General features: G+C 62.1%; 35 protein-coding genes (1 of these 35 running past the window's edge). 10 read left to right on the top strand and 25 right to left on the bottom strand.

Features of this window, described 5'->3' with window-relative positions:
• Window positions 1-305: 305 nt before the first annotated feature.
• Together D0550_RS16005 and D0550_RS16000 are read right to left on the bottom strand one after the other, a co-directional pair.
• Complete coding sequence (locus tag D0550_RS16005; RefSeq protein WP_116810188.1) at window positions 306-1,148, bottom strand: Rossmann-fold NAD(P)-binding domain-containing protein; 843 nt, start codon at window positions 1,146-1,148, stop codon at window positions 306-308.
• On the bottom strand, window positions 1,085-1,921 hold the full coding sequence (locus D0550_RS16000; RefSeq protein ID WP_116810187.1) for an FAD-dependent oxidoreductase: 837 nt from the start codon (window positions 1,919-1,921) through the stop codon (window positions 1,085-1,087). The genes D0550_RS16005 and D0550_RS16000 overlap by 64 nt, the downstream gene beginning before the upstream one ends.
• A gap of 329 nt (window positions 1,922-2,250) precedes the next feature.
• Between D0550_RS16000 and D0550_RS15995 the strand changes: the two genes are divergently transcribed.
• Together D0550_RS15995 and D0550_RS15990 are read left to right on the top strand one after the other, a co-directional pair.
• The gene (locus D0550_RS15995) at window positions 2,251-4,803 is read left to right on the top strand and encodes a TonB-dependent receptor plug domain-containing protein (protein ID WP_116810186.1); all 2,553 of its coding nucleotides are present in this window, start codon (window positions 2,251-2,253) and stop codon (window positions 4,801-4,803) included.
• Window positions 4,804-4,898: 95 nt separating this feature from the next.
• A complete protein-coding gene (locus D0550_RS15990; RefSeq protein WP_116810185.1) occupies window positions 4,899-6,107 on the top strand; it encodes a LysR family transcriptional regulator in 1,209 nt (402 codons plus the stop codon).
• On the opposite strand, the gene D0550_RS15985 is transcribed toward D0550_RS15990, so the two are convergent.
• Window positions 6,104-6,514, bottom strand: a complete 411-nt coding sequence (locus D0550_RS15985) for a hypothetical protein (RefSeq protein WP_153067200.1) — start codon at window positions 6,512-6,514, stop codon at window positions 6,104-6,106. The two genes, D0550_RS15990 and D0550_RS15985, sit on opposite strands and share 4 nt — an antisense overlap.
• 458 nt (window positions 6,515-6,972) lie before the next feature.
• Here D0550_RS15985 and D0550_RS15980 point away from each other — a divergent pair, with 458 nt between their 5' ends.
• From D0550_RS15980 to D0550_RS15970, 3 genes are read left to right on the top strand one after another with little or no spacing between them, the layout of a single operon-like run.
• The gene (locus D0550_RS15980; protein ID WP_116810202.1) at window positions 6,973-8,484 is read left to right on the top strand and encodes an efflux transporter outer membrane subunit; all 1,512 of its coding nucleotides are present in this window, start codon (window positions 6,973-6,975) and stop codon (window positions 8,482-8,484) included.
• Window positions 8,485-8,492: 8 nt separating this feature from the next.
• Complete coding sequence (locus tag D0550_RS15975) at window positions 8,493-9,599, top strand: efflux RND transporter periplasmic adaptor subunit (protein ID WP_206606323.1); 1,107 nt, start codon at window positions 8,493-8,495, stop codon at window positions 9,597-9,599.
• Window positions 9,600-9,608: 9 nt separating this feature from the next.
• Window positions 9,609-12,656, top strand: a complete 3,048-nt coding sequence (locus D0550_RS15970) for an efflux RND transporter permease subunit (RefSeq protein ID WP_116810182.1) — start codon at window positions 9,609-9,611, stop codon at window positions 12,654-12,656.
• Window positions 12,657-12,669: 13 nt separating this feature from the next.
• On the opposite strand, the gene D0550_RS15965 is transcribed toward D0550_RS15970, so the two are convergent.
• From D0550_RS15965 to D0550_RS15940, 6 genes are all read right to left on the bottom strand, one after another.
• On the bottom strand, window positions 12,670-13,827 hold the full coding sequence (locus tag D0550_RS15965; protein WP_116810181.1) for a dipeptidase: 1,158 nt from the start codon (window positions 13,825-13,827) through the stop codon (window positions 12,670-12,672).
• A 21-nt stretch (window positions 13,828-13,848) separates the two neighbouring features.
• A complete protein-coding gene (locus tag D0550_RS15960) occupies window positions 13,849-15,783 on the bottom strand; it encodes a serine hydrolase domain-containing protein (protein ID WP_161965856.1) in 1,935 nt (644 codons plus the stop codon).
• A 6-nt stretch (window positions 15,784-15,789) separates the two neighbouring features.
• Entirely contained in the window at window positions 15,790-17,340 is a 1,551-nt protein-coding gene (locus D0550_RS15955) for an alpha/beta hydrolase family protein (protein ID WP_116810179.1), read from the bottom strand.
• Window positions 17,341-17,365: 25 nt separating this feature from the next.
• The gene (locus D0550_RS15950) at window positions 17,366-19,984 is read right to left on the bottom strand and encodes a TonB-dependent receptor (protein ID WP_116810178.1); all 2,619 of its coding nucleotides are present in this window, start codon (window positions 19,982-19,984) and stop codon (window positions 17,366-17,368) included.
• A 100-nt stretch (window positions 19,985-20,084) separates the two neighbouring features.
• On the bottom strand, window positions 20,085-21,167 hold the full coding sequence (locus D0550_RS15945) for a FecR family protein (protein WP_116810177.1): 1,083 nt from the start codon (window positions 21,165-21,167) through the stop codon (window positions 20,085-20,087).
• A gap of 8 nt (window positions 21,168-21,175) precedes the next feature.
• Window positions 21,176-21,679, bottom strand: a complete 504-nt coding sequence (locus D0550_RS15940; RefSeq protein WP_116810176.1) for an RNA polymerase sigma factor — start codon at window positions 21,677-21,679, stop codon at window positions 21,176-21,178.
• Window positions 21,680-21,955: 276 nt separating this feature from the next.
• Between D0550_RS15940 and D0550_RS15935 the strand changes: the two genes are divergently transcribed.
• The 3 genes from D0550_RS15935 (at window position 21,956) to D0550_RS15925 (ending at window position 26,031) form a co-directional block, all read left to right on the top strand.
• Window positions 21,956-22,924 (top strand): helix-turn-helix domain-containing protein, encoded by a 969-nt coding sequence (locus D0550_RS15935; protein WP_116810175.1) that lies wholly within the window; start codon window positions 21,956-21,958, stop codon window positions 22,922-22,924.
• On the top strand, window positions 22,924-24,030 hold the full coding sequence (locus D0550_RS15930; RefSeq protein ID WP_206606322.1) for a serine hydrolase domain-containing protein: 1,107 nt from the start codon (window positions 22,924-22,926) through the stop codon (window positions 24,028-24,030). Before D0550_RS15935 ends, D0550_RS15930 begins: the two co-directional genes overlap by 1 nt.
• 84 nt (window positions 24,031-24,114) lie before the next feature.
• Window positions 24,115-26,031 carry a TonB-dependent receptor domain-containing protein gene (locus D0550_RS15925; RefSeq protein WP_153067199.1) on the top strand — a complete coding sequence of 639 codons (1,917 nt, stop codon included), beginning with the start codon at window positions 24,115-24,117 and terminating at the stop codon, window positions 26,029-26,031.
• Window positions 26,032-26,038: 7 nt separating this feature from the next.
• On the opposite strand, the gene D0550_RS15920 is transcribed toward D0550_RS15925, so the two are convergent.
• The 6 genes from D0550_RS15920 to D0550_RS15895 form a co-directional block, all read right to left on the bottom strand.
• Window positions 26,039-27,727, bottom strand: a complete 1,689-nt coding sequence (locus D0550_RS15920; RefSeq protein WP_116810173.1) for an AMP-binding protein — start codon at window positions 27,725-27,727, stop codon at window positions 26,039-26,041.
• A gap of 4 nt (window positions 27,728-27,731) precedes the next feature.
• Window positions 27,732-29,954 (bottom strand): TonB-dependent receptor, encoded by a 2,223-nt coding sequence (locus tag D0550_RS15915; protein WP_116810172.1) that lies wholly within the window; start codon window positions 29,952-29,954, stop codon window positions 27,732-27,734.
• Between the two features lie 104 nt (window positions 29,955-30,058).
• Entirely contained in the window at window positions 30,059-31,153 is a 1,095-nt protein-coding gene (locus D0550_RS15910; RefSeq protein WP_116810171.1) for a helix-turn-helix transcriptional regulator, read from the bottom strand.
• A gap of 76 nt (window positions 31,154-31,229) precedes the next feature.
• Window positions 31,230-31,766, bottom strand: a complete 537-nt coding sequence (locus tag D0550_RS15905) for a VOC family protein (RefSeq protein ID WP_116810170.1) — start codon at window positions 31,764-31,766, stop codon at window positions 31,230-31,232.
• A gap of 9 nt (window positions 31,767-31,775) precedes the next feature.
• Window positions 31,776-32,561 carry a glucose 1-dehydrogenase gene (locus tag D0550_RS15900; protein WP_116810169.1) on the bottom strand — a complete coding sequence of 262 codons (786 nt, stop codon included), beginning with the start codon at window positions 32,559-32,561 and terminating at the stop codon, window positions 31,776-31,778.
• 17 nt (window positions 32,562-32,578) lie between these two features.
• Window positions 32,579-33,364: an SDR family NAD(P)-dependent oxidoreductase gene (locus D0550_RS15895; RefSeq protein WP_116810168.1), complete on the bottom strand. Its 786-nt coding sequence runs from the start codon at window positions 33,362-33,364 to the stop codon at window positions 32,579-32,581.
• A 166-nt stretch (window positions 33,365-33,530) separates the two neighbouring features.
• Here D0550_RS15895 and D0550_RS15890 point away from each other — a divergent pair, with 166 nt between their 5' ends.
• Window positions 33,531-34,016 carry a 2,4'-dihydroxyacetophenone dioxygenase family protein gene (locus D0550_RS15890; protein WP_116810167.1) on the top strand — a complete coding sequence of 162 codons (486 nt, stop codon included), beginning with the start codon at window positions 33,531-33,533 and terminating at the stop codon, window positions 34,014-34,016.
• Between the two features lie 21 nt (window positions 34,017-34,037).
• Window positions 34,038-35,312, top strand: a complete 1,275-nt coding sequence (gene paaK / locus D0550_RS15885; RefSeq protein ID WP_116810166.1) for a phenylacetate--CoA ligase PaaK — start codon at window positions 34,038-34,040, stop codon at window positions 35,310-35,312.
• Between the two features lie 9 nt (window positions 35,313-35,321).
• Here the strand turns inward: paaK and D0550_RS15880 are convergent, their stop codons facing one another.
• The 10 genes from D0550_RS15880 to D0550_RS36405 all read right to left on the bottom strand — a co-directional run.
• The gene (locus D0550_RS15880) at window positions 35,322-35,990 is read right to left on the bottom strand and encodes a hypothetical protein (RefSeq protein ID WP_153067198.1); all 669 of its coding nucleotides are present in this window, start codon (window positions 35,988-35,990) and stop codon (window positions 35,322-35,324) included.
• 45 nt (window positions 35,991-36,035) lie between these two features.
• On the bottom strand, window positions 36,036-36,593 hold the full coding sequence (locus D0550_RS15875; RefSeq protein WP_153067197.1) for a hypothetical protein: 558 nt from the start codon (window positions 36,591-36,593) through the stop codon (window positions 36,036-36,038).
• Between the two features lie 2 nt (window positions 36,594-36,595).
• On the bottom strand, window positions 36,596-39,118 hold the full coding sequence (locus tag D0550_RS15870; protein ID WP_116810163.1) for a hypothetical protein: 2,523 nt from the start codon (window positions 39,116-39,118) through the stop codon (window positions 36,596-36,598).
• 293 nt (window positions 39,119-39,411) lie between these two features.
• Window positions 39,412-39,714 (bottom strand): CcdB family protein, encoded by a 303-nt coding sequence (locus D0550_RS15865; protein ID WP_116810162.1) that lies wholly within the window; start codon window positions 39,712-39,714, stop codon window positions 39,412-39,414.
• 15 nt (window positions 39,715-39,729) lie between these two features.
• Window positions 39,730-39,972, bottom strand: a complete 243-nt coding sequence (locus D0550_RS15860) for a type II toxin-antitoxin system CcdA family antitoxin (protein WP_116810161.1) — start codon at window positions 39,970-39,972, stop codon at window positions 39,730-39,732.
• A gap of 99 nt (window positions 39,973-40,071) precedes the next feature.
• Entirely contained in the window at window positions 40,072-40,542 is a 471-nt protein-coding gene (locus D0550_RS15855; RefSeq protein ID WP_116810160.1) for a hypothetical protein, read from the bottom strand.
• A 112-nt stretch (window positions 40,543-40,654) separates the two neighbouring features.
• Window positions 40,655-41,530, bottom strand: coding sequence for an amidohydrolase family protein (locus tag D0550_RS15850; RefSeq protein ID WP_116810159.1), 876 nt, complete (start codon window positions 41,528-41,530; stop codon window positions 40,655-40,657).
• A 7-nt stretch (window positions 41,531-41,537) separates the two neighbouring features.
• Window positions 41,538-42,938: a vanillate/3-O-methylgallate O-demethylase gene (gene ligM / locus D0550_RS15845; protein ID WP_116810158.1), complete on the bottom strand. Its 1,401-nt coding sequence runs from the start codon at window positions 42,936-42,938 to the stop codon at window positions 41,538-41,540.
• The gene (locus tag D0550_RS15840; RefSeq protein ID WP_116810157.1) at window positions 42,935-44,239 is read right to left on the bottom strand and encodes a LysR family transcriptional regulator; all 1,305 of its coding nucleotides are present in this window, start codon (window positions 44,237-44,239) and stop codon (window positions 42,935-42,937) included. Before D0550_RS15840 ends, ligM begins: the two co-directional genes overlap by 4 nt.
• A protein-coding gene (locus D0550_RS36405; RefSeq protein WP_116810156.1) for a 3-hydroxyacyl-CoA dehydrogenase NAD-binding domain-containing protein crosses the window boundary here: on the bottom strand, window positions 44,236-45,910 show its 3' portion. 446 nt of this gene lie beyond the right edge of the window; the window shows 1,675 of its 2,121 coding nt (coding positions 447-2,121); its start codon lies off the right edge, out of view — the gene reads right to left on this strand; it ends in the stop codon at window positions 44,236-44,238. The genes D0550_RS15840 and D0550_RS36405 overlap by 4 nt, the downstream gene beginning before the upstream one ends.

Below are 45,910 nucleotides of genomic sequence, written 5' to 3'. Positions count from 1 at the left end.
GCGCCGTTGAGCGAAACGCTGTCGAGACGGACGTCGCCGGCATTCCCATTCACCTGTCCGGCGCGCGGATGGTTCGCCGGATAGACATAGGCCGAGCGATCGAGTTTAGGATTGCGCGACGCGCTCGCCTGAAACACGAACGGCTCGACCTTCGCCTCTGCGCGTACAGCCGGCGACTGAGCAAAAAAATGCCGTTGGGAAACGAAAACTCGCGGTCGCGAGCAGAAACCAAAGCCAAGACGTTTCATCATCGATCTCTTCGAGGTTGGAAAGTTGGAACGTGCAATCGCCGAATGGAGCTAGCCCTACCGTATCGCCCTCTGGTACGGCGCCGGATCGGGCGCGGACTGTGGCGTATCGACGTACTTTTTGTGCGCCGCCGGATCCACCTGCGCCAGGAATAAATCGCGGGCGATCGCAGAGATCAGCCGTGACTGATACACCGCGCTCGGGATATCGCCGACCGCGATGCCAAAGCTCACCAGTGCCCCTAAGTTGTAACAATGAATGTTTCTCAGGAACTCCGCGCCCGAAGCCTCACGCGGCAGGAACTCGAAACCGCGGCCCAGATACGGATACTTGCCGCCGCCGGCGTCCTGCTCGCCCGGCTGTGGCCGATAGCGATCGGACCACAGGGCAATGGATCGATGGATGCGCGCGAACTCCGGCTGCAGCGACAGATCCGCCGCATATCCCGTGCCTGCGATCACATGATCGAAACGGTGCGGCTTGCCCGCGACCTTCGCCACCACTGTGCCGTCACCGGCCACGCTCACTTCGGACCATGAACTGTTCAAATGCAGATGAAAGTTCTCGAAAGCCACCGAGCGCCCGAGCGTATCGAACGGCACGGAAGCGACGCGCCGTCCGCGTAGCAAGTAGTTCCGCCAGCGAACGTCGTCGGGCAAGTCGTAAGCGAGTTCCGTGACGTTCGCATGTCCGCGGTCGAGTGGCGGCTCAGCGGGGCCTCTGGCAGGACCGTTGGTGTAATCGATGAAGGCCCGGCGACTGTACAAATGCACTTCGGCGGCACCGCTCTCGAGAGCCGCGTTCGCGGCGTCGAATGCTGAAGAACCGGCGCCAATCACACCGATGCGTTTGCCTGCCAGCGCATCGAAGTCGATCGGAGTGCCCGAGTGTGACCACACCCGCCGAGGTAAAAACGCACGAAATGAANGAATCCCGGCACGCCGGGTCCACCCACGCTTGTGTAACCGCCAGCGAGCACCAGCTTGCGCGTCGTCTGCGTGCGGCGGACGCCATCGGCATCCAGATGCAACCGTATTAGATCGCCGACCGGTTCGATGTCGATCAGACGCGTGCGATAGCGCACGTTGATGCCAGCGACCTGCTGCAACCAGTCGAGATAGTCGGCCCAATCGAGCCGCTGCACTCGATCGAGCTGATCGAACGCCGCTTGACCGTGCAACGCTTCGTACCAGGCTTGCACGCTCAACGCAGGGTTGTTCTGCGCCGGCCCGAGCCAGGTTTTGGGCGTACGCAACTGGCGCATGCGTGCAACGTTGCGCCAGATGCCCGCCTGACCGGGATCGGACTGATCGATGATATCGACCTGCCCGATGCCCTTGCGACGCAAGCCATACGCGATCGCGATGCCCGACTGCCCGGCGCCGACGATGACCACATTGTGATCGGCACCCGCGCGCGGCCGCACCCAATTCGCCGGATCCTGTCCTGCCCAACGCAGCACGCGCTGCGTTTGCGCGGCAAGTCCCGCCGTCGCGACTTCGCTCTCGGGGTTCGAGTCCAACGCATGCGTCGGTTGCAAGTGAGCGAACGAAGCAACGCCACCGACCGACAAGCCGGCAGCGCCTCGAAAGAAGCTGCGCCGATCGATTCGCTGGTTGGGTTGCCGCTGCTCTCGCTCGCCGCGAGGTGTTCTTTTGAATCTTTCTTTCATCGAGGGGTCGCGCCGAAATCGTCGAGGATTGTAGCGAGCGTCGCGCAGCGCACATATGACTTATCGCCATGACGATGTGACGAACGCTCCGCGAGCGCGCCGTGGCTCAGTATCTAGCAAACATTCGGCAAACCGCTCATTTCGTCATGACCAATCGTCATTCGACCGCAGTCCCGCTTTATATGCATGCTGCGCCAGACAGTTACAAACATCGACTCCGCGCTGGTTACAACACAGTCAGCGAAGCACGAAATTCGATCGCGGCGCGGTCCGCATCGGTAACAAAACCACACCCCGACACCTTCGATAGAGATCTTTAGAGAGCAGCAATGAAAACTTTCGCATCCGTCACGCGTCGCGCGCGACGATCGGGCCTGCTTGCCCTGGCCATCAGCAACGTGATCGCGGGAACGGCTTTCGCGCAGAGCGCCCCGAACGAGACGGTCGCTTTGGAGAGCGGCAATCTCGACACCGTGGTCGTCACCGGCGCCCGCGCCGCCGGCCGCACCGTGCGTAACAGCGCCGCGCCAATCGACGTCGTATCCACCGACGACTTGCTAGCGACCGGCAAGGGTAATTTGCTGGAGGCGTTGCAGACGCTGTTGCCGTCCTTGAACTCGGCGGCGCGGCAGTCCGACGTCGAAGGCAATATTCCCGGCGTACAGCTGCGCAACTTATCGCCCGGCTACACCCTGGTGCTCGTGAACGGCAAGCGCCGCAACAACAGCGCCTACACCAGCATCGGCACCTTTCCCGGCCAGTCCTACACGGACTTGTCGCTCATCCCGGTCTCGGCCATCGAACGCGTGGAAGTCCTGCGCGATGGCGCGTCGGCGATCTACGGCTCCGATGCCATCGCCGGTGTGTTCAACGTCATTCTCAAGTCCAGCGCCACCAGTGGCGGTGTGAGCGTCGAGTACGGCCAGACTTACGCCGGTGACGGCGGGCGCACGCGCGCCAGCGCCAACCAGGGCTTCGCGCTGGGCGATCGCGGCTTCGTCAATCTGTCGGCCGAGCTCATCGACCAGGACGACGCGGTGCGCAGTCTCACTTATAAGGACAGTTACTTGATCTATCCCGCGGTTCGCAACGGCCAGCTGGTGCGATTGGGCACGAACAACAGCCTGCCGGCCGGCGCCACCCCCAACCCATCGGAGGCGACCCGCAACGCCAAGTCGCAGTCCAACCAAGGCACCAACGGCTACGAAACCCGATCCGCAGCGTTGAACGCAAGCTATGACCTGAGCGACTCGTTGAATCTCTATGGCTTCGCCACGTACGCATCGAGCGACAAGTCGGCGCGCCAGAACTTCCGCTTGCCGGTCGCCATCTGGCAAAGAAACCCCGCGCTGCTGAATGTCTATCCCGACGGCTTCACGCCGACCATCGACACCGAAGAGACCGATTATTCAGTGGCGGCCGGATTGAAAGGTCAACTGAGCACTTGGGAATGGGATGGCAGCGTGGTCTACAACCGCGACTATTTCGACATCTACACTCGCAACACCGCCAACTACTCGCTGACCTACCCCGGTGCGAAGACCGACTTCTACGACGGCCGGCTCGACTATTCACAATGGGTCGGCAATCTGGACGTCCGCCGGGGCTTCGACGTAGCCGCGTTCGCCGAGCCGCTGCAAGTGAGCTTCGGGGCCGAATACCAACGCGAGAACTACGAACGTCTCGCCGGCGACCCGGACGGTTACTTTGGTTCGGGCGCGGAAGCGTATCCAAGCAACCGGCCCGAGGACCAAGCCGATGCTTCGCGCAATCGCAAGGCGTTGTATGTTGGCGCCTCGACCAACGTCACACGCCCCTGGTTCGTGGATCTGGCCGGGCGCTACGAAGACCATTCGGATTTCGGCGATGTTTCCACGGGGCGGCTGTCGACCCGCTTCGATTTCACCGAGACCTTCGGCGTGCGCGCGACGGTGAGCAATGGCTTCCACGCGCCTGGCCTGGGCACGCAGAACCTGCAGATCACCAAAGTCACGCCTACGTCGGAAGCACTGACGGCCGCGGTGAACTCACCGGTAGCAAGAGCGCTCGGCGCCACTGCATTGAAACCTGAGAAGGCGACCAACTACAGCGTCGGCTTTACCTTCAGCCCGACCCGCACCTTCCACGCGGCCGTCGATTTTTATCAGATCGAGATCAGCGACCAGCTGGGCCGTTCCAGCAGCATCGGCTATGACTTCAGCGATCCAGCAAACATCAGGGATCCCAATGGCACCCCACTGACGGCCGCGCAACGCCAGACTATCGACGATCTGCTGGGCACCGCGGGCATCACGATCTCGCAGGGCCAGAACTACTCGGTCAACTACTACACCAATATCGGCGACACGCGCACGCGCGGTGTGGAGCTCACGCTGGAATCTACACACAACGTGGGCGCCGGCAAGCTGCGCTGGACCTACGCGTTCAGCAAAGCCGAGACCGATGTGTTGAGCCTCGCGCCCATTCCACAGGTACTGCAAACCCTTCCCAACATCACCCTGCTCACCGCCGCCGCGGCTTGGGATCTGCGTTATCGCCTGCCGAAGTACAACCAGGTCGTCGGCCTGTTCTGGAACAGCGGCCCGTGGAACGCCTCGCTCAACGTGGTGAACAACGGCCCGACCAAGCGCCAGGCCAGCGCCGACATCACTCAGTACGAAGTCGACCCGACGTATATCACCAACATTTCCGCCGGCTATAGCTTCAGCAAGGGCGGTACCGTCGAGATCGGCGCCACCAACCTGTTCGACGAGTATCCGGACAACATCCCGGATGCCGCGCTGTCGGCAAGCTCGCGGGCGATCTACACATCCCAGTACGCAAGTACTTCGCTGAATCGGCAAGGTGGTTTGTACTTCGCGCGGTTGAACTACAAGTTCTGAGACATCCGGTACGCGCGCCGGAGGCCGGCGCGCGCGGCTTGGCGGGCATTAGCGATTGCTATAGCAAATCGTGCCGGCGCGTGCCACGATGCCTCATGAGCGCGCCAAACCTACGCCATTTGCAGGCTTTCCATGAAGTCATGACGACGGGCAGCATTAGCGCGGCGGCGCTCCGGATGCATTTGACGCAATCCGCGGTCACACAAGCGATCGCTGCCATCGAGCGTCACTTCAACGCGCCTTTGTTCACCCGCAGCCCCCATGGGATGCGCCCCACGTTGGCAGGAACAGTCTGTGCCGAACGCATCGAGCGGGCACTGACCCAGCTGCGAGATGGCATTCAGGAACTGGCCGGCTCGGAGGTGAGTGCTGCCAGGCGTGAGCAATTGTTTCGACGGATCAGCAGCGCGCAGCTCAGCTCGCTGATCCAGCTGGTGGAGTTTCGCAATTTCACGCACGCCGCCAGAGCGACCGGCGTCTCACAACCCACCATACATCGCGCCGCCCGCACGCTGGAACGGACGCTGGATGCGACGCTGTTCGAAAAGACCAGCTATGGGGTCGTACCCACTCGCGAGGCCGAGAAGCTCGCCCGCCGCGCTCATCTAGCCTTCGTGGAGATCTCCCAGGCCCGCGCCGACATCGACGCGTTGGATGGCCGAGAATCCGGCCGCACCGTCATCGGCTCCATGCCGCTGGCTCGCAGCTTTCTGGTGCCCACTGCGCTCATTCGTTTCACGCGCGAACATACCGAGCATGCCGTCTCCATCATGGAGGGCACGTATGAACATCTGCTCGGCGCGTTGCAGTCGGGTCAGGCCGACTTTCTGGTCGGCGCATTGCGTGACGGCCGCATCGGCGGTGGCATCGTGCAGGAATATTTGTTCGACGATCCGCTGTCCATCGTCGTTGGCGCCGGGCATCCACTGGCGAAGAAACGCAAGCTGACCGCGCACGACCTGGCCAGCCATCCCTGGATCGCGCCGCGCGCGACGTCGCCACTGAAGACCCACTTCGAAGCATTGTTCAAGCACATGGGCATCGAGCCGCCGCTGCGCTTCATCGAATGCAACTCACTCGGTGCCGCACGCGCATTTCTAATGGGCGGCGATCACATGATGTTGTCGTCGACCAATCAGGTTCACTATGAGCTGCAAACGGGCACGCTGGTGTGCCTGCCCCACCCGGCCGGCAAAGTCATCCGAAAGATCGGGCTCACCGTGCGGGAGGATTGGCGCCCGACGCAGGGGCAGGCGCGACTGTTGGCGATCCTTCGTGAAACCGCGCAGCAGCTGGCGCACTAGGCATCGCGTTCATTCTGTGCCTCGATGGCCGACTGGTACTGCCGCTGGGCCTCCATCGATTCGCGGATGAACTTCAATTGCAGCGGCGTCTTGTTGGCCAGTTGCTCGGTTTCTATCCGCTCCACCAGGTCGGCATGCAGATCCGTGCCGTTGATCGAATCGTTGCGCCGCATATGGCTGTCTATCTCCTTGAACTCGGCGTTGGTCAGAGGAAATACAGCGGTGCAGCCGCCACAGTGCAGGCGGTGCTTGCAGATGAAGCGAAAGACACGAATGGCCGAGAAAGTGACCCACTCGGATTCTCTCGACACGAGCCATTCCGATTCCCGCCGGCAGTCGTAGCAGTACGCGGTGGCAACTTCCCCAAGCACTTTTTGTTCTTTGTCCCAGCCGAACACGATCCACATCGACATCTCCCTATATTGCGACGCGCCAGCCAGTCTACGTGCAGCGACGAAGAGTGGCACATGGCTGTCCAGAAGATTGCATCCGCACCACATGGCTGTCCATGCCCGCAACCTCATGGCTGTCCATGACCGCAGCAACAGTCCATGACCGCAGCAACGTCCGCATCCACCACATGGCTGTCCATGACCGCACAGTCCCCACATGGCTGTCCATGCCCGCAGTCCATGGCTGTCCATGACCGCACATGCCCGCGGCGACAACCAACTTATGGAAAACTGAACTTCCCCCATAGCGCGCCAGGCGTTGCAGTGCGGCCTGCTGCAATACGCACGCATCGTCGTTGCAAGCCGTTAGGCCGAAGCTTCGCCCCGGCGCGGGAACTCAAGCGCATCACGCGCGCGTTTTTCCCAAAGGTTCGATGATCCGCATCGATCACTTCCTTGCGCAGGAAGCCCTCATGAATATTTCTGCTGCGCCCCGGGGCGGTCGACGTGCGATTGTGGTCGCAAGCGCCGGGCTTGCACTCACCGCCTGCGCCGTCGGCCCCGACTTCAAGCCACCCGAGGCGCCTCAGGTCACCGACGCAGACCGCGCGTACACACCAGCACCGATGCCTTCACAAACCGCGAGCGCGCCGAGCCCAGGCGGCGCACCGCAGCGATTTCTCACCGGTGAGGACATCTCTGCACTGTGGTGGGAAGCGTTTCGTTCGGAACCCTTGGATCAGTTGATTCGCTCCGCGCTGAAGCGCAGCCCAACACTGGCAGCAGCGCAAGCTGCATTGCGTGAAGCGCGAGCGTCATACGAAGCCACGGCGGGAAGCACGCTGTTTCCGAGCGTAAGCGGCCAGCTCAGCGCAACCCGCCAACGAGCCTCGCTGACCTCGTTTGGCCTGCTGGGAACCGCGGAGTTCGATCTCTACAACGCGACGGTCAATGTCTCCTATACGATCGATGCATTCGGCGCGACGCGCCGCGAGCTAGAGGGCCTGCGCGCAGCGATCGACTATCAGCGTTATCAGGTCGAAGCGGCCTACCTGAGCCTCACCGCGAATCTGGTGACCACGGCGATCCAGGAAGCGTCGATTCGCGCTCAACTGCAAGCCACGCAAGACGTGCTTGACGCCCAGTCGCAGACGCTCTCGATTGTCGAAAAGCAGCAGTCACTCGGCGCCGTGGCATACACAGCCGTGATCACGCAGCGTACGCAGGTTGCCCAGACTCGCGCGCTACTGCCCGCGCTGGAAAAGTCGCTGGCGCAGACACGGCATCTCCTGGCGGTCTACGCCGGCCGACTGCCCAGCGAGGCGGGCCTTCCGGAGTTCTCGCTCGAATCGTTACAACTGCCGCATGATCTTCCGGTCAGCCTGCCATCCTCGCTGGTGCGACAACGGCCAGACATTCGTGCGAGCGAAGCGCAGCTTCAGCAAGCAAACGCGCAGGTCGGCGTCGCCACGGCGAACCTGTACCCGCAGATCACGCTCAGCGGAAGTGTCGGCCAGCAAAGCGTGCAGACCAACGATCTGTTCTCCAATAGAAACTTCACATGGAGCCTCGGCGCCGCCCTACTCCAACCTATCTTCCAGGGCGGTGCGCTACGCGCGAGGAAACGAGCCGCCATCGCCGCCTTCGAAGCGGCGCAGGCTCAATATCAGCAGACGGTGCTGAACGCGTTTCTCGACGTCGCCGACACACTGCGCGCGCTGGATATCGATGCGGATGCGCTGCGAGTACAGGCCCAGTCGGAGTCCCTGGCGCGAGAATCGCTCGACCTCGTGACACGGCAATACGCACTCGGAGCTGCGAGCTACCTGCAGTTGCTGGATTCGCAGCGCACGTATCAGCAGGCAAAGATCGGCTTGGTGCAGGCCCAGGCCGCACGCTACGCAGACACTGCAGCCTTGTTCCAGGCACTTGGCGGCGGCTGGTGGAACAGGCCACCCCTTCCCGAGACGACTGGACACCCATGAGGAAGCGAATGTTCCTCATGCTGGGCGGCGTCCTGTTGCTCGTGGCAATCCTCGCGCTCGGCTTTTATTTACACGTACGGGCGCTGATCGCCGCGGCACCCAAGCCCACCCCGCAGACCGTGTCGGCAATCGCAGTTGCCGAGCTCGAATGGCAGCCGCGCCTGGCGGCGGTGGGATCGACGTCCGCGGTGCGCGGCGTCGATGTAACAACCGAGCTCGCCGGCATGGTCCGGAGCATCCATTTCGAGTCCGGCCAGGAAGTCACGGCCGGCTCCGTGCTCGTACAACTGAACATCGATGCCGATGTGGCACAACTGCATTCACTCGAGGCGGCGGCGGACCTGGCGGCCATTGTGCTGGCACGCGACCGGGCGCAGTTTGCCGCCAACGCCGTGAGCCAGAGCCTGATCGACAGCGACATCGCCGATCTGAAAGGCAAGCGAGCTCTGGTCGCGCAACAAGCGGCACTCATCGAGAAGAAAACCGTGCGGGCGCCCTTCTCCGGCAAACTCGGCGTCACCCCGGTGAACCCGGGTCAGTATCTGAACGCGGGCGACACCATCGTCACGCTGCAGACCCTCGATCCGATCTATGTCGATTTCAACGTGCCGCAGCAACAGATCGGCGCGGTGTCGGTGGGCCAGGAGGTGACTCTCACCGTCGAGGGTTTTCCGGGTCATGACTTTCCGGGTCGGATCAGCGCAATCAGCCCCAAGGTGGACCCGGCAACGCGCAATCTTCAGCTGCAAGCCACGCTACCGAACGCCGCGCATCAACTGCTGCCCGGCATGTTCGCCAATGTGAATGTCAACATCGGCGAGAAGGTCAAGCGTCTGACGCTGCCGCAGACGGCGATCATCTACAACGCTTACGGCTCGGCGGTATATATCCTGACGCCCGCCAAAGCAGGAGGCCCGCCCGGACTCGTGGCGCAGCAGGTGTTCGTCACGACAGGTGACAAGCGCGGCGATCAGGTGGCCATCGTCTCGGGCCTGCAAGCAGGCCAGCAGGTGGTGACCAGCGGACAGCTCAAACTCAAGAACGGCGCGCCGGTCGTCATCGACAACACCGTGCAGCCCGCCAACAACCCCAACCCCACGCCGCAGGAACATTGACCTTCGGCCATGAAATTCACCGATATTTTCATCCGTCGCCCGGTACTCGCCATGGTGGTGAGCCTGCTCATCGTGGTACTCGGGCTGCGCTCGCTGTTCGGCCTGCCGGTCACCCAGTATCCGCAGACGCAGAGCTCCGTCATCACCGTCTCGACGGTGTTCTACGGTGCCGATGCCCAGACGGTCGCGGGATTCATCACTCAACCGCTCGAACAGGCGATCGCCCAGGCGTCGGGCATCGATTATCTGTCGTCCTCGAGCAGCAACGGTGTTTCTACCATCACCGCAACGCTGCGCCTGAACTACGACGCCAATCGCGCGATGACCGAGATCAACACGCAAGTGAGCTCGGTCAGAAATCAGTTGCCTGTGCAGTCGCAGATTCCGGTGCTGACGATCGAGCCGAGTCAGACCACCGATGCGATGTACCTCGGCTTCTATAGCGACGTGCTGCCGACCAACAACGTTACCGACTTTCTGTCACGGGTGGTCAAGCCCAAGCTCGACTCCATCGAGGGCGTGCAGGTCGCCGAACTGCTCGGGGCTCGCCCGTTCGCCCTGCGAGCGTGGCTGAATGCCAACCAGCTCGCCGCGCGCGGTGTGACGGCCAGCGACGTGAGCAACGCGCTCCTCAGTAACAACTATCTGGCTGCACTCGGTGTCACCAAGGGACAGATGGTCACCGTGCCGCTGACGGGCGGCACGGACCTGCACACGGTCGAAGAGTTCAAGCAGCTGGTGGTCAAGCAGAACGGCACCTCGATCGTACGGCTCCAAGATGTGGCGAACGTGACGCTCGGCGCGGAGAGCTACGACTTCAATGTCGCATTCGGCGGAGTGCGCTCGGTATTCATCGGTATCAAGGTCGCCCCGGGAGCGAACATTCTCGATGTGGCAGAGCGCGTGCGCACCGCCTTTCCGGAGCTGCGCGATCAGCTGCCCACAGGCGTGACCGGCAAGATCGTCTACGACGCCACCGAATTCATCCACTCCTCGATTTTCGAAGTGGTGAAGACGTTGATCGAGGCGCTGCTCATCGTCACCGTGGTGATTTTCCTGTTCCTCGGCAACCTGCGTGCCGTCGTGGTGCCGGTCATCGCGATGCCGCTGTCGTTGATCGGCACCTTTTTCATGATGCTGGCCCTCGGTTACTCGATCAACTTGCTCACCTTGCTGGCCCTGGTGCTCGCGATCGGGCTGGTGGTCGACGATGCCATCATCGTGGTCGAGAACGTCGATCGGCACATCAAGGAAGAAGGCAAGTCGCCGCTGCAGGCCGCTCTGGTCGCGGCGCGCGAGCTCGGCAACCCGATCCTCGCGATGACAGTCGTGCTGATCGCGGTCTATGTGCCGATCGGATTCCAGGGCGGGCTGACCGGCGCGTTATTCACCCAGTTCGCCTTCACGCTGGCCGGCGCAGTCACGGTCTCTGGCGTCGTTGCACTCACCCTGTCGCCGATGATGTGCTCACGCTTTTTCAGCGCCGAGCGCAAGAAAAGCCGCCTGCAGAACCTCATCGAAAGGCTGTTCGACAAGGTGCAGCACGGCTATTTGCGCTTGTTGCATGCCCTGCTCGACACCTGGCCGGTGCTCATCGTCATGGGCGCGCTGCTGAGCGTCGTGTTGATCGCGATGTTCCTCATGTCCAAATCCGAGCTTGCGCCCGAGGAGGACCAGGGGATCGTCCTGTCGCAAGTCGCGGGTCCCCCCACCGCCACGGCCGAGCAGATGCAGACCTATGCCGAACAGATCTTCCGCATCGGCCGAGCCCTCCCCGAGTACGAGCAGATGTTTCAGCTCACGGGCCAGCCCACCATAAACGCGGGCATTGGGGGCGTGCTTTTGAAACCCTGGGATCAACGCACACGCAGCGCGCACGAGATTCAACAGCAGCTGCAAGAGCAGTGGAACAAGGTCGCAGGCGCACGCGTCGCGGCCTTTCAATTCCCGCCGCTGCCGGGCGCCTCGGGGCTGCCAGTGCAGTTCGTCATTACCACCACGGAGCCCTTCCAGAACCTTGACGGCGTGACGCAGCAGGTGCTCGAGGAAGCGCGCGCTTCAGGCAAATTTTATTTCCTCGACGTGGACTTCAAGCTCGACCAGCCCCGCGCCACCCTGGTCGTCGACCGGGACAAGATCGCGACACTCGGCATGACTTCGCAGGACGTCGCCGCTTCACTCGGAGCAGCGCTGGGCGGTGGCTACGTCAACTATTTCACGATCGACGGCCGCTCGTACAAAGTGATCCCGCAGGTTCAGCAGGTCGACCGGCTCAACCCGGCGAACGTGCTCGAGTTCTACATCAAGACCCCGAGCGCCGGGCTCATCCCGGCCAGCACCGTCGCCCGCATCAAGTACGACGTCGTGCCGGAGTCGATCACCCGCTTCCAGCAGCTGAACTCGGCGACGATCTCCGCGGTCCCAGGCGTCTCGCAAGGCGAGGCACTGAAATTTCTGAGCGACACCGTGAAAAACAACACGGCTGGCGGCTACAACGTCGACTACGCAGGACAATCGCGTCAGTTCACACAGGAGTCCGGCGGCTTCCTGGTGACGATGCTATTCGCCGTAATCATCGTGTTTCTCGCACTGGCGGGCCTGTTCGAGAGCTTTCGCGATCCAGTCGTGATCCTGGTTTCCGTGCCGCTCGCCCTGTTCGGCGCACTGATCTTCATCTTCCTGGGTTTCACCTCGATGAACATCTACACCGAGGTGGGCCTGGTGACGCTGATGGGCCTCATCAGCAAACACGGCATCTTGATCGTCGAGGTCGCGAATCTGCAGCAACAGGCTGGCAAATCCAAGCGGGAGGCGATCGAAGCGGCCGCGGGCATCCGGCTGCGCCCCATTCTGATGACGACTGCGGCGATGGTCTTCGGTGTCGTGCCGCTGGTCATCGCGTCGGGCGCTGGCGCCGCAGGCAGGCACGCGATGGGTCTGGTGATCTTCACAGGCTTGTCGATTGGCACGCTGTTCACGCTGTTTGTGATTCCAGCCATGTACATGTTCATCGGAGCAGAGCATCACCGCGAACCGGCGGCGGCGCCGGGCGAGTGATGCGTGCACGCACTCAGCCGCGCCAGATCTCCCCGAGCACGCGACGGAAATTACCGCCGAGCACGGCGCGAATCTGTGCGTCGCTGTAGCCTCGCCGGATCAGTCCCTCGACCAGATCGAACATCTTCTTCGGATGGTCGAGACCGGGGATGTCCACCCGGTCCCGGAAGCCATAGCTGGACTTGTTGCGTCCCTTCAGCCACTCCAGCAGTGGCGCAGGCAGAGCATCGTAACCGTGCAGATCCATATCGCTGCCGATACCGACGTGCTCGATCCCTGCGACGCTCACGACATGGTCGATGTGATCGATGTAGTCGTCCAACGTCACCGGCTCCCGCGCCGACACAAAGTTGCGCAAAGCTGCGATTCCCATGACGCCGCCACGCCGCGCCATGGCCTTGATGGCCTCGTCAGTCTTGCAACGTGGATGGCCGGGCACCAGCGCCCGGCAATTGGAATGCGTAATCAGCACTGGCTGGGTCGAGAGCTCGAATGCGTCCAGCGTCGTACGGTCGCCGCAATGTGAGACGTCCACAGCCATGCCAACCTCGTTCATGGCCGCGACGATGCCCGCACCGAAGTCACTGATCCCGCCATCCACGCGCTCGGTGCCGCCAGAACCGATGAGATTCTGGGCGTTGTAGGTGAGCTGTGAAACGCGCTGACCCAGTTGATGAAAGCGCTCGACATCCTCGGTATTGCGAAAGTGCTCGGAGTTCTGCACTCCGGGAATGAGGCCGAGCCGACCTTCGCTACGCACTCGTTCCAGGTCCGCCGCCGAATCGACGCGTATCAGCAGATCGGGAAACTCGGCAACGAGCCCGTTGCAGGCAGCCATATACGCAAGCACACCGGCGTGCGCCGTCGCCCCAGAGATGCCAGTGGCAGGATGAAAGACGTCGATGCCCGACTCCTTGAGGGCGAGCAACTCCGCACGATCGAATAGCAACGCATTGCCGCCAGTGGTCGCCGCCGTAAACACCTTCTCCAGACTCAACAGCGAGAGCATGTCGATGAGCAGCGAATCGTTGACGAGATCGATCGCCCTGGTGGAATAGGTGATCGAGCTGCCGGCGAACGCCTGGCAGCGGCCACGATTGATGAAAGGTGCACCCAGGCTCAGGCCACCGACAGCCAACAATGATTTCAGAATCCGGCGTCGCGAAGACATCGTGCATCACTCCCGCTGGAATCAACCGAAGTAGCGCGGACCCAGCAGGTTCCAGTACCAATAGAACCAGCACATGCACAGGCAACTCAGCATCACCGCGCTGTAGCGAATCCGTTCCCACCAGCCCGACAGCGTCCCATGCCGCCACGCAAGCGTCGTTTGCCACAACATGAGCAGCGCGGTGATAACGACAAGAAACGGAGCCCACATGAAAATGCGAAACGCAGTGGAGAACTCGGCGTATTCATTCAGCAGCACTTTGGGCAGCACCGTCGCGCCAAATCCCAGCACAGCGAGATTGACGGCGGCACAGGCCAGCGCGATGCGACGTGCGCGCCTGTCTGCCACCACGGCCGGCCGTTGATAAATACGGCGCCCAAGCGCGCCGAGCAGGACTGCGACGAAGATGGCAGTCGACACAGACACGAGGTTCTTGCTGAAGCGCCCTGTCTGATGAAGTGCCGCCTTGTAGCTCGACGTGTAGGGCCGACCGTCGAGTGCCAGCCCGGTAATGTTGCCGCCGGCATCTTCCTGGAACGCCATCAGGCGCGGCCGGGACGCGGCCACGCCGTAGACGATGTCCGGACTCTGTTCCTTGAACAAATTGTGCTCGACTTCGACATAGCGCTTGGCGCCGGTGTCGGCCACCAGCAGCAGCGTGCGATCGGGCATCGGCACCACGCGCAAACCGTTGGACACCAGCTCACGGACCTTCTCGAACTTTGAAAAGCTGGCCCGCCACGGCAGATAGGTGCCCGCGAATCGCTCGGCGCGGCTGCCAAAATCCTCCGGCGCGATCGGGGTCGGTTCCAGCGCGGCCGGATAGTACTGATCGTAGAAGGCCTGCGAGAACGCCGCGTTCACCACCGCTCCGCCGAAGGCGGCAAACGAGGTGAAGAACGCCAGATCGTGCTGCCGATCGATGACCAGATCGGAGTGAAAGAACGGCATGGCACCGGCATGCCCCCAGACCCGCGTGCCGTTGATGTCTTTCTCGTAGAACCCGAGCCCCATGCCCATGAGACGCTCGTCCTGAGCGAACACACGAGTGAGCATCTGTTCGACGGTGTCTCGTTGCAAAATCCGCTGACCCTCGAGCTCGCCGCCGTTGAGGATGGCCTGCGCGAATCTGGCCATATCCGTGGCTGTCGTGGAGAGCGCACCGGCAGGACCGAAGGCCGAGATCAGCTCGAAGTAACCCCGTTGATAGCGTCCTTGCGCCGCCATGTAGGGTTGCGTCATGTCCGCCACCAGAGATTCGGGCAATGGCTCATCGAACGTCGAATGTTCCATGCGCAGGACGTCGAAAATGTGGCGCGCGACGTATTCGTTGTAGCTCATTCCAGAAACGTTCGCGACGATGAGCCCCGCGAGCGCGGTCGCATAGTTGGAATAGGACGTCTGCACTCCGGGTGGATTGACTCGCATGGGCTGGTATCGCCGCATGGCTTCCGCCAACGGCACCAGCCGCTGCACTTTATCGACGACCAGATAGCCGACGCGGCCATCTTCGAAACCCGCGGTATGCGTCATGATATGGCGCAGCGTGATCGGCTGGCCGAACGCCGCGTCGATCTCGAAATCCCGCAGGTAGCTGTTGATGTCCCGATCCAGATCCAGCTTGCCCTGCTCCACCAGCTGCATGACCGACACCCAGGTGAACACCTTGGAGACCGAGCCAGCACGAAACAGACTGCGCGCCGGATCGACAGGAATGCGCCGCTCGACATCCTGAAATCCATAGCCCTTGGCGAGCACCAGCCGCCCGTTCTTCACGATGGCGAGGGTGCCTGCCGGACTGTTGTGATTCTTCATCAGCGGCCGAATCGCACCGTCGACGAACGCTTCCAGCGCGCTCGCATCGGCTGGCGCCTCCGGCGCGGACGAGGCCAAGACACTGGTTGAACCAGTGACGTTCAGGAGCGCGGCGAGAATCAAAGCGGCAGTTTGTCGCACGACCATTTACTCGACTGAATGTGCGCGGCCATCGCGCTGACCGAATTCCAAAACGCCGGCACGCTGGCCCAGCATCCCGTCCAACGCCGGCTCGCGAGCGCCGCGCAACGTCCGATTGAAAAATGCCAGCACGGCATCGTCGAGCAGCTCGCGCATCGTGTCCGGCTCGATGTCACCCAGCACGCCAGCCTTGCGCAGGTAACTGGAAACCACGGCGAAGTCGCTGAAATTCAAATGACTCGCGCCCGCGATCGTCATGAAGTACGCCAGATCGCCGGCGCGGCGATAGGCAAAATCGTTCATTCGGAATGGCACCGCGGCGTGCGCGTCTACGCGTTGATCCGCGTAGATGAACATGAACGGACGCTGGATATGGATGCTGGTGCCGGCCGCGCCGTAGTGCAGCCCGTCCATGTTGAGCCCAGCCTTGCAACGCGCATCCTGCTCGCAGAACTGTCCGGCCACCGCCCCACCCAACGACATGCCGAAGACACCGACCCGATCCAGGTCCACTCGGGGGATGAAACGATCGATGGTGCGACCGCCGTTGACTTGGCCTCGCGCCAGCTCGTTGAGCAGGAAAGTTGTGTCATCGACCCACAGCTGCACGCCTCTGTTCGCACCGCCTGATGTCGAGATCAGCTGGTCGATCAGCAGCAGATATTCTTTATAGTCGGGCGCACGCAGCGCCTGATAGAACAGGCGCTGCTGCCTGCCGATCTGCTCCGCATCGAGCGGCCCCTGCCAGTCCTCCCGATACTTTGCGACGCGTCCATCCGGAAATCTCACCGCCGACGCCTGATAGGGATGATCGATGGCGAAGACTACGTAACCGTGGCTCGCCAGATGCTCCATCAACAACCCGTTCTGGCCGGCATACAGAGAATTGCCGTGAGAAAAGATCAGTACAGGGAAACGCTGTTGCGCATCGGCCAGCGGAGCGTCGAGATAGCTGTGACTGCGAACGCGCTGCAAATGACCGAGCATGTAGGGCTTGAGAAACGGCGCACCTCGCGACAGGATGCTGTAGAGGGGCTCGACCTCGCGAAGGAACGGCTCCGGCACAGCATCATCTGGAACTCGCGCGGGATACCACACTCTCACCATCAGCTCGCGGCGATCGTCGGGATCTGACGTCATGGTTTCGGCACGAGACGCGTCGATCAGATGCAGATCGGCGATGCCCACGCCGTGCGGTCCCGACGGCTTCGGCGGCTGAAAACTTGGAAACATCAGCACAGGCACGAGCGCAGCCGTCAACAGGACGAGGACTGACAGCGCGCTGATCGACGCGATGAATGTGTGTCGCCAGCTACGCCTGGCCGGCGGAGCGTTGCTCCGCCAGCGCAGGTATGTCACCGCCAGCGTGAGCGATGCAAGCACGCAGACAGGAACGATCTGCCACCGCAGATTGCCTAGAGCAACATCGATGATCGCGATGATGGCACCCGCCACCGCGCATCTGAACGCCCAGATGCGCAGCGGTCGGCGCGGCAACCAGCTCAGGATCACCGCGCTGACCAGAGCGGCGAACAGCACCATTTCCAGCAAGGCCATCACCTTGGCTCCGATCGGTCGGACGCTATTCGAAGCTCACACGCAAGGTGACGCCCACGGTGCGTGGCACGACCGGCACGGCCAGTGACGAGGCGGTGGCGTTCGGAGTGAACGTGCTGTACGCATACTCGTTGAGCACATTCTTGACGTACAGCGACGCCTGGTAGCGGTCGGTCAGGATGCCAGCCTGCAGATCGAGAACGCTGAAGTCATCCGCGAGATAACGCGGATTGGAGGTGCCGTGATACACGCCGTTGCGGTCAGTGAAACCGGAGAAGCCATACGGAATCTTGCCGGTGTAGTTCCAGGTGCCGCCGAAATAAGCCGGCAGCGCGCCGAGCATGAAATCGTAGTTGAGTCCCAGCGCGCCGGCCCACTCAGGGCTGTTGGGCAGCTGTGTCCCCTTGGCACCGCCGAGATCGGGCTCGTCCACCTCCAGCTTGGCATCGATGTGTGAGATCGTGGCCGTGAGCTTCAGCGCATCGCTCGCCCTGAAGCTCAACGCGGCTTCGGCCCCCCGGCTCGAGCTCTTCTCGGCATTGGCGGCGACGCCCAGGCCGCCGCGATTGACGCCGATCTGATAATCCTTCCAATCGATGAAGAACGCCGCCAGATCGTAGTTGAAGCGGCCGCCGAACAAGCTGCCTTTGACGCCAGCCTCGTAACTCCACAGCTCATCGGGTCGATAGGCACGCTCCGACAGCAACTCCCCGGTCACCGGATTGGTCACGAGGAAATTGGCACCGCCGGGGCGATAGCCACTGGCCGCGCGCGCATACAATGAGACGTGCTCGGTGGGACGGTAGCGAACATTGAGCAGATAGGTGGTGATCTGGTCCTCGATGGCATTGAGCGGGATCGCCTGGATCAGCAACGACCCGTTGTTGTCGAGCGCCAGCGAGCTCTCGGTTTCGCTGTGACGAATGCCGACGCTCATGTCCACAGCGGGCGTGAAGTAATAAGTCACCGTGCCGAATGCAGCGGTTTCCCGGTAGTCCGAGGGAAAGTTCGCATAGTAGAAGGTCGGCTCGGCGGGCACGAACACCAGATCCTGAATGTTGAAGCCCTGCTCTTTTGCATAGTAGCCACCCACGATCCACTCGAACTTGCCGTTCGAGGCCGACGTGAGCCGCAACTCCTGAACCACCTTGTCCCAGCCGAGCGCGCCATCGAGCGTCGATGACAGATGCGGCGCCCGCTGCGGAAACAGCTGATCGGCCAGGCCGACGAACTGCACTGTGAAGTCCAGCAGCTGCACCCGCTCCTGCTCCTGGTAGCTGCTCACGGACGTGAGCGTCGCCGGACCGAAATCGTACTCGGCCGTGAGACCGAACAATGTCGATTCGAAGATGCTGGGGTTGAGCGTGCGTTCGCCGGTGGCGAGGCGACCGTGGATGGGCACACCTTGTCTCACGCCCGGCGCCGGGAAATTGTCCCTGCCGTTCACCTCGATGGTCGCCAGCCCCTCCTGTTCGGAGTTCTGATACATCACCAGCGCTTTGAGGGTGAGATTCTCGATCGGCGCAGCGAACAGACTCAACGAGCCGCCGTAGTATTCGGAATCGTCCCAGCGGTGGCCGCGCGTCACGTTGTCAATGAAGCCGGTCTTCTCCTTCCAGAACCCGGACACGCCGATGGCGAGCTTGTCCTCGACGATCGGGCCATTGGCGGCAATGCGATACAGCTGGTTGAGTCCGCCGCCGCGCGTGGTGGAAAGATCCGTCGATGTGCTCGCCGACCAACGCTGCAGGGACGGATTGCGAGTCTTGAACTGCAACACGCCGCCCATCGCACTGGCGCCATACAGTGTGCCTTGCGGCCCTTTCAGCACGTTGACGTATTCCAGATCGAGCAGCGTTCCGTCCACTGGCGCTCCACCGCCCGCGTAGCGCGTCGATGAGTTGTATGGGATATCGTCGACGTACGTCCCGACACCCGCGACCACGGTGGCATTGATACCGCGGATATAAACATCGTTGAAGAAGTTCGCGCCGGTCTGCGCCACCGTGACGCCCGGCACGAAAGTCATCAATTCGGGCAGCGACGTCTTGCCGCCGCGCGCCAGCTCTTCCTGATCGATGACAGTGACGGCCACCGCCACGTCCTGGAGATTTTCCTCGCGACGCGAAGCCGTGACACGCACTTCCTCGATCACCCGCTCATCGAGCGCAACCTGCTGCGTGCCGCTCGACGCCGCATTCGTGCTGTCCGCCTGAGCCAGGCGAATCGCCCCCCGGAAGGATTGCTTGTGCCGCGAACGGCCCAGCTCCGAACCGGAGATATTGGAGTTGAAGCCTGCGCCGGTCGTCTTGGAAGTGGTTTCTGTTTCGCCGCGAATAGCGACCATCCGTTCGTTCACGAAGGTGTACGTGAGCCCGGTATCGCGCAGCAGAGCCTGCAGCGTCTGCTCCGCAGAGAGCCCCGCGTCGGCGCCTTTGGACAAACGACCATCCGCGAGATCGGCGCGATAGATCACCTGCAGATTGGAGATCTGCGCGAATGTATCGAGCGCGTCGGCGAGCGGCTGCGGCGGCAGCGCGCGAGGCAATCCTTCGGCCACTGCGAAAGCGCTGGAGAGTACGGCGATGGAACTCAGAGCGATAGAACTGCGCACGACGTTACGAATGATGCGGCGACTCGACACAGGCCCTCCCAATCGCGACAGACGTCGCTGTTGTTTTGTTGGAGGCTATGAGTGAGCCGCGTCGATCTTCGGGTACCTCCGCAAATGCAATGTCAGCCAATCACAGCGGCGCATGAGCGGATGGCAACGACAGCCGGATGCTGTCGCCATCGCGTTCGACATTCACCTTCTCGAACCGCGCGAAGTATTCGAGCAGCGAATTCAGATCGCTGGAATCGAATGTGCCGCTGATGAGCAGGCCGGCCAGTTGCGGCGTCTCGATACGAATCGGTGTGCGATGGTAACGATTGAACTCCGCAACCACGACGGCGAGCGGCTCCTCTCGGAACACCAGTCGCCGATTGGTCCATTGCGCCACACGCTCGATCGGCGGGCCGGCAGCGGGCACGATCTCGCCCGTCAGATTGACCGCGGCCTGCTGTCCTGCCTTGAGTTCGATATGTGCAATGTCACCCGGGGAGGCTCGCGGCGCTTCAAACTCGCGCACCAGCACGTGGCCTTCGAGCACCGCGACTGCCGTCCGCTCCGACTCCGCACGCACGTTGAAGATCGTACCCAATGCACGGATGGTGGCCTGCGGCGTCGCTACGATGAACGGCCGTTGCGGATCCTTCGCGACCTTGAAACGCGCTTCGCCTCGCACCAGCCGCAGCCTGCGTTCCTGTCCCTCGAGATCCACCCGCAGCTCGGAGTCGGTGTTGATGTCCACGATCGAACCGTCGGACAGCGTAATACTGCGTTGTTCTCCGATCGCGGTTCGAATGACGTTGGGATTCATCCAACCATCGACGCGCAGCCACGTAATCGTGGTCAGGGCCACCAGCACGACCGCAGCCACCGCGCCGAAACGAGACTTACGAGATGCGTAAGCGCGACGCCCTTCACCTTCGTCGACCTTCGGCATCTGGCGCACGGCATCCAGCGCGATCACATTGTCCGCACCAGAACGAAGCAATACGGAGGCGACCAGCTGCTCCGCATCGAACCGACTGGCGCTGGCGTGCTGAGTTTCGCCCCAGATGTGGCTGATCGCCAGAAATTCCTCGACGTGATCGGGCGAACGCAGCAGCCATTCGACGAACTCGGCGCGCAGCGCCGCCGACAACTCAGCCTCCTGCAAGCGGACGATCCAGTCCGACGCTTCGGCGGCGATCTGCTCTTTCAATTGTGTGTCCTTGTCCATGGCCTTCCCTATATGAGATCGCGCAGCTGACTGCGACAGTGGCGCAAGCCCGTGGCCAGATATTTCTTGACCATGCTGGATGAAATGTGAAGACGCTGGGCGATCTCGTCGTAGGTCATGCCGTCGCGACGGTGCAGGATCACCACGGCGCGGCAGTTCGGCGTCAATTCCGCCAGCGCGTCGTCGATGCGGGCACGCAGCGTCATCGCCTCGGCCGTCGACTCCACCGGCAGCTCATCCCCGTCCCGCTCCTGAGTCCAGCGCGTCAGCCGGGCGTCATCCGCGCGGCGTTTGAGTTCGAATTCGTGTACGAGGTTGGCGGCCAAACGATAGATGTATGGCTGCGGATCGCGGATCAACTCCTTGCGATCCAGGCGGAGCAGCCGGACGTAGGCCTCCTGCGCGACATCGCGCGCGTCGGCCCGATTCCGCACGCGCCTTCCCAGAAAGCGCAGGAAATCGGCGCCAAACGTGGTGGCAAACCGCTGGACCAGCGGGTCTGGCTTCGGCATGCGTCAGAGGGCTCCAGTCATGGCTAGCTTCGGGTCGGCGCCGGGAAATCGACCCGGACATGCCTAAGAGGGAGCCGAGGCGTTTTTCGGGTACCTGGGCGGATTCTACGTGCTGGTTGCAGGCCGCGATGAATTCGCGGCTCTGCTCTCGCCACAGCGGCGCTCTCTGCCATTGAAGTGGCAGATCCTGCCAATTCGCAGAGCCCCGACCGCCGGCCGGCCCGAATCGCAACGGCCTTTCTTGATAGCCCGGGCGGGCTGAGCTATTAAAGTGCGATGTCACTATCCCTGGTTCGTGATGACGCGCATCGCGTAGCGGTGCTTGCGTACGAGAAACTGTGTCTGTTCGAGTTCGCCACCGTGCTGGACCTCCTGCGTGATCGCGGGTCGCAGTCGCCGCCCGGCTGGTACCAGCTCTCGACTGTCAGCTTGGAAGGCGCCTTCATCAGCTCGGACTGCCAGGTGCCGGTGCAGGTTGCGACCGATCCGGAACTATTACTCGCCGCCGATACCATCGTCGTTCCGGGCTGGCGCATGGGGCCAGTACCGGACTCCATCCGATGCTTGCTACAACAGGCTCATCGCCAGGGTGCGAGGGTAGTCTCGATCTGCACGGGAGCTTTCGTGCTTGCCGCCGCCGGGTTGCTCGAAGGTCGGCGCGCGACGACGCACTGGAAGTACGCGGGTGAACTCTCCGCCCTGCACCCGGATGTATCCATCGATCCGTCGGTGCTGTACATCGACGAAGGTGACGTGCTCACGTCGGCGGGCGCATCGGCCGGCATCGACATGCTGCTGCACATGATTCGGAAGGACTTTGGTTCCGCGGTCAGCAATGTTGTCGCTCGCATGATGGTGACACCGCCGCATCGTGAGGGTCGACAGGCCCAGCTGGTGGAAGCACCCGTACCACCGCAGCCGCGCAATCTTTTCGCCAATGTCATCGAGCACCTGCGTCGCCACCCAGGCGAGGAGCATTCGATCGAATCGCTTGCGCAGATGGCTGCGATGAGCCCTCGCACGTTCTTCCGTCGGTTTCGTGCCGTCACCGGGCATACACCGCATGACTGGATGATGATGGAGCGCACGCGCCTGGCGAAGACGATGCTGGAAGAGACGGATCTGAGCGTCGCGACGATCGCCGAAACGATGGGCTTCAACGCCGTCGATACCTTCCGTCACCACTTTCGGCGACTGGTCGGAACGACGCCCAGCCGCTTTCGGAGCACGAGGACGAGACTTTGATGTTCAAGTTGATGAGTATGCTGGCGCTGTGCACCTCGCTGGGCACATTGCCGCCGGACCAACAGCAACCGACGCTGCAATCGCAGGTGGCCAGCCAGCCAGTACCGATGGCCATATACGTCACCGGCGCCGGAATGCCTCAGCCCGCAGCGGCAGCGACAGGATTGGCGGATCCCACCAGTGGACGTGCCTTGACCGTGGATACGCCGCTGCGCATTGCTTCGAACACCAAGACCTTCGTCGCCGCGACGGTGTTGCGATTGCATGAGCAGAATCGCATCGATCTGGACGCCGCCATCGGCCCGTTGCTCGACCCGACCCTGGCCCGTCTGCTCAAGGAAGATGGGTTCAAGCCCGACGTCATTACCGTGCGCCAACTGCTTTCACACAGCGCAGGACTCTACGATCACGGCGGCGATCCGCGCTTCATCGCCGCCGTGATGAATGACCCGAGCCACGTCTGGACACCCAGGGAACTGGTGCAATTGTCCATGACGTACGCGGATCCGCAGGCGGCGCCCGGCGTCGAGTTCAGGTACTCCGACACCGGCTACATTCTGCTTGGCGATATCATCGAGCGTTTGACACAACAACCGCTGGCCACGGTTGTGCGCCAGTCGTTGCGCTTCGATGCGCTGGGGTTGAAGAGCACCTGGTGGGAAGTCGTCGAGCAGCAACCCAAAGGCGCGCAGGCGCGGGCTCGGCAGTTCCTGGATGAGCGCGATGCCACCGACGTGCACGCATCCTTCGATCTGTTTGGTGGCGGCGGCCTGCTGATGTCGACCCGCGATCTGGCAACGTTCATGGCTGCACTTTTCGAAGATCGCGTGTTCGATCGCAAAGAGACGTTGCAAATCATGTTGCAGCAAGGGCCGCATCGCGGTGCTGAAGGCTATCGGATCGGCATGATCGTCAAGCAGGTCGCGGGACGCGAGATCTACTTTCATAGCGGCTTCTGGGGCACGGTCGTTTACTACGACCCGGCGAGCAAAACCGCCGTGGCGGGCATGACCCCACGGCGAACCGCTTTCCGAAGCAACGTGACACCGCTGGTGGAGTCCGTACTCGGCTTGCAGCAGCCAGGCTCGGATTGCACCGAAGGCTGACGCTGCGCACCGACTGGCACGAGTTGCGGCCCGTCTGTCGCTGCTGACGCTGGCGGACGGGCCGCCGGCAAATAAGCTGGGTGGATGTCAAATCCTGCCCAGCGCCTCATCGCATCGCTTGTTATAGCGTTCTCGACATTGACACATGTCGCCGATTCCTATGCGCAGCGCAGTCAGGAATCGGCGATCACCGCTGCCGAAGACTCCTTCGGTTTGACTGTCGGCGCGGAGAGCATCGGGCTCTACAATTCGAACAGCGTGCGTGGTTTCAGTCCGGCGGTAGCTGCGAATGTACGACTGGACGGACTGTATATGGATGTCGACGCTTCGCCGTCCTCACGGGTCTCGACGGGCTCGACCATTCGCGCCGGCATCAACGCCATCGCTTATTTGTTTCCTGCGCCCACCGGCGTGCTCGACTATGACTTGATCGACCCGTCGCCGGGCTCGCTGCTGAGCGTGCGGACCGGCATCGATCACTATCTCTCCCCTTTCCTGCAAATGGACTATGCGCTAGGCACGGACACCTGGAGTCAATCGACAGGCGCGCAGTGGCGACCGGACGGCCACGATCAGAAAGGCAACGCGCAGCGTTCGTGGGAAGTGGGCACGATACAACGGTGGCGACCGACCGAGGCGCTGGAATTCACCGCCTTTCATCAGCACAGCGAGCTCACCAGGCAGGTCGAGCCGTACTTCTTCTTTGCCGCGGACGCATTGCCCCCCAAGCCGCCGCGCAATCGACTCCTTGGCCAGAGCTGGTCGAGCTACGACTACGATCTATCGCTGAGCGGCCTGACTGCCGCGGCCAGGCTGAGCGAGCAATGGCGACTCAGCGCCGGGGTTTTCTATTCGCACTATCTGATCAATGACGACATGTCCGAGCTGATAACCGATGTCGACGCGAGCGGCACCGGCGACCGCACGGCATTGTTGTCCGCCAATCAACGCTTCCTGAAAACATCCGGCGAGATCCGCTTGCTGCGCGCGTGGAGCTCGGCTGCTCTGACGCATGAGGTCGCGATCGCGGTCCGGGGGCGCCGCACCGATAGCAGATATGGCGGATACGTCGAGATTCCGCTGGGACGCACGACGATCGCCACGCCCGGAGCCGCGCCCCGCCCCGCTGTGACGTTCGATGAGCCGCTCACCGCCGACAACATCGAACAAACAAATGTCGGCATTGGTTATCGAGGGTCGTGGGAACGGCGCATCGCGCTGACCGTCGGCCTGCAAAGAGTTCGCTATGACAAGTCGGCCGGCACCGGCGCGGAGATCGAGTCCGGCTCCGCCCGTCCCACGCTCTACGACGCATCGCTCTCGTGGCGAGCAACGCCGGGCCTCGTTCTGTACGCGAGCGTGGCACGCGGGCTCGAAGACAGTGGCGTCGCTCCGACCAATGCCCTCAATCGAGGAGAGATTCTTCCCGCCATTCTCACCCGTCAACGCGAAATTGGCGGGCGCACGGAATGGCGAAACGCGCGCCTGACTGCCGCAGTCTTCGACATCGAGAAGCCGTACGCCGGCTTGCTCGCCGATGGGCGCTTCCTATTTGCGGGCACCGTGCGACACACCGGCGCCGAGCTTTCGGTGTCCGGCTCGACGCAATCGGGGCTGTCGTATCTGTTCGGCGGCTTGCTGCTCGATGCGCAGATCGACGAGCATGGCGTCGCCACGCGCCGGCCGGTGTCTATTGCGCCTTGGGCGCTGACGAGCAACATCGATTACGCACCCAGCGCCTGGCATGGCTGGAGTGTGGACATCGGCGGCAACGCGCTTGGTCCGCGGCACATACGACGTGACAGCAGCTTCGAGCTGCCGGAGCGCATCACCTTCGATGTCGGTGCGCGCTATCGCTTCAAATTGACCGGCCACCAAGCGGAACTGCGCGCGCAGATCACCAATGTCACGGATGAGTTCAACTGGAGCGTGGACGGCGGCGAATCGCTCTATTACGAGCCCGCGCGCAGCATGAGATTGTATTTCACAGTCGACCTGTGACCGATCGCTAACGACGCTTCGGCACGAAGTCCTCTTCCCAGAACTCGCCCGTGGCACGCGCATCGCTGGAACGTTGCACGTGCTCCGCAGTACGTAACTCGCCGCGACGAATCTTCCCTGAGATGGTCTTGGGCAGTGCTGCGAACTGCAAGCGACGGATCCGCTTGTAAGGAGACACGCGAGCGCGCACATGTTCAAAGATCGAACGTGCAGTGTCCGCATCAGGCAAAGCGGCCGCACTGAGCACGATGAAGGCCTTGGGCACCGACAGTCGAGTCGGATCCGGACTCGGCACCACCGCCGCCTCGGCCACCGCCTGGTGTTCGATGAGCACACTTTCCAGCTCGAACGGACTGATTCGATAGTCGGACGATTTGAACACATCGTCCATGCGCCCGACGTAGGTCAGATAGCCCGCTGAATCGCGGCTCGCCACGTCGCCGGTGCGATAGTAGCCATCGCGCATGACTGTGTCGGTCCGCTCCGGATCGTCCAGATACTGCTGCATCAATCCCACCGGACGTTGCGACAGGTCGATGCAGATCTCACCTTCGTCGCCCATGCGCCCGTCGGCATCGATGAGCTCGATTCGATAACCGGGCAATGGCAATCCCATGGAACCCGGCTTGAGCGACAAGCCTGGGGAGTTGCCGATCTGCGCGGTCGTCTCGGTCTGACCATAGCCGTCCCGAATCGTGACACCCCACGCCTCCCTGACGGCCGCGATCACTTCCGGATTCAGCGGCTCGCCCGCGCTCACTGCCTCGCGTAGCGCCGGCCGCCAGCGCTTGAGATCTTGTTGAATGAGCATGCGCCAAACGGTCGGCGGCGCACAGAACACCGTCACACCGCAGCGCTCGATGACATTCAACAGTGCGACCGGATCGAAGCGCTCATATTGATAGGCAAGCACCGTGCCCTGGGCATTCCACGGCGCAAAGAAACAGGACCACGCGTGCTTCGCCCAACCCGGTGAGCTCAAATTCAAATGTACGTCGCCCGGCTTCAGCCCGAGCCAATACATCGTCGAGAGATGGCCCACCGGATAGCTGGTATGCGTGTGTGCCACGAGCTTGGGCTTCGCCGTCGTACCCGACGTGAAGTACAGCAGCAACAGATCGTCAGCACGGGTGGGCGCGGCGTCGCTCTGCGTCGGATGCGAAAACGTCGCGTCGTAGTCAAGCCAGCCTTGCACCGGCGGTCCAACGACGACTTGCACAGCTATCGTGCCCAGCTTCGCGAAGCGATCTGCGAGATGCGAATGCGTAATCACAGCCTTGACGCGGCCACGCTCGATTCGATCTTCGAGATCGGCGCCGTCCAGCAACGTAGTCGCCGGAATCATCACCGCCCCCAGCTTGATTACCGCCAGCATCGTCTCCCACAAAGGCACGACGTTGCCGAGCATGATCAGCACGCGATCGCCTTGCCCCACTCCTTGCGCCTGCAAGAAATTGGCGACTTGATTGCAACGCAGATGGAGCGCTTCGTACGAGTACGCTTCGTCGCGTCCTGCATCGTCCACGACGCGGAGCGCCGCCTGAGCATTGCCAACGGCGATTGGATCGAAGTAGTCGGCCACCCAGTTGAAGTGGGTGAACGTCGGTCGCCGCCACGCGCGACACGCGGCTACCTGATCTTCTCTAGCGACCAACAGGGCGTCGCGGGCGGCAATGAACTCTTGCGTTGCTGACATGGGCTTAGAAGCTGATACGAGTCTGCACACCGTACCAACGGGGTTTGCCGTAGGTCGTGTAGGTGCCCCCGAGCGGCGCGCCCGAAACGTCGAAGGCAAACGTCTCGCGTACTTCATCGAGCAGATTGTTCGCGAACACCGCGACCGACAATCGATCGTCCATCAGCGTGAGCGTCACGCGAGCGTTGACCAGCCAGTTGGCCGGGATACGAGTCACCGGTGCATTGGTCAGCTGCGCATAGAACTCGTCGATGTAACTTGCGGTCACGTTCACGTTCAATCCACCGAAGCTCAGACGCGTATCCTTGCTGGCGGATAGATTGGCGGTGTATCGCGGTGACTGCGGCGCTTCACGGCTGACGCGTCGCGCACCGATCGGAACGTCGTCCACCTTCGTTCGCAGGTACGCGCCGCCGACGCCAAACAAATAACCGTCGCCCGCGCTGACCGACAGCTCCGCGTCCGCGCCGTACATCGAGGCAGTGGTGTTGAACAGCGTGAAGTTGAAGCCACGCTGATCGAATGCCTGATAGTTGTCGTAGTCGTAATAGAACACGGCGCTGTTGAGTCGCGCGCGATTGTTGAGGAACTGGAATTTCTCGCCAATCTCGTAGGCGAGCAGATTTTCGCCCTTGAAGCGGAACATGGACAGCGGCGCCTGACCGACGAAGCCCGCGTTGTAGTTGAAGGCCTTGTAGCCGAGGCTCACGCTGGAATACAGCAGCAGATCGTCGGTCGCCGACCAGTCGAGCTGCACGCGCCCTGACGTTCCCGTCTCCGCGTGCTTGTCCGTCGTGGTGCCGTTGGCCGCCAACGTGCCCGGCTGGATGAACACCGGGCACAGCGCGCCGGTACAAACTTCGGTGTAGTCGTATTTCTTTTCGTCGCGCGTCACGCGCACGCCGGTAGTCAGCCGCACCGAATCGGAGATGTCATATTCGCTTTGCGCGAACGCCGACGTTGAGCGTGTATCCACGCTGTAGTTCGCCCGCGGATACGAATCGAAGGCCGGCAGATTGAAGCCCTGGAAATAGTCGCCGTCGATGTACAGATAGTAGACGCCCGCCGTCCAGCGGAACGCACCGTCGGAATCGATCAGGCGCAATTCCTGGGTGACATGGGTCGCATCGGCGTTCTGCTGGAAGATACCGATGGGGAACGGCGAAAAGTCATTGTCGGAGTCGTAGATGCTCTCGAGCTTTTGATAGCTGGTGATCGAAGCGAGCGTGAGCGAGTCGAACTGATATTCGACCCTGGCTCCCGCCGACCACGTCTTGCGCTCCAACTGGCCCGGATAATCGAGCGCGCCGGTGTACGGATCGCCGTCGGCATCGACATAGCCGAAGCCGGTCGGCGAACCCGGCGGCAGCCGGATGCCCAAACCGTCCGCGTCCGGGGCAGCCCCGGTAATCATGCTGGCACCGGTATAGATCGGCCGGATCTGGTAGTAGTCGGCGAATAGAGAGATGTCGAGCTGATCGGAAGGCTCGATCTTCACCTGCACGCGGCCAGCGACGGTATCGTCGTTGGCATAGTCCGGACCGATCGCATTCTTGAAGTAGCCGTCGTTGCGGTTGTACAGAACCGCGGCGCGCGCTGAGACGGTGTCGCTCAATGGCCCACCGAGGGCGCCTTCGAAGCCGAGCTGATCGAAGCTGCCGACGGTCATCTCGGCATAACCGTCGAGCGTCTGACTCGGCTGGCGCGTAATCACATGCAACAGGCCGCCGGTCGCGTTGCGACCGAACAGCGTTCCTTGCGGGCCCTTCAGGATTTCGACGCGCTCCACGTCGAACAGCCGCTGCACGCTGGTGGCGTTCGACGGCTGATAAACCTCGTCGATGTAATAAGCGTTGGCCGGCTCGATGTGGCCGGCGAAATCGTTCTGCGATACGCCGCGAATCGAGATCAGGCCGGCGATCGGCGATCCGCCCGGATCGGCGAACTGCAGTCCCGGCGCAACCAGCGCCAGATCGGTCGAATCGCGCACGCCGCGGGTAATCAAATCGTCTGCGCTGAACGCACTCAGGCTGATACCGACATCCTGAAGATTGGCGCTGCTTCGGGTCGCGGTGACGATGATTTCGGTGAGGCCGCCGATCTCTTCCGGAGCACTGCTGGTCTGCGCATGCGCAGGCATGGCCGCCGCGCACGCCAATGCCGCGATCGGAATGATGGAGTGAAGGCCGCAGGCGACACGCACAGCGGCAGACGTGCGATTGGACATGATCCCCCCGTGTAAGCGCCACTCGACTGTGGCGTCTGTTCGGGGCGGACTCTGACAGATGGCCTGAGTGGCCTACATGACGTATACCACTCAGACACCCGGGCTCATTGCAGGCGCAACAGCTTCGACACCAGCTGCGTGCGGCTCGACACATCGGCCTTGGCATAGATGGAGCGCAGGTGATTCTCGACCGTTCGCAGGGCGATGCGCAGTTCGATCGCGATGCCGGCATTACACAAACCAGCCGCCACCAGCCGAGCGATCTCGCTTTCACGTTCCGTCAAAGCGAATAGCTGCGTCGAGGCATTCAACAGCCGCGCCGTCAGCGGCTCACTCGTGAGCAACAAATAACGCTCGCGGCCAGCGGGACTACGCAGGCGCGACACTGAAATCTCCAGTGGCCTGCTGCCGCCAGTCGTGAACACATTGCGACCGTCGCCATCGACGGACAGCTCGCCGCAGATCAGCAAGCGACGCACCTCGCCCAGCAACGCCGCCGCCCCATTGATCGGACTCACGTCGAGATCCGCCAGGCCGCGCGCGTTGGCATTCTCGATGGCGAGATCATGATCGAGGATCACGTAGCCGACGCCGCCGGTGAGACTCAGGGAATGCAGCACATCGTGAGATAGACGCTCCGCATCCTGGTAAGCCAGCAGCCGCATCGCCGAGGTGATGGCCGGCGCCAGCCGCTCAAAAACGCGCACTTCATGCGCCTGGAACGGCCGGTCGTCGACACAGCGATGAAACCCGATGCACATGAGCTGCGGGCCGGACGCGATCGGACACGGCACGATCAACGCCATGACATGCCCGATGTTGTACCTATAGAGGAAGGCGTCGCGATACGCGTGGTCGTGCAAGTCGACGCTGCTGGCGGACAGGCCCGAGACCAGCTCGATCGGTGCCTGCGGGTGGTGCAGCCAGCGCAACCCCGAGCGCACCACCGGATCGAGGCGAAAGTAATGATCCAGGTAGACCTCGGCCGCCTCGGGCGTGTCGCCGGCGTACGAATAGCTGGCCGCGTAGCAGTCCGCCCGTGGCGCGCCGGTGAACCTGAAATACACACCGCTGGTCGCAGCGATGCGGGCCGCCACCGGTCGCAACAGCTGCGCGTCTACGTTGCTGTGATCGGTGCAGGCAAGAATCTTCGCGAAGGCTGACTCGATCGAGTCGTCAGCCACATCCACGCCGTGCATGGAGCCCCCCGTCTGCGCGAGCAGTCATCGTTGTCTGGCAACCGATGGCAACCGTACACCAGGCGGCCCGGGCGACTCAACCGAGGCGTCGGATCGGGTCGCGACCATCCCAGCGTTCGCCCGCCGACCGGATCATCGTGAACAGCTCGTGCACCGGCGCCGTCATCTCGATGATCTCGATCATGCCCTGCAGGTCACGACGAGCATCGACGTAGGCAGCCTGCGCGCCTATGGAGACCCTGGCGTCCAGTACCTTGTCGTAACCACGCTCCACATAGTCGGCCACGGTCCGCTGATACTCCGCCGGCGTCACCCCAATGGCATAGTGATGAAAGCCCCAGCCGCGCTCGCGCTGGACTTCTTTATAGACGCTCGGCTGATCGTCGCGCTGCTGAATCAACTCGTACATCATCCCGCCCGACATGCCCAGGCACAGCGACAGATTCGCCTGCGACGGCATACCCCGATACTCGAGCCGCTCGAACGGGAAGGTCTCGAAATAGAACCACGGGCCGATCCCCAGCGCCTGGGTAAAGCGCGGCATGGCCGCGGCGATGTCCTCGACCACATACGCCATCTGAATGACGCCAGCAGGTGCCACTTTGGAATTCATGATCTGTTCTCAATGAGCCAGGACGAAGCCGCCGTCGCAGGCAATCGCCTGCCCCGTAATGAAGCGCGCCTCATCGGACGCGAGGAACAACACGAGATTTGCCACATCCTCCGGCTCCTGCAGCGAGCCCATCGGAATCTGCGCCACGAACGAGGCCGTGAACTGCTCAACCGACACGCCGGCCTGGCGCGCCATGCGCTCGAACAAAGCTTCGAGCATCGGCGTGCGCGCCTGGCCCGGATGCACGGAGTTGCAACGAATGCGATAGCCGGAAGTCGCACAATGCAGCGCCACTGACTGAGTGAGGTGCTGCACGGATGCCTTGGCAGCGCCATAGGCAGTCAGAAACGGCGTCGGCACCAGCGACGCGACGGAAGAGACGTTCACGATGGAGCCGCCGCCGGACTCCGACATCAATGCCATCGCGTGCTTGCAGGCCAGGAAAACACCGGCGCTATTGACGGTGAAGATCTTGTTCCAGTCGGTCAGCGGCGCGCCCTGCGGATCCTTCGGCGCCGTCGGATCGCCTTCTATGCCTGCGTTGTTGACCAGGATATGCAATGCGCCGTGCGCTTCGCGGATCGAGCGAATCGTATCGATCCAGCCCTGTTCGGAGGCGACATCCTGAACGATGGCCTTGGCACCCACGCGTTGCGCCGACTCCTGTAATGAAGCCGCGTTGAGATCCGACATCAGCACGATCGCGCCCTCGTCCCGCAAGCGCTGTGCCACCGCCAATCCAATGCCTTGCGCCGCGCCCGTCACGAGTGCCACGCGCCCTTCGACTCTTTTCATAGTTCGTTCCAAACCTGTCATTCGAAATGCGCGGACGGCGGACCCGCGAGTTGTGCGCCATCGACGAGCAGAGAAGAGCCATCGATCATGACCGCATCGTCGGAGGCCACAAACGCGATGGACCGCGCGATATCGTCCGCCGTCGCCACTCGTCCGACCGGCACCTGACGCGCCATGCGTGCGAGCAACTCAGAACGACTGCCCATTGCCGCCGCAACCGGGTCGAGCATCTCCGTATCGACGTAGGTGGGATGCACCGAGACGCAACGAATTGGATAGCCGCGCTGCGCACAGTGTAGTGCCACCGACTTGGTGAGAATCGTGACGCCGCCCTTGGAGGCGCAATAGCCTGCGATATCGGCAATGCCGACCAGGCCGCCCACCGAGGAAACATTGACGATGGCGCCACTGCCGCCGGTGCTCTTGATCGTGCGCACGCCGTGCTTGCAGCCGAGCATCGTGCCGGTCAGGTTGACGGCCAGCATCGCATTCCAGTCCTCGAGGGCGACATCTTCGATGGAGCCGCCGCGACCGATGCCGGCGATGTTGCAGAGAATATCCAGCCGACCGAAACGATCGACCGTCTGGCGCATGGCCTGCTCCCATTGCGGCTCGCTGGACACATCGAGCGTCAAAGCCAGCGCGTTCGCTCCGATCCGCTCCGCTGTGCGCTCAGCGCCAGCCGCGGAAATGTCGGCCGCTACGACGCATGCACCCTCGCTTGCGAACAACAACGCGGTGGCGCGCCCAATACCGGACGCGGCACCGGTGATGAATGCCGTTTTACCTTCGAGCCTGCCCATGATCCCCCGCCTGTAGTCTGCGTCAGTCAGGCTGAAGTCGGGCAAGGGCTCCGGCAATAGCGTATTCCACTCAGACAGTCGTGGCCTCACCTGAGTGGTTCTCGTCATGCCGGGAACCGACCGCGCTCCTACCATCCGCCGAACTACACTTGAGTGGGGGATTGGCATGTCGAGCGTATCGATCACACGCAGCGAAAACAGCACGGTCAAAGCGACCGCGACTCACAAATCGGCGTTCTTCGACCCGTCCACCCTGCCCTGGGCCGACTGGGTCATGCCCGGCACCTGGTTCAAGCTGCTCAATGTGAACGCCCTCACCGGCGGTTTCTCGATGCTGCTGAAGGTGTCGCCGGACAACGCCGCAGCGGTGCACGGCCACCTGGGTGCAGTGGAAGGCATTCTGCTGGAAGGCGGCTTCAGCTACGGCGAGGATCGCGGTCGCGCCGGACACTACGTTTATGAAGGCGCCGGCATTCGTCATGAACCGACCACCCATCCCGACGGCATGATCATGTTCGCCGTCGTCCACGGCCCGCTGGCGGGTTATCACGACGATGGCGCAGTGGCCGCCGTCGTCGATGCACGCTTGATGTATGAGCTCGCCGTCGCCGCGGGGGCAGCGGATCACATCGAACGGCCGTCGCACTGGTAACCCTGCCCAAGGACTGCGAACGTGCCGCTGGAAGCCATCGAAACCGCCAGTGAAGACGAACTGCGCGGTCTGCAACTGCACCGACTGCAATGGTCGGTGCGCCACGCGTATGAGAATGTGCCGCATTACCGACGGATCTTCGCCGAGCGCGGCGTGCACCCGGATGACTTGCGCACCCTCGACGACCTGGCGAAGTTTCCGTTCACGACCAAGGCCGACCTGCGCGCCAACTATCCATTCGGCATGTTCGCCGTGCCGCGCGAACGCATCAGCCGAATCCATGCATCGAGCGGTACGACCGGCAAGCCGACGGTCGTGGGCTACACCTCGAACGATCTCGATACCTGGGCCACTCTGGTCGCGCGCTCGATTCGCGCTGCCGGTGGCCAGCCAGGCGATATCGTGCATGTGGCGTATGGGTATGGTTTGTTCACAGGCGGCCTCGGCGCTCACTACGGCGCGGAGCGTCTCGGCTGCACCGTGATTCCAATGTCAGGCGGACAGACGCAGAAGCAAGTGCAGCTCATCCGTGACTTCCGGCCCGACATCATCATGGTGACGCCCTCGTACATGCTGGCGATCGCCGATGAGTTCGCGAAACAAGGCCTCGACGCTCGCGAATGTTCGCTCAGGCTCGGCATCTTCGGCGCGGAGCCGTGGACGGATGCCATGCGCAGCGAAATCGAAACGACGTTGAACATCGATGCATTGGACATCTATGGCCTGTCCGAAGTCATGGGCCCGGGCGTGGCCAACGAATGCCTCGAGACCAAGGACGGTCCGGTCATCTGGGAAGACCACTTCTATCCAGAAATCATCGACCCCGACAGCGGCGCGGTGTTGCCCGATGGCGAGCTCGGTGAGCTGGTGTTCACCTCGCTCAGCAAGGAAGCGCTGCCCATCATCCGTTATCGGACGCGCGACATCACCCGGTTGTTGCCGCCGACCTCTCGCTCGATGCGCCGCATGGCTCGAATCGTCGGCCGCTCCGACGACATGCTGATCGTGCGCGGCGTCAACGTGTTCCCGACGCAGATCGAAGAGCTGATTCTGCGCATCCCCGCGCTCACGCCCCATTACCTGCTCGAGCTGACCCGCGACGGGCGGTTGGACAATTTGACGATTCATGTCGAAGCGGACCAGCACGACGCTTCAGCCCAGGCCGCCCATCTGCTCGGCGAGGCCGTGAAAGCGAACATCGGCATCAGCGCTCAAGTGAGGATTGCGCCGCTCGGCTCCATCGAACGCTCCGCCGGCAAGGCGCAACGCATCCTCGACAATCGGTCGCTGTGCTGACGCCCTCCGCTAAGTCTCGCGGAGGCTGGCGATCAGCTTTTCATTGGCCTTCCTGATCGCCGCAAACAGCGCCACCGTCGACTCTGGATCGCCCATCGTCTGCGACACTTCCTTGTCGGGAGAATAGACGCTGCGCACCGAATGGGCTTTGCCATCCACTGTCAACGTCACTTCCACGATGAACGGCGAGTACGGCGTCGTTACATCGTCCGGCTCGAACCAGCCCGCTTTCATCTCGTCTCGTGGACAACGAGCGCCGACTCCCTTCAGCATATCCACGATCAATCCCGGATTCATCTTGGCGACACCGTTGCGCAATGCCTGTGCATTGTTGAAGTGCACGGCATAGCGATTGAGCACGAGAGATTTTCCCGCCAGCTGCGCCCCCATGGCGGCATTGAGATCTTCGCCCAGCAGCGTGAGCCGATCCGGGACCATGCGTTTGTCCCCTACCTGATGCACGCCATAGTTACAGGACGTGATCAGTAGCGACATGATCTTCGACTCACGTTCCTCGGCGGGCCGAGCATCGGCAATTTCGAACGGCGCGACCGTGGCGGGTTTCGTATAACCGTTCAAAACCGCTGTCTGACTCACACAACCGGACAGCAGCTGTGCGGCAAGGCATAAAGCCGACAGCCGCAAAAGCTCGATGAGGAACGAGGGAGATCGCGTCACTGTGACTCCTTGCAAGCAACTTTGGTGATGAGAATCATCGACACTTCAATTCGCGCGCGGTGCTTCCTGACAATAGTCCTGCATCTTTTTGGGCGGGTGAAAGTAGTGCGCGCTGGGTTCACGCCGCCGCATCACCTGCCCATCGTCGCCTTGCTGTAGCTCGTCAATCTCGACGATGCAAACGAACGTTACCGGCTCGACAATGTGCCTGAGCTCGTACTGTCGGCCAGGCATGGGTTGAAACACGCCCGCGTTGTCGCAGCTGTACGTCGGGTACCTGCTGGCTGCTACATAAAACGTCAGTGGCGCCGATGCGGGAATGTTGAACTCCCTGACCAGCGCCTGTGCTACATCGCTCGACCCGATCATGGCGATCTGGGATTGCTCCAGCGTTCCGGTCGTTGCGATGAGCATCGACTGCGCAGACGACGGACACATGGAACGATCCACACGCCGTAGATACGTGAAATCCGAGAGTGCTGCAGTGGTGACGTATCTCAGCTTGGCCGACTGATCGTCGGCCGGAAAACGGACGATTTCGGGAGTACCGCAGCCGGTGAGCACCAGCATGAGCGGTGCTGCATGGAGAATTCCCTTCTTCATGCTCACTGCGTAGCGACGACGCTGATCCGATCGGGATCGATCGTGAACAGGTGCTCGCCGTTGAGCGATATGCCTCTTGCATATGGACCCAACACCCCCGGAATGACTCGCACCTCGGGCAGCGTGCTCCCTGGCGAACTCGTATCGAATACGTGCAAGCGGCTGGGCGAGAATCGCAGGTCGAAGAGCCGGTCGCCGGCCGGTGACAGGATCGCCGAAAAGCCGGCGGCCGCGTTGCCGTAGGCCGTGAAATCCGCATTCAGAACCTCACCGCCGTTCGCAATGAGCGTGCCGGAGCGGTTCAAGCTCAGCTGCGACAAGTACCCTGGACCCGATCGATACGCAAACTCCCCGGTGCTCGAATCGTATGTCCGCAGGATCAGGGTAGTCCCTACCGAGCCCCCGAATACGGCACGGCTGCCGTCGGCGCTCACCGCCAAGATGGACGTGCTGCTGTTGTATCCCAGCGGTTCGAATGTATTCGTCGAGGGCTGGTAGTACACGCCCATATACGGCAGCAGGACCTTGCCATCGTTGACCACTGCGAGCCTGTCGGTGCGTCTGTCTGTGGCCGGCACCGTTACCGCCGGGGCGATCTCCAGCAACGTATCTGGATCGACGAAGTGCAGCTGCGTCGTCGTGAGCACGAATAGAGTCTTGCCGTTCGGGCTCAACCCGATATCTTCGATCCAAGGAAAACGTTGCAAACTGAAGGCGGCACCCGTACCACGCGGATCCAGGCTGAAGCGCAATACCGACTCGCGCGTATTCGCGGGCGGATCGCTGCCCACGAAATGCCGCATGCTGAAGACGTAATCACGCTCGGCGTCATAGATCACGCGGGCACCGGTAGGAACGCCGATGTCGAAATCCCAAGCGTTGCTGCCATAGTCGGGTTTCACCCGCGCGACCAGCTCCGCATCGGTGCGATCCAGGCCCAAGTTATTGACGATGCTGATGACGGGCCGCGCCGGACTCGCGAACGACGGCGGCACTACTCGAATGACGGTATCGCTGATCACCTCGGCGGACTGCGCGGCAACACCGTCGAACATCACCGGCCCCATGCCCGCCTGATCGAAACCGGAACCACGCAATATCAGCGGCTTCTGCTCATTGAGATAGGCCACGTAGGGCATGGCGTAAGCGATGGTCGGCAAGTTCAACGACAGTTCGACCGTGAGCGGCCGCAGTCGATTCGAAACCGACGTACCGTTGTAAGTGAAATTGATCGTGGCGGTGTGGGTACCGTTTCGCATGGTAGCCAGCGCGGCCGGTAACACTGTCACTCGAGCAGCCTGACCCGAGCTGCCGCTGGCTGTGACTTCCAGCCAGGGCGACGACTCCTGCGTGGTCCATGTCAATGGCGCCCCTGTATCGCCAGTTTGCACGGTTCGCTGCACGAACGAGGCAGCGCTGGTAGAAGACACGTTGATGCTGAAAGTCGCCAGAACGGGGTTGAATGTAAGCTCGGATGGAACCAGGGTATATGTCACAGGCACAGTGATCGGTGTGCCGCCGGCCGTCGGCGTCAACGTAACTGTCGCGTTGTAGACGCCCGGCGCAAGCGCAACCGTCTGCGGCACCACCGACAGCGTACCCGGTGCGCTGCTGCCGCTCACCGCGAGCCAACCTGATGCGCCGGCCCCATAACTAATGGATGTCGTGAACGCCGTCGTGCCGCGGGCCGCAGAAACCGCAGTGCTCACACCGTTTGGAGGGGCAGTCTGCCCTGTCACCGCAGAAAGGGTGAGCGAGGCCGGAGCGACGCTGAGATTCGGCGTGACCGTGTACGTCACCGGGATCACCGTCGCGCTGTTACCAGAGCTCAGCCTCACCGACGCGTTGTAAGTACCCGGCGTCGTGAGCGCGTTGGCACTCAAGCGGAGCGTCTGGTCTGCACCCACTGGACCGCTCGTCGGCGTGAGATTCAACCAGCCATTGGCCGCGCCCTGATAGGTGATCGAAGAAGTCCAGGTACCGGCAGTCGAGTTCTGCAGGGTGACTGCCACTGGCGCCGCTGCGACTCCCTCAGCCGCCGCCAGATTCAGGGTACCCGACGGTGTGACTCTCAGGCCGCGAACGTTATATGTAACCGCAATCGTTCTCGGACTGCCCGACACCTGTTGCGCGCATGCCGGATCGAGACAGGCGCTGACAGTAACGGCGTCGGAGAACGTGCCCAAGCCCAATTCGGCCGGCGACCTGGGGAAAACGGTGAGCCGGCCGGTCGTTTCACCGGTGAGCTCCACGGTGGCGTTGCTGATACTTCTATTCGTCAGGCGCACCGTGAGATACACGGTCGAGCTCACGCCGGTGATGCTGCCGTTGATCGACACTGGCGCCGGCCTCGCACCGTCGACGGCGGCCTCGAACGAGATGCTGTTCTGTGCGATCGAGAACTGACCGGAGCCACCGCCGCCCCCGCCTCCGCCCCCGCCACCACCGCCGCCGCCGCCGCCGCCGCTACAGGCAACCAGCAACCAGGCGCAGCACCCGATCAACGCGAAACGCAATGAAGTCATACGTCCCTTCGCGTCCGTACCCTTCGGATCGCGAGCCCCGCTTAATGTTTGTTGTCGCGAAAGTTACATTCGCGCGGGTTGCTTGATATCAGAAAAAAGTAACGACGGCTATCTCTGCACCCACCGTCGCTCCTATTTACATTCGTCCGGCGCCGGCGCCTGAGCCGACGGATCTGCCTGTTGATTGAACAGAAGTTCTTTAACGGTCGGTATGGAAATTGCTCTCTCCGAGCGCAACAACCACGCAGGGACTCTATGAACTGTCGTTCCGGCGTCTCGGACCGCGGCCTGCGCTACGCCCCAGTAATCAACATATCCAACGCCGCAACAATCGCACTTCGCTGCTCGGCGACGCTGCCGACCGCAGGCCCGAGTTCCGAGCGCGCGATGCCGGCCAATTGGGGCGTCATCAGCAGGTATTGCTCGCCGTCGATTTCGATGGATGGCGTCAGCCGGGCAATGGGTTTCTTCGTCAAGGCCGGAGTCTTGGTCAGCGGGATGACGAGCCGAGTCTGCAGCTCATCGAGGAGGTCGGCCTGGGCGTCCACCAGCAGCGGATACGTCGTCTTGCTACGTGGATTCGTGTTCTTGTACACCGTGTAACTGCGCCATCAAAAGCTCCGGCTGCCGTCGGAGAAAACGCCGTACTTCTCTACATGTTGGTTGTAGGCTGCGATGGATTCACGGCTCTCCTCTCGCCACTGGCGCTGCTGAGCTTCCCGCAGTTTCTCGATCAATGCCTGCTCGAGTGTGGCAGACAGATTGATCTTCGAGGCGCGAGCAGCCTCCAGCAGGTCGCGACGAATACTGACGTTAGTGGCACTTTTCGGCTGGGCGCGTTTGGCGGACGGCATGGCACAGCTCCTGGGCACTGGGGCCCCACATCGTAATGTGGATAAGCCATGCGCATCAAACGCCCCATTGCCGCTCGACCATAGAGTTGGCCGAGATGCTCAGCGGCGCCGGAGTGCCCATCGTAATGCGGTCAACGCGGCCGTCAGCCGGGTCGCAATGATCGTCGCGCGAGCTTGCGGACTGCCCTGCTCCCGCGGGTAGGACCGCTGGTCGACGGAAAAATAGATACCGTAGTTCACTGACACAGTAACTTGCTGCGCCGGCGCGCCGCTTTGACGAGCGGCAATCCTTCGCTGCCGGGCCATCCGGTCGAAGTCGCCGGCCAATGGATGGGCTCGCAGCGGATATCCGGGATGCGTCGCTTGCGCCTGGCGGTGCCGCTCACGGCAAAGCTCGGGGCTTTCGTCCTCCAGCACGGGCACGTTGCGCGAAAATCCTGACTGCGCACAGTATCCGAATTCTTCCGCGTATCCGCCCGCGAGATAAGAGTTATGGTCGGCCTCCAGCTCGAAGCTGCTCGCCCGAGCATGTCGCGTCCAGTCGGGAAAGTAGCGCCGCTGCTCACCCATTCGGCTTGGAGAATCTGGCTTCCCACGCATCGCCGGCCCCCCATGAGAGATTTCATCTCCTAATCCGGCAACGCGCCACCGTAAGCACGGTTCCCTGCCGACACGGTGCCCGTTACCGCAAGCGCAGCGCCTCGATCGCATTGTCCTTGAGGATCAGCGGCCGCACCTCCGGCTTGAAGCCGGCCGCCTCGAAATCCTTCATCCAGCGTTCCGGCGTGATCAGGGGATAGTCCGAGCCAAACAGCATCTTGTGCTTGAGCTGGCCATTGGCGTGCTGGATCAGTTGCGGCGGGAAGTATTTCGGCGACCAGCCCGACAGATCGATGTAGACATTGGGCTTGTGCAAGCACACCGACAGCGCCTCGTCCTGCCACGGCCAGGACGGGTGCGCGATGATGACATTCATCTCGGGAAAATCCGCTGCCACGTCGTCGAGGTGGATGGGGTTGGAATATTTCAGCCGCAGCCCGCCGCCACCGGGCATCCCGGTGCCGATGCCCGAGTGGCCGCTGTGAAAGATCGCCGGCAGCCTGTGCTCGGCGATCACTTCGTACAACGAATAAGCCATCCGGTCGTTAGGAAAGAACCCCTGCGCGGTGGGATGGAATTTGAAACCGCGAATCACCCCGTCCTTCAACAGCGCCTTGGCCTCGCGCACGCCCATCTTGCCCTTGTGGGGATCGATGCTGGCGAACGCGATCATGATGTCGGCATTGTCGCGTGCCGCATCCGCCACCTCTTCGTTGGGAATGCGACGCGCGCCGATCTGATGTTCGGAATCGACCGTGAACATGACCAGCCCGATCTTCCGCTCGCGGTAGTAAGCCACGGTCTCGGCGATGGTCGGCCGGCGGCTGCCCGCCTTGAAGTACACGCTTGCCGCTTTCTCATACTCCTGCCACACCTCGTCCATCGGGTTGCGGCAGGAAACCTCGGCATGCGTATGAACATCTATCGCAATCAGCTCGTCGAGCCTTAGAGAGGTCATGAAACCCTCAAGCCTGCTTGCTACGCCAACCCTGGTGATACCCCTCGCGGGCATCGCGAGCGTAAGGCACCGGTGCGACCTTCACACGCACTTCGAGTTGGGTATGGCGTTCCACGGTGGCCTTGCTGGTGCCGCCGTTCTCCTCTCCCCACAGCAGCGTGAGCTCGTCACCCACCTGGATGTCTGCATCGACCACCCCAAGCGATAGCGCTCTGCGCTCGTTGAAGCTGGTACCACCAAACATCGAGAACCCCACCACTCTCCCGCCCTTGAGTACCGCGTCGTAGGACGAGGAGCCATAGTTGAAGTTCGGAATATCCATGTACTTGTAGTTCGGCATCGACGGATCGAACAAAGACCGATAGATCTTCGCCAGATCCTCCGGATGCCATTCGAACGTGACTTTCTTGCGCTGGGGCTGGTGCTGCAACTTCTCCAATGCCTCGCGGCCGACGAAATCGTGGTCGAACTTGACGAACGGACCGTAGCCCAGCGCATACGGCGTCAGATAGTAGTCCTCGATATTGTCCGAAACGAAACTACCGGCGATCGAGCCGGTAGCTTCATAGCCATTGGCGGGAAGCCATTCGCGGTACGCCTTCATTCTCTCGCCGGTATAAACGGCCGGTAATGGCGAGGGAATCCAGCCGGACTCCAACGTATTCGTCGAGTACGCGCGAGCGCCCACCTGCACCAGACCGAATTCCTCACCCGCCGCCAGGATGACTTCGCGAATCTCATCGTACTGCTCGTATGGCCCCCAGATCTCCAGACCCGGCTCGCCCGCCATCCCGTGACGCAGGCAACGCACCGGCTGGCCTTTGATGTTGATGTTATCGAGAGCAAAGAACTTCACATCGGGCAGCGGTCCGCCATTGAGCTTGGCGAGGATCTGCGACGCCTTCGGCCCTTGGATCTGGTACCGATAGTGCCGCCGCGTAACCGGCTTGCCGCGCGGATACGAAGGAGACCGATCGTCGCGGATCGTCGTTACTTTGAAGTCGCCACTCTCGGCGTGGAATTGCATCCAGTTCACCGTCGGCGCGCGACCGACGAACAACAGCTCATCCTTATCCAGATAAAAGAGAATGCCATCGCCGATGACGTAACCGTCATGGCTGCAAGGGACCATCTGCTTGGCACGATTCGGCTGGAAACTGTTGAAGCTGTTGATGGTGAGATACGAACACAGCTTGAGCGCGTCGGGCCCTTTCACCGTGAACTCGGCCATGTGGTGCGTCTGATCGAACAGCACTGCGGTCTCGCGCCAGCCGCGCTGCTCGTCACGCCAGTTGCTGAACTCGTACGGTACGACCGGATAGACGTATGCCCCGATCTTCGAGGTGCGCAGCATGTGCACCGGGTTGCCCGCCTGTCTCAATACACCTTCCAGATTCGTCGGCTTCATCTGCTCGTCTCCATGGTATGTCCGTTCTTCATCTCGTCGCCGACGGCGCGCAAATGGCGCAGCAGCGCATGCAACCCGACCGAGCGCTTGGCGTCGGCGCGCGTGGTGATGCCTATCGGGCGTTCACTGCCGCGCATGTCGATGGGCAACACCGACAACATGCCGTGCAACTCCTCGTAGTGGATCTGGTTGCGCGACAGGATCGAGAGGCGGTCGCTTTCGATCAGCAACGCACGCAGCGCGACCAGTGCATTGGACTCGACGGCATTCTTCGGCAGCGGCAGGCCGGCCGCGTGCATGACCTGCTCGAAAGCCCGGCGCGAGGGCGCGGCCTTGTACGGCAACACCCATTCGCAATCGATCACGTCAGCGAGCTTCAATGACGTCGCCGAGGCGAACGGATGTCCCTTCCGGCCGACCACCGAAAGCAAGTCTTCGAACAGTTTCTCCTGCACGATGTCGCTGCAAGGAATCGGGTAGCGCAATACGCCGACCAGCAGATCCACGTCGCCGCAACGCAGGCTCTCCAGCAGCGACTCGTACGTGCCTTCCAGGAGGGTGATCTGCAGATCCGGATATTCCTGTTTCAATCGCGTCACCGCGCGCGGCACGAGCAGCGTGCTCGCCAGCGGCAAAGCGCCGACCACGATGCGACCGCTGATGTTGCCGAACTGGGCAGCGATGTCGTCGCGAGCCAGCTGCAGCTCATGGAACATCAGCTTCGTCCGCCGCAGCATGATCTCTCCGGCGCGGGTCACCAGCATGCCGCGCGCCGTTCTAATGAACAGATTGGTCTCGACAATGCGCTCCAACTGACGCAGCGTCTGAGTCACCGAAGGCTGCGAGACATCGAGCTCTTGGGTGGCGGCTGTTTCCGTTCCGTGGCGATCGATCGCCACCAACGTTCTCAGGTGCCGATTGGTCACCTTCGCCCCGATGCTCGTAGTCGAGCGGCGGGACACGCCCATTTCGGCCAGCTCCTGCTCGACGTGGGTCAGTTGCGCGAACGCGCGTTGAGTGCGTTCGACGAGAATCGCGCCGACCGTGGTGGGAACCATACCCTTGGCGGTACGCGCGAACAGTTCGAGCCCGAGGACCTGCTCCAGTTCATGGATCGCGCGCGTCACTGCTGGTTGCGTAACATGCATCAGCGATGCGGCCTTGTGCACGGAGCCGCCTTGCGCGACTGCAATCAGCGCACGTAGCTGTCTCATGTTGGGGTCGATACGAGCCGGCAACGGCCGCGATTGCTCGCGCATGGCCTTCGGATGCAAGAAGACGGAAGCCGTTTGTTTGCTCATGACCCCTCGCTGTCCCGGTCCGCGAACGACTTGCCTTGCCGCGCGAGCTTTTCCAGCAGCGGCGCTGGCCGCCAGTAGTCTTTACGATTTTTTATGCGAGCAGCGTAATGCTCGACTCTGCCGAGGACATGCTTCAGCCCGAGGCTGTCGGCGTAAAACATCGGGCCACCGAGATGCCTCGGGAAGCCATAGCCGTGCACCCACACCACGTCTATGTCGGCAGCGCGCATCGCGACGCCGGCTTCGAGCACCTCAGCCCCGACGTTGATGAGTTGCAGCAGGCAGCGCTCGACGATTTCGGTCGTTTCGATCGATCTCTGAGCGATACCTCGAGCGGCGGCCAGCTTTCTAATGAGCTCGATCACCTCATCATCCGGCAGCGCCTGGCGCGCGCCCGGCTGATAGCGGTAGAAGCCCTTTCGGGTCTTCTGCCCGAGGCGATTCATCGCCGTCAGCGCATCGGCAATGACAAAGTAAGGATCCGGCCGTGATTCGCGTTTGAACAGTTCGATGCGCGTCTTGGTCCCGACATCGGTTCCGCCCAGATCGCTGACGCGCGCCGGCCCCATCGCGAAGCCTATGGATTCCATTGCGCTATCGACCTGTTCGGGCGTCGCGGCCTCCAGCATCAACAGCTCCGCTTCGCGCCAGTAGCCGTCCAGCATCATCTTGTTGCCGATGAAGCCGAAGGCATCGCCGGCCACGACGCCGATCTTCTTCAACTGCTTTGCCAAGGTCAGCGCCCGACCGAGCGCAGCCAGATCGGTGTTTGGTGCACGCACGATCTCTAGCAGTTTCATCACGTGGGCCGGACTGAAGAAATGCAGCCCAACCACTCGTTGCGGATCGCGACAGGGTCGTGACAGCTCGGCGATGGACAAGGTCGAAGTATTGGACGCCAACAACGTCGAAGCCGGCGTGAACGCAGCGACCTTCGACAGGATGGCTTGCTTGAGCGCCAGGTCTTCGAACACTGCCTCGATCACGACATCCGACCCGGCCGCGGCACCAAGATCCAGCGAGTCGACGATGCGTCCGCGGCGGCGTGCGGCCTCTTCATGACTCAGTCGCCCGCGAGCCACGCTCGACTCATAGTTCGAGCCGATCAACGCCAGCCCACGTTCGATGCCTTCGGGATGCGAATCGATCAAAGTGACAGCCATGCCGGCGTCGGCGCACGCAGTGGCGATGCCGCTGCCCATCGTGCCCGCGCCGATGATCGCGACCTGGGTGATCGGTGCTTTCGAGGAATCCGCCACGACGCCGGGCACCTTCGATACCTGCCGCTCGGCGAAGAACAGGTGGCGCAGTGCCTTGCTTTCCAGCGTCGTGATCGAGTGATCGGCGATGCGACGCTCGATGGCGAGCCCAATATCGAAGTCCGATTGAGTGGCCGCAGTGAGTGCTTCGACGACGAGCTGCTGAGTCATCCGTCCTTTCAAAGCTCGCGAATGTTTGCTGAGGACAGCCGCTATCCCTGCCTCATCGAAGCCCGCGACCTCGACCACGCGCGCGGCCGTCGGGCGCGGCTTGGCACCCTGCTCGATCAATTGATCGCAGAAATGTTGCGATCCCTGCATCAGATCTCCGTCGACCACCGCATCGACCAGCCCGAGGCTCAACGCAGTGCCAGCATCGACGGGGGCGCCAGAAACAATCATATCGAGCGCC

It is taken from the genome of Steroidobacter cummioxidans (assembly GCF_003104955.1).
Note: the sequence above shows the minus strand (reverse complement) of the source record. Positions and strands in the feature narration are given on the sequence as shown.

Coding starts and splice junctions, on each gene's coding strand:
- D0550_RS15995 (WP_116810186.1), top strand. CDS start 2,251: ATGAAAACTTTCGCATCCGTCACGCGTCGCGCGCGACGATCGGGCCTG.
- D0550_RS15990 (WP_116810185.1), top strand. CDS start 4,899: ATGAGCGCGCCAAACCTACGCCATTTGCAGGCTTTCCATGAAGTCATG.
- D0550_RS15985 (WP_153067200.1), bottom strand. CDS start 6,514: ATGTGGATCGTGTTCGGCTGGGACAAAGAACAAAAAGTGCTTGGGGAA.
- D0550_RS15980 (WP_116810202.1), top strand. CDS start 6,973: ATGAATATTTCTGCTGCGCCCCGGGGCGGTCGACGTGCGATTGTGGTC.
- D0550_RS15975 (WP_206606323.1), top strand. CDS start 8,493: ATGTTCCTCATGCTGGGCGGCGTCCTGTTGCTCGTGGCAATCCTCGCG.
- D0550_RS15970 (WP_116810182.1), top strand. CDS start 9,609: ATGAAATTCACCGATATTTTCATCCGTCGCCCGGTACTCGCCATGGTG.
- D0550_RS15965 (WP_116810181.1), bottom strand. CDS start 13,827: ATGTCTTCGCGACGCCGGATTCTGAAATCATTGTTGGCTGTCGGTGGC.
- D0550_RS15955 (WP_116810179.1), bottom strand. CDS start 17,340: ATGGCCTTGCTGGAAATGGTGCTGTTCGCCGCTCTGGTCAGCGCGGTG.
- D0550_RS15945 (WP_116810177.1), bottom strand. CDS start 21,167: ATGGACAAGGACACACAATTGAAAGAGCAGATCGCCGCCGAAGCGTCG.
- D0550_RS15940 (WP_116810176.1), bottom strand. CDS start 21,679: ATGCCGAAGCCAGACCCGCTGGTCCAGCGGTTTGCCACCACGTTTGGC.
- D0550_RS15935 (WP_116810175.1), top strand. CDS start 21,956: ATGTCACTATCCCTGGTTCGTGATGACGCGCATCGCGTAGCGGTGCTT.
- D0550_RS15930 (WP_206606322.1), top strand. CDS start 22,924: ATGTTCAAGTTGATGAGTATGCTGGCGCTGTGCACCTCGCTGGGCACA.
- D0550_RS15925 (WP_153067199.1), top strand. CDS start 24,115: ATGTCAAATCCTGCCCAGCGCCTCATCGCATCGCTTGTTATAGCGTTC.
- D0550_RS15920 (WP_116810173.1), bottom strand. CDS start 27,727: ATGTCAGCAACGCAAGAGTTCATTGCCGCCCGCGACGCCCTGTTGGTC.
- D0550_RS15915 (WP_116810172.1), bottom strand. CDS start 29,954: ATGTCCAATCGCACGTCTGCCGCTGTGCGTGTCGCCTGCGGCCTTCAC.
- D0550_RS15910 (WP_116810171.1), bottom strand. CDS start 31,153: ATGCACGGCGTGGATGTGGCTGACGACTCGATCGAGTCAGCCTTCGCG.
- D0550_RS15905 (WP_116810170.1), bottom strand. CDS start 31,766: ATGAATTCCAAAGTGGCACCTGCTGGCGTCATTCAGATGGCGTATGTG.
- D0550_RS15900 (WP_116810169.1), bottom strand. CDS start 32,561: ATGAAAAGAGTCGAAGGGCGCGTGGCACTCGTGACGGGCGCGGCGCAA.
- D0550_RS15895 (WP_116810168.1), bottom strand. CDS start 33,364: ATGGGCAGGCTCGAAGGTAAAACGGCATTCATCACCGGTGCCGCGTCC.
- D0550_RS15890 (WP_116810167.1), top strand. CDS start 33,531: ATGTCGAGCGTATCGATCACACGCAGCGAAAACAGCACGGTCAAAGCG.
- D0550_RS15875 (WP_153067197.1), bottom strand. CDS start 36,593: ATGAAGAAGGGAATTCTCCATGCAGCACCGCTCATGCTGGTGCTCACC.
- D0550_RS15870 (WP_116810163.1), bottom strand. CDS start 39,118: ATGACTTCATTGCGTTTCGCGTTGATCGGGTGCTGCGCCTGGTTGCTG.
- D0550_RS15860 (WP_116810161.1), bottom strand. CDS start 39,972: ATGCCGTCCGCCAAACGCGCCCAGCCGAAAAGTGCCACTAACGTCAGT.
- D0550_RS15855 (WP_116810160.1), bottom strand. CDS start 40,542: ATGGGTGAGCAGCGGCGCTACTTTCCCGACTGGACGCGACATGCTCGG.
- D0550_RS15850 (WP_116810159.1), bottom strand. CDS start 41,530: ATGACCTCTCTAAGGCTCGACGAGCTGATTGCGATAGATGTTCATACG.
- ligM (WP_116810158.1), bottom strand. CDS start 42,938: ATGAAGCCGACGAATCTGGAAGGTGTATTGAGACAGGCGGGCAACCCG.
- D0550_RS15840 (WP_116810157.1), bottom strand. CDS start 44,239: ATGAGCAAACAAACGGCTTCCGTCTTCTTGCATCCGAAGGCCATGCGC.